Raw genomic sequence first — 55341 nt, 5'->3', positions numbered from 1 at the left:
CGGACTTCGGTCTCGTCGATGCGCTGGACCAGGCGCTGGATGCTCTCTGCGAGGGCTGCCGGCAGCGGCGCCGGCGGCTGGGGCGGTTGGGGCGGTTGGGGCGTCTGCGGCGGGCTCTCGCCTCGCGCATAATATCCCGGCTCGTACTGGCCACTCCATTGGCCCGCCCACTGGTTCGGCCCCTGATGAGGGTCGGACTGACCGTAGGGCGGGGTCATGCCGCCCGCCTGGCTCGCCGGCGGCGCGTCGCGCTTGAGCTGAACTGCGGCGGTGGAAAGGATCGTCTGGGACAGCCACGCGCCGAGCGGCGCCCCGGCCTTGCGCGCAGCCAGCTTGGCCGCTTCGCGGGCTTCGGGGAGGACGCCCTTGACGCTCCAGGGAACGTGGCGGTGGGTCGTGTCCCGACCCGGTTTCTTGTAACCTCCGGTCATACTTTTCCGCGAACGCCTCCAGTCGGTTCTACTGAGTTGCTATTCGCACCGTTTCTTCAATTCGTTACATTGCGCGCGCGTTTTTTGGCGGCGGGCCGGCCGGCCACCTCGCCAAAGTCCGGTATGGCGCCGGTAAATTCTCTTGCTCAGTAGTCATACCCGCCTGCCGACCACTGTTCAGCGCAGTTAACATTGTTTTTCATGCCGGAATAAAGCCCCTTTTGTCAGAGTTTTGCCCGGCAGGCGGATATTCCTTTCCCTGGCATGCCGCCTTTGTCGGGCGGGGAAACGGGATGCAATGGGGCAAGGGATCGGGTAGCGTGCGCGGGCTGTCGGCCAAACGGCCGGGTCAGCGGCGGTTTGCGGCCATTAACGGGGTATATCTGCGGGCGGGAATGACAGACAAAATCGCACTCATTACCGGCGTGACCGGGCAGGACGGCGCCTTGCTGGCGGAACTGCTGCTCGCCAAGGGCTACGAGGTTCACGGCGTAAAGCGCCGCTCCTCCTCCTTCAACAGCGCCCGGGTCGACCATCTCTATCACGACCCCCATGAGCGGCCGACGCGCTTTTTCATGCATTACGGCGATCTGACCGATGCCACCAATCTGATCCGGCTCATTCAGGAAACCCGGCCCGGGGAAATTTACAACCTGGCCGCCCAGAGTCATGTGCAGGTGAGCTTCGAGACTCCTGAATACACGGCCAATGCCGATGCGCTCGGGACGCTCCGTCTGCTCGAGGCGATTCGGATCCTCGACATGAAGGACAGTGTCCGGTTCTACCAGGCCTCGACCTCGGAGATGTTCGGCAAGGTCGCGGAGGTGCCGCAGACCGAAAAAACGCCTTTCTATCCCCGCAGCCCCTATGGCGCGGCGAAGCTTTACGCCTACTGGATCACCGTGAATTACCGCGAGGCCTACGGCTTTCACGCCTCGAACGGGATACTTTTCAATCACGAGGGACCGACGCGCGGCGAAACTTTCGTCACCCGCAAGATCACGCGCGCGGTCGCGGCCATCAGGCTCGGTCTGCAGGACGTGCTTTATCTCGGCAATCTGGACGCCGAACGCGACTGGGGCCATGCGCGCGACTTCGTGGCAGGCATGTGGCTGATGCTGCAACAGGACGTACCCGACGATTACGTTCTGGCGACGGGCGAAAAACATTCGGTTCGCGAATTCGTCGAACTGGCCTTCGCCGAGACCGGCCGGCATATCGAATGGCAGGGAAAGGGCGTGGACGAAACCGGCCGCGACGCCGAGACGGGAGAGGTGCTGGTCCGGATCGATCCGCGCTATTTTCGCCCGACCGAAGTGGAACTGCTGCTGGGCGATCCGGCGAAGGCCCGCCAGGTGCTCGGTTGGCAGCACACGACGCCCTTTGCGGAACTTGTGGCTGAGATGGTGGCCTCGGATCTCGAGGTCGTCGCGCAGGAGAAGAAGCGCCAAAATCGCGAAGGCCAGTAGGCCGGGGTGGATCCAGCCATGGCAGCCGTTCCCTATCCCCTGAGTGGAAAGAAAATCTGGGTGGCCGGCCATCGTGGCATGGTGGGCAGTGCCGTCTGCCGGCGCCTCGCGCAGGAAGACTGCGAAATCGCCACCGTCGGCCGTGAGACGGTGGATTTGCGCCGGCAGGCCGAAGTTGAGGCATGGATGCGGGCCGAGAAGCCGGAGGCGGTTTTCCTCACGGCGGCGACTGTGGGCGGCATTCTCGCCAACGACTCGCGGCCGGCCGATTTTCTGTATGACAACCTGGCCATCGAGGCGAATGTCATTCACGCCGCCTTCGAAACGGGTGTCGAAAAGCTCCTCTTTCTGGGAAGCAGTTGCATCTATCCGCGCCTCGCCCCCCAGCCCATGGCGGAGGATGCGCTCCTGACCGGACCGCTCGAGCCCACCAACCAATGGTACGCGATCGCGAAAATCTCGGGGATCATGCTGTGCCAGGCCTATCGGCGCCAGCATGGCTGCGATTTCATCTCGGCGATGCCGACCAATCTGTACGGGCCCGGGGACAATTTCGACCCCGAAGGCAGTCACGTCATTCCCGGCCTCATGCGCCGCATTCACGAGGCGAAGCTGAAAAATGCGCCCAGCGTCACGATTTGGGGCAGCGGGACACCGAGGCGGGAATTTCTATACGTCGATGACCTGGCCGATGCGCTGGTGCAGCTGATGACCCGATATACGGATGAGCCACATATCAATGTGGGTACCGGGCAGGACATCTCGATCGCCGAACTGGCACGGACCATCGCGGTCGTCGTCGGCTATGAGGGAGAGTTTACCTTCGATCGCTCCAAACCGGATGGCGCGCCGCGCAAGCTGCTCGATGTCGCCCGCATCAGGGGGCTTGGCTGGACGCCCCGGACGGGGCTCGAGTCAGGGCTGGGTGCCGCCTATGACTGGTATCTCGGACACCTCGAAAAGACACGGTGACCGGCTCCGAATTTGATGCTGCCTGCACGTTGCGGCAGGCGGCAGTTCTGCGTAATGTGGCGCCCGATCCCCGTTGGGGCGTAGCCAAGCGGTAAGGCATCGGGTTTTGATCCCGTGATCGCAGGTTCGAATCCTGCCGCCCCAGCCAATTGTTGCGGGCGGCGTGATCAGGCCCGCCAGGCAGCGCACCGAGGCGCCGGAGCCGGATGACTCTCACCCTTTACGAATTTTCCCCGTCGCTGAATTCGGGTGTGGCGCGTCTCGCGCTCCGGGAAAAGGGGCTCGAATACGAGGCCAGGCCCCTTAACCTGCTGGCGTTGGACCATCTCGAGCCGGGCTACGTGCGGCTCAACAGCCGGGCCGTGGTGCCGACGCTGGTGGATGGGGGCGAGATCGTGCGCGACATTGTTCGCATTCTCCGATATCTCGATCGCCGCGCGCCCGAGCCGCCGCTTTTTCCGAAGACTGAATCGACGGACCGGGAAGAGTGGATCCGGCGCTTCGAGGCGACTGACTGGGAGGGCGTCGCCTGGCAACTGGCTTCCCCGGCAAGACGGCTTGTCATGCGCCGCTTTCGCCAGTTGCGGCGCATCAAGCTGGGGCGGATGATGCGTGATGCCCCGGTCCTGCGCGACGCCTATGCCCGGCGGCTGGCCGAGCTGGCCGGGGACGGGAGCGACAGCGCCCGCGCCACGGCCGCAGCGGCCGGGTTTGAGAAGCTGCGGGATGATCTGCGGGCGCTTGACGCGCATCTCGCCCGGGATGGCCGCCGGTTCGTTGCGGGCGATGAATATTCGGCCGCCGACCTCCTCTGGACGGTCGGCCTGTTTCATCTCGACAGCGTCAAGCGGGGGCGTTTCTGGCGGGACGGGAAGAACGGTGCCGGCCTCACCGCGCTCGATGCGTACTACGCCCGGCTGAAGAACCGGCCGAGCTTCGTCCCCGCCCTGGCGCGACCGGGCGAGATGCGCCGGCTCGTTCCCCTGGTCGCGGGGGCACTTCCGGTTCTGCTTTTCGGCGACTGGCTGATCGAGCCCTAGAGCGCGGGCGGGGAAATTTCCAGGACGGATTTGCCGAAGTTCTCGCCCGTGAACATGCGCTTCATGGCAGCGGCCGCGTTTTCGATTCCTCGGGTCAGATCCTCGCGATGATGCAGCTTGCCCGCGCGCACCCATCGGCCGAGGCGCGGATAGGCCTCGTGAAACTGGTCCTTGAAGTCAAAAACGATAAACCCCTCCATGCGCGCACGATTGCGCAGCAGCGAGAGGGTGTTGCGCACGCCGTAGCCGGGGCCGGTATTATTATATTGCGAAATCATGCCGCACACGACGACGCGGGCCCCCTGGTTGAGGGTCATCAGCGCCGCGTCCAGAATCTCGCCGCCGACGTTATCGTAATAAATATCGACCCCGTCCGGCGCTGCGCCCTTGATATCGGCCGCGAGATCCTTTGACTCGCGATAATTGATGGCGGCATCGAAGCCAAGCTCGTCCGTCAGCCAGGCGCATTTTTCGGCTGAGCCCGCGAGACCGATGGTACGGCAATCCATAAGCTGGCCAATCTGGCCCACGAGAGAGCCGACCGCGCCGGCGGCCGCCGAGATCAGCACCGTGTCGCCCGGCCGCGCCGCGCCGATCTTGAGCAGGCCGAAATAGGCAGTCAGCCCCGGCATGCCCAGCGCATTGAGCCAGGCCGGCAGCGGCGCGAGGGCCGGGTTGGCCTTGTGCAGCCCCTCCCCGCGTGTCACCGCGTAATCCTGAATGCCGAGCCAGCCAACGACGAATTCCCCGGCCTCAAAGCCGGCGCGCCGGCTTTCGATCACCTGGCCCAGGGACAGGGCGCGCATCACGTCACCGAGCGGCACCGGATCGACATAGGTCCGGTGCGGGCGAAGCCAACCCCGCATGCCCGGGTCGATCGAGACATAATGGACCTTCACCAGCAATTCGCCGTCGCCGATGACCGGCACAGGGCTCTCAACCACCTCGAAATTCGATTCGTCGATCATCCCCTCGGGGCGTGATTTCAACAGTAGCTGGCGGTTTTTCTGAGCGGTCATGAATATCCTCCGGAAAGGCTCGGGACAAAAAGGCTGCCCGGCCATCGATACCCGATTAGGGGCCTGAATCCAATTCCCGGCTCCGTTCCGGGTGTCCTGCGGCTCAATTGCGCCGCCCGGCCAAATTGGACATAGTTGATCCCGGTCAACACGCAGACGGGGAGCGAAACATGACCATGGCCGAGGCGACACCGGGGCGGGGGCTTGAATTTGCCACTTATGTCGAGATTCAGTCGCCGCCGGGCGCCGACCATGCACGGCTGATCCACGATATTGTCGCCCTGGGCGTGCATGCCGACCAGATCGGGTTTGACACATTCACCATTCTCGAACATCCGTTTCATGAAAGATTCGCGCTCAACGCCGCGCCTCTCGCACTCTTCTGCACGCTTGCCGAGAAAACTCGCCGTCTGCGATTCCGTTGTCTGTGCCACACCCTGCCGCTGCACAACCCGATGGTTCTGGCAGGCGAGATCGCGCAAGCGGATATTCTGACGCGAGGCCGGATCGAGGTGGGTGTCGGGCGTGGCCATGCCTGGCTGTGCGAGGACGCCAATATCGTGATGGAGGAGAGCGTCCCGCGCTTTCAGGAGGGTCTCGAGATCTTGCTGCGCGGCTGGACCAACGAGCGCTTCAGCTTCGAGGGCGAGTATTACACCTGCAAGGACCTCTCGATCGTGCCGCGGCCCTATCAGAAACCGCACCCGCCCATCTTCATTGTCGGAACCAGCAGCAAATGGTTCCGACTGGCGGCCGAGCGCGGCTGGGGCACGAATATTGGCGGCCCGGCACCGGATTTCGTCTTTCAGGAAGCGGCCGATACCTATCTCAGCGCCTGCGCCGAATTCGGCACGAGGCCCCATCTGGGTTATGGCAAGGCCGTATTTTTGGCGGAGGACGAAGCGACCGCCATGCGCGAAGCGCGGGAATGGGCACTCAATTTCATCGCCTTCAATGTCTCCCCCTTCGAGCGCCTCAAGCGCGAGACCGAAGCGGAAAAGGAGCGGCTGCGCAACGCGGGCTACGCATTCTATGCCGAGGATGATTTCCCCAATCTCGCCAAGCTGTCCTTTGAGGAGCTGGTCGAGAACGACATCGTTTATGTCGGCACCCCGCGGACGGTGACGGAAAAATTTCTCGATCTCTACGACCGTTTCCGATTCCAGGAACTCGTACTGATCCCGCATTACGGCGGCATGCCGCGTTGGCAGGCGATCCGCAATCAGGAACTGTTCGCCCGCGAGATCATGCCGGTCCTGAGGGAAGAAATCGATCCGGTGGCAGAGGCGGCGCAGTAGCGCCGCCCGATGCCGCCCGATGATGTGCCTGCCTCAGTCGAAGGCGAACGACGCCAGGTTCATCATGCCCCAGCTAAACGAATTGTGGAGCGTGCGGCCCTTCGGTGATGCGCCAGCGGCCATGGCGACGACGAGCGGCAGGAAATGCTCGTCCGACGGGTGGTTGCGATCGGCCGCCGGCCCATGGCGGCGAAAATGGGCGACCGCCTCCAGGTCGCCGGCCTGCACCCTGTCTTCCAGCCAGGCCGCGAAATCGGCAACATAATCGGGCGGCGGCGAATCCGGCGGATAGAGGCCGAACTCGCGCAGATTGTGGGTCGCGGTTCCGCTGCCAAGGATCAGGATGCCATCGTCGCGAAACCGGGCGAGGGCGCGGCCGAGCGCAATATGGTGATCGGGGCCGAGCGGACTCGAGACCGAGAGTTGCAGGCAGGGAATATCGGCTTCGGGGTACATCAGAACGAGGGGCGTCCAGGCGCCGTGATCGAGACCGCGCTGCGGGTCCACATCGCAGGACATGCCGGCGGCGGCGAGGGCGCCCGCGATCTCGATAGCGAGTTCCGGCGCGCCGGGCGGCTCGTAACGGATCTCGTAAAGCGCCCGGGGGAAGCCGTAGAAATCGTAGATCGTCGCCGGGTGCTCGGCGCCGCTCACGGCCGGGCGATACGTGTCCCAATGGGCCGAGATGCAGATCACCGCGCGGGGGCGGCCGAGTGTCTTGCCGAAGCCGGCAAGAAAATCATAGCCGGGGCCTTTTTCCAGAATGAAGGCGGGCGAGCCGTGGCTCACGAAGATGCTCGGGAATCTGTTCATGGGTTCTGTTACCGGGACTCGAGGGCTGTGCCCCGCCGCGCCGAAAGCCGGGCGACCGGCCGGGCGGGCAGGCGGTGGCGGTCATGGGGCAGGGTGAAGTCGAGGGCCGGGCCCTTGGGGATGGTGCCGAAGGGATTTCGAGGGCCCTTGCGCCAATAGCCGAGCTTGATATGGGCCAGGTTGACGGTCTCGGACATGCCGGGGACCTGGTAAAGCTCGCGGGTATAGGGCCAAAGATTGGCGTAATCGATCAGCCGGCGTTTGTTGCACTTGAAAGCGCCGTGATAGGCGGCATCGAACCTGACGAGCGTCGGGAAAAGCCGCCAATCCGCCTCGGTCAGCCGGCTGCCGGCGAGATAGCGCTGATCGGCCAGCCGCGCGTCGAGAAGGTCGAGCGCCTCGAACACGTCCCCGTAGCCCGATTCATAGGCGTCCTGCGAGGTCGCGAATCCTGCCCGATACACGCCGTTGTTGACGTTTTCGTAAACATAGGCGTTGAGCCGGTCGATCTCGGCGCGTTCCGCTTCGGGGTAATAATCGTCGTCCACGTCGGTGAGGGCCTGAAAGGCGTCGTTGAACATGCGGATGATTTCGGACGATTCGTTGTTGACCGCCGTCTGCTGCCGGGTGTCCCAAAGGAGCGGCACGGTAAAGCGCCCGGCATACTCCGGATCGGCCTTCAGATAGGCCTCACGCAGATGAGTAAACCCGTTCACCCGGTCTTCCGTCGTGCCCGCTTCGCCACCCCCCGACGGCCCGCCAAACCTCCAGCCCAGATCGGTCCGCTGCGGGCGCGTCACGGAAAGGCCGATCACATCCTCGAGCCCTTTCAGCCTGCGCATGATCAGCGCCCGGTGGGCCCAGGGGCAGTTCATCGCGACATACAGGTGATAGCGGCCTTTCTCTGCCTTGAAGCCGCCAGCGCCGTCAGGTGTCACCCAATGGCGGATCTTCGAGTCCCTGCGCACAAAGGCGCCCTCGGGCGCGCGGTCGCGTGTTGTCCTGTCGACGGGGGCGGTCATCTGGCGTGAAGCGTCCCGTCACTCGGCCGCGAGCGGCACGGAATCGCGGTCATGCGGCTCGTCCAGCCGGTTTTCGGGGCCGAGCGGAATGATCACCGGCTTGCCGAACCAGGCGCCGTCAAGCGAGTAGTACATGCGCTTGAAATCCTCGATCGGTGCCAGCTCCCTGATGCCGGGCATCTGGTACAGCTCGCGCAGGTAGTTCATCAGGTTGGGGTAGTCGAGTATCCGGCGCAAATTGGTCTTGAAGTAGCCGTAATAAGCAAAATCGAACCTGAGCAGGGTCGGAAAAAGCCGCCAGTCCGCTTCGGTGATCCGGTTGCCGACGAGGTAGCGCTGCCGGCCGAGCCGCGCCTCGAGATCGTCCAGCGTCTCAAACAATTGGTTGAATGCCTCCTCGTAGGCTTCCTGCGTGGTCGCAAAGCCGCATTTGTAAACGCCGTTGTTTATCCGGTCATAGGTGATGGCGTTGATCTCATCGATCTCCTTGCGCAGTGCCTTGGGATAAAGGTCAATCGACGCATCGCCAAACGTGTCGAACTCGCTGTTGAGCATGCGCATGATCTCGGACGATTCGTTATTGACGATGGTTTCGGTCTTTCGGTCCCAGAGGATCGGTACCGTGGCCTTGCCGTTGCATTTCGGATCGGCGCGCAGGTAGAGGTGATAGAGCGCCTTGGCGCCGTAAAACGGATCAGGCTCCCAGCCATCTGCCGGCTGTTCCGGAAAATACCATCCGTCGGCCGACATTTCCGGTACCAGCCGGGTCACGCCGATCACATCCTCGAGCTTCTTGAGGCGGCGCGCGATCAGGGTGCGGTGCGCCCAGGGGCAGCCCGTCACGACGTAAAGATGGTAGCGGCCCGCCTCGGGCGCGAACGCGCTCGACCCGTCCGCCTTCACCCAGTCGCGAAAGACACTGTCGCGGCGCACGAATTTGCCGCCCGTCTTGTCAGTGTCGTGGTGGTCGCCGCTGTGCCAGACGCCGTCGATCATCAAACCCATTGTTGCCTCCTGCCCGGTTTCGCGGGAATTGTCTCGCGGGGCCCGGGTTGCCGCGCGCCGGGATCCGCCCACGGAGATCAGTATAGGGGCCGGCCCGGACAAAAAAACCCGCTCTGACCGGTTTTCCGGCCGGGCGGCGGCGGGAACAGAAAAATCCCGCCAAATCCGGTCCCTAGCGTGGCGCGAAGCGCGGATGATAGATTGTCCGGCGCCGCTGTACCCGCGCGGCAGCGGGTAAAACCGGGAAACGGGAACCGGGAGTGCGGACGGCGGGGTCAATGGGGACAGTGACAAAGGGGACAATGACAAAGGGGACAATGACAAAAATCGCGAAGAAGCTTGCCTTCTATCTGGTCCTTGGGGCGCTGCTGGTCTCCCCCCTGATCCTGGCCGAGCTGATCCTGCGCCAGATCGGGCTGGGCGAGCCGGTGCTTTACGAGACCAACGCGGCCTATCGCTACGCGCCACGGCCCGATCAGCGCATGCAGCGCCGGCGCGATGCCTGGATCACAATCAACGAATCGGGCCTGCGCAGCACCGAGGCCTGGCGCGGGGCGGCGGGGACGAAAATTCTTTTCGTCGGCGACAGCGTCACCTGGAGCGGAACAAATATTGACGATAGTGGTACGTTTCCCGAACGCGTCTGCACCCTGATCGAGTCCGAGACGGGGGAGGACGCTGTTTGCGGCAATGCCGGGGTCAACGGCTATGGCGTCGACAACATGGTCAAGCGCTTGCGCTATGGCGGCTTTGCGGACGCGGATGCGATCGTGGCCGTGGTGTTGCCGGGCGATTTGAAGCGGGCCGAGGCGTCATTCCAGGGAGGCCCCTGGATGACACGCCCGCCGCCGGGGCCGTTCCCGGCCCTGTGGGAGCTTGCGACCCATATCGGCTACAACATCATGAATGGCTTGCGTGGTGCCGTCCATCGGGACGACCGGTTCGATATTCCGGTCGGACGGGAAAGCATGAACGACCTCATCGGGGTTCTTCGCCGGGCCACGGCCGCGGGCAAGACAGTGCTGCTGGTCCTCAGTCCTTATGAAATGGAGCTCGCCGGCGAGGCGTACAGGCTGACGCCCGTCGCCGATACGGCGATGAAGCATTCCGGCCTCCCGTATCTCGACATGCGTCCGGCGATGCGGAAGGCGGCGGAAGAGACGGCCGAGGTCGACGGCCCGCTTTATGTCGACGGCGTGCATCTCGATTATCGGGGTCACGAAATTTACGGCCGCGAAATCGGCCGCCGCCTGATCGGTCTCGGTCTCGGGCGCTAGCGGCTTTCGCGCCACCAGGCGCCGGCAAGGCCGGCAAGGACGAAGGCGAGGACAAGAAACACCGGCAGGAGGGGCACGCGGGTCACACCGAGAATGCGCTGGCCGCGATTGTCCCGGAGCCCGATCCAGTCGGACCCGGACAGGTCGCGTCCCGCCGATACGCGGCGGACGGACGGCGGAGGCGCGTCCTGTCCGACCGCATATATCCCGCCGCCGGTTGCCGCGGCGATGGGATCCAGGTGGCGGCGCGTCGTACTCACTTCGGAAAATTCGCGGGCGTTCAGCGTGCCGACACCTGCAATGGCCGATCGCTCGCCATCGGTCAGCCGGTACAATCCGGCTTCCGTCACCTTGAGCCGTGCCGTCTCCGCCCCGCTCTCGCGCTGACCGAGCGGCACGGCGGTTGTCTCGCCCGACGGGCTCGTAACGGTGACGGGCGTGTCGGCCGGCGCCAGCGTGTGACGCTCGATCCTGAGCTCCGTATTGCCCCCCGTGCCCTCGGCCCGGGCACGCAAGGCATTCTCCTCGAGCTCTGGTTCCTTCATCAGCCAGTGGGCCACGCGCTTGAGAAATTCGCCGTGCGGCCCGCCGCCATCGAACCCCTTGGCCCAAAGCCAGACATGATCGCTCATGACCTGGGCGACCCGACCCGCGCCGCGCCGGTCGAGGACGAGGAGGGGGCGCCCCTCGACGCCTGCGAGCAACACCTGTCCGCCCGTGACCTCGGCCGCGATCTGGCGCGACCAGTTGCCCCAGTCGCGTCCTTCATTGGCGGAAAGTTTCGCCGTGACCGGGTGGCGCTTTCCGGTTTCGGTCAGCTTTGGCCGAAAGCTTTGTTCGATCACCTGGCCCGTGGGCTGGGCCGGCAGGATCCGTCCGATGGGCGTGCGCGCCAGGCTGAGCCCGCCAGCGAAACTCGGCCCCGCGGCGACCAGGAGCGCGCCGCCCTGCTCCACGAAATCGACGATGTTGTGAATGTAGAGGCGGGGCAGCAGGCCGCGCTGGCGATAGCGATCGAAGATGATGAGATCGAACTCGCTCAGCCGTTCCTGGAACAGCTCGCGAATCGGAAACGGAATGAGGGCGAGCTCCGCAACGGGAGTGCCATCCTGCTTTTCGGGCGGCCGCAGGATCGTGAAATGGATCAGGTCCACAGACGGGTCGGCCTTGAGGGTGTTGCGCCAGACCCGCTCGCCCACATGGGGCTCGCCCGATACCAGCAGCACCCTGAGCCGGTCCCGCACGCCGTTGACCAAGAGCGCCGCCCGGTTGTTCTGCAGTGTCAGCTCCGTCGGACCGGCCGCGACCTCGATTTCCACCAGTGATTCGCCGGGCCGGTCCAGCGTAAAGCTGAGTGTCTCGTCCTTGCCGGTCATTACCTGGCGCTCGAGAGCCGCCTCGCCATTGACCGACAGCATGAGCCGTGCGGGCCGGGCCTGTCCGCCTGCCGGGTCTTCGATCCGCACGGTCAGTTCAAGAGTGCGACCGACGATGCCGTAGCGCGGCACGCTCTGGATGACAAGCCGGCGGTCGCCGGCGTCAAGCCGGCCGGTCAAGAGGACATGGACCGGATAGGCGAGCGCGGCTGCTCCTTCCGTTATCGCGGGTACGTCATGTACCTGGCCATCGGTGATCGCCACGACTCCCGCCACCCGGTCGGCCGGCACGTCGATGAGCGCGTTTTCGATCGCCGAGAAAAGCCGCGTCTCGCTGTCACCGCGCCCGCCGACGCGCCGCACGCGAACCTCCAGATCCTCAAGCGCGCCGAGCCGCGCCTCCAGGTTTTTGAGGGCCGCTTCCGCCGTTTCGCGGCGGTCCTCCAGTCCCTGGCTCGGGCTTTCGTCGAGAACGACAAGCGCGACATCGGAGAGTGCCTCGCTTTTTTCGTGCACGATGCCCGGATTGGCGAGGACCAGCATCACCACGCCCAGTGCGCCGGCGCGCCACCAGATGCCGCGCGCGGAGATGGCGATCCCGGCGAGCACCATGAGTACGGCCAGCCCGGCGAGGGTCGCCCAGTAGGGCCATGGCAGGAGCGGCGCGAAATCCAGCCCGGTCGAAAATGTCTCCACAGCTTACTCCCCGATCCGGCCGAGCAACGCGCGGACATGAACCTGATCGGCTTTGTAGTTGCCGGTCAGCGCATGCATCATCAGGTTGACCCCGAAGCGGTAGGCAATCTCGCGCTGGCGCTCGCCGCCCGGCACGACGGGATACAGGGGGCGCCCTGTGTCCGAAATTGCCCAGGCGGCGGCCCAATCGTGCCCGCCGACGACGACGGAGGTCACATGGTCGGTCGCCGCATCGCCCTGGCCCTCGACCCAGATGCGACCCTCTGCCCAGCGCCCGGGAAAATCGTCGAGGATGTAGAAGGCCCGGTGCAGGACGTGGTCGTCCGGAATGGCAACGAGCGCCGGCAGATCGAGCCGGCGGAGCAGGGCGCGCAAGCGCTCGGCCACGCGCCGGTCCGCGCCGCCCGCCATGTCCGGCGCCGCCTCGCGCGTGTCAAACAGGATCAGGCCCCCGGTCCGGAGATATTGCCGGATCCGATTGAGCTGGGGCGTTGTCAGCGCCGGCATCTCGGCGGTCACGACCCAGTAAAGAAGCGGGTAGAAAATCAGATCGTCTTCCAGCGTCAGCGCGGCCGGCGCCGCCAGCTCCGTGGCCGTGCGGGCGTTGAGTGCACGGGTCAGCCCCGCGAGACCGGCGGCAGTGCGCTGGTCGAGTGCCGGATCGCCCGTGCCGATATAGGCAAGACGCGTCGTGTTAGCTGCCTCCCTGGCCGAGATGTCGGCAGCCGGCAGGGGTGTCGCCATGCCCGCCCAGAGAATGAGCGGCAGCAGGACCAGGGCAGCGCTGTCTCTGCCGGGCCGTCCGAGCGACCAGAGGCGCGGTCCAAGGCCGCGCAGATAAAAGCCGAGCGCCGTGTCGATCAGCAGCAGGACGAGCGCGAAACTCAGAAGTAGCGGTTTCAGATCGCGTTCATGCGCCCCCCCGTAACCCGCGTGTGTGAGCCCGGCCTCTCTGGGCTCGAGAGGCGCGAGCGAGCCGATGGCGGGACCGAGGTTGAGCGCACGCCGGTAGTCCGGCGTACCGTAATAACCGGGCGGCTGGCCGGGCCGCACGGTCGCATCCTCGAAGGGCGGGGCGATCGACGTGGCGTGTGCGGCCCCCTGGGTCAGCCGGCCGAAACCGTCCATGACCTCGAGTGGCGCCAGCGCCGCCGTCGCCTCACCGGGTTTGCCCTGGCCCAGCGCCAGGACACGGCGCAGCATGTTGACGAAAACACCAGACAGGGCGAGATCCGACCAGGCGGGATCGGCCGTGGTGTGCACCAGGATGATCCAACCCCTGCCACGGGCTTCGGCTGTGACGAGCGGCGTGCCGTCCTCGAGCCGCGCCCAGGTCTTGCCTGCGAGATCCAGCGAGGGCTCGGCCAGGACCTGCCGGCGCACGCGCACGTCGTCGGGCGCCGTCAGGCCATAGAACGGGCTTGTGTCGTCGAAGGGCGCGAGGGCCATGGCGTCGGACCAAGACATCACGCCGCCAAGGGCGCGACCGCCGCTTCGGAGCTCGACGGGCAAGAGATCGTCCTCTGCGTCCGAGGTGCGCGGCCCAGAAAACCGCAGCAAGACGCCGCCCCCCGCGACCCAGGCGCCGATGCGCCGGGCGACTTCCTGGCCGGGCAGGCTCGCATCCGCCAGGACCATGACCGAGGGTGCGTCTTCGAGAAGTTCGTTCAGCCCGGACAGCTTCGTGTCGGCATAGGGCGCGAGGGCCGTCTCCAGATAGAACAGCGGCTCGAGCAGGTTGGGGCCGTCCGCCGTATTCGCCGGCCGCACCAGCCCCACGGTGCGCCGCGCCCATCGTTCGTCAAGCAGCACTGTGGCGCCCGCCCCCGTCTCGCCGGCGATTTCAAAACGTACCAGCTTGTTGCGAAGTTCGGCCGGCAGGGTCACCTCCGCTTCCGCGGTGGCCATGTCCGGCGCAAAGCTCAGCAGGGTGCGGGAGAGCACCTCGCCATAGGCGCCAAGCCCCTGAACGAAAATCTGTTCCGCCATGGGCGCCGGGGCGCGGCGGGCCCTGAGGGTAAAGCCCTCGGCCCGCAAGTCGGGCGGCACCAGGAGATGGGCCGTCCCCGCTTCGCCGGCGCTCTTCCGGCGTGGCGCGCGCAGGCGGATCTCGCCGCTGTGAGGCAGGGCGTCGAGGGCGGCGACGAGCGCGGCCGTATCGTCCGCCGCTGTCGCGAGTCCATCGCTCAGCCACTCGATCCGCGCGCCCTCGGGGAAGGCGCCTTCGCTCAGGGCCGCGATGGCGCGCTGCCGGTCTGCCGGCCAGGGCTTGGGCGCCAGCGCGGCAACGGCCGATTGCGCTTCTTCCGCGCTCATCAGGCGGGGGGAAGGGACCTGGCCGTCGCGCTCGGGCGCGGTGGTGGCCAGCATGACCGGACGGTCGTCGCGCCGGGCCTGGTCCACGAGCTGCTTGAGCGTGGCGGAGATTTCCGACCAGACCGGCCCGGCGGCCCAGCCGTCATCGACCAGCAGGACCAACGTCCCGCCCTCGGCGACCCGCGTCTGGGGGGTATGGACCGGCCCGGCCAGGGCAAGAATCAGGACGGCTGCCGCGAGCGCGCGAAATACCAGCAGCCACCAGGGCGACCGCGCCGGGGTCTGTTCGTCACGCTTGAGGCCGCGCAAAAGTCGGGCGGCCGGAAAGGACACGTGGCGCGGGGCCGGCGGTGTCGCGCGCACGAGAAACCAGATGGCCGGAATAAGCGCCAGGGCGGCCAGCACCCAAGGCGCAAGGAAGGCGAAGGGGCCGAGCGTCAGCATGCGCCGTTCACCCGTCCCGGTGCAGCGACAGGGCGCTGTACAAATCGAGCAGGGCGGCTTCCGGCGAGGAGTCGGTGCGGTGGATGTGGAAGGTGCCCCCCAGGCGCCGGGCGGTCTCGGCCAGGAACAGTCTGCGGGTCCGCATGCGTTCGATATAGGCCGCGCGCACCGAATCGACGCGATTGATCAGCACGGTGCCTTCCCCCTCGAGGCCCTCGAAACGGATGCGGCCCGAAAAGGGCAGCGATTCCTCCGCCGGATCGACGATCAGCAACAGGTGCAGTTGCGCGTTCCAGCCCGCATATCGTTTGAGATCCGCCTCGATCTCGGCTGTGGGTCCGAGGAAATCGCCCAAAAGAATGACGCGGGCGAAACGCGGCAAATGCGGCGGCCGGGGCATCTCGCCGGCCATCGTCCCGGATCTTTCGGCCGCAAGGGCGAGGCTCAGGCGCTCCAGCCCGGGCGCCCCGCCCAGCGTGGTTTCATCGGTTCCAAGCAGTCCGACCTGCTCTTCGCCGCGTACCAGCAGGGATGCGAGTGCGAGGAGCAGGAGTTCGGCGCGCTCACGCTTGAGCGGCAGCCCGCGGCGCGAGCGATAAACCATGGAGGGGGAGGCGTCCCGCCAGAGCCAGACCCGCGCTGCCGCCTCCCATTCGCGTTCACGCACGAAAACCGGGTCCGCCTTGGCGGAGCGCCGCCAGTCGATCCGGTGGACCGGATCGCCCGGTTCATAGGGGCGGAACTGCCAGAAGGTCGTGCCGGGGCCGACGCGGCGCCGGCCGTGAATGCCCTGTGCGACCGCGGTCGCCAGGCGCTCTGCCGCGACGGTGAGCGGGGGGAGCCTCGCCGCTACTCGTTCGGCCCGGGCCTGGCTCTCAAATGCCTGCGACATGACCGAAGTGGCCCCTTTCCGACCGCGTCATGGCCGGCCCGTCATCCGGCCGCCCGATCCGAAATGATCGTGCCATGCTATACGAGTCGCTCGCACTGCCGGTCGATGATCTGTTCGATCGTGATGCCCTCGGCCCTGGCGGCGAAATTGAGTGCCATCCGGTGCCGCAGGACGGGCCGCGCCAGCGCCACCACATCGTCGACCGATGGAGCGAGCCGCCCCTCAAGAAGGGCGCGCGCCCGTGTCGCGAGCATCAGCGCCTGGCTGGCACGGGGGCCGGGCCCCCAGGAAACGTTGTCGCGGACGATATCGAGATCCGAATCGTCGGGCCGGCCCGCCCGGACAAGGGCGAGGATGGCGTCAACCACCGAATCTCCCACGGGCAGCCGGCGAACGAACTGCTGGGCTGTGATCAGCTCGTCCGGGGTCATGGCCGCGGCCGCGCTCACATCGCGCATGCCGGTCGTAGCCGCCAGCATCCGGCGTTCAGCCGCGATATCGGGATAGGTCACGTCGACCTGAAGCAGGAACCGGTCGAGCTGCGCTTCCGGCAGGGGGTATGTGCCTTCCTGCTCAAGCGGGTTCTGGGTCGCCAGCACGTGAAACGGGCTTGGCAGCATGTGAGGGTGTCCGGCGACGGAGACGCGCTTCTCCTGCATCGCCTGCAGGAGCGCCGATTGCGTGCGCGGACTGGCGCGGTTGATCTCGTCCGCCATCAGGAGCTGGGTGAACACGGGACCCTCGATGAACCGGAACGAGCGCCGCCCGTGCTCGGACTCCTCGAGCACCTCGGAGCCCAGGATATCGGCCGGCATGAGGTCGGGCGTGCACTGCACGCGCTTGGTCTCGAGGCCGAACACGGAGCCCAGCGTCTCGACGAGGCGGGTCTTGCCCAGCCCGGGGACACCGATCAGGAGGGCATGCCCGCCGGACAGCAGCGTAATCAGGGTCTGGTCCACGACAGTATCCTGGCCGAAAATGACGGCGCGGATGCTTTCGCGCACTTCAATCAGGCGGCTCGCGAGTGCCTCGAGATCGGCGCGCGGGCCAGGCTCGCCCTCCTCAGGCGGCGTGGCGGAATCGGCAACAGTCAAAAGGCGGCTCCCTTGCAAAAATAGCCGGTCGCGAAAGCATTCCGGTGCCGGCTTCGGATGCCGGCCATGCTCGCCGTCACCTTATGGCAAAAATCTTTTGAAATCATGGCAACAAAGTGCCTTTCGGCGGGCACGCCGGCTGCCCTCGGCCGGCTCCCGCCGGGGCGCCGGGAAGGCACTGAATCGAAAACGGTATTTCTCGCCTTTTCCGACGCGGGCTTTCTCCGCGCTTGTATCATGGATCGTGGCCGGGCGGCAATTTGACGCGGGCCGGTGCCCGGCGCCGGATCACGGGTGCGCGATCGCTGGCAAAGGCCGCGGTTTTGTGATGACGTGGACCCCGTCGGCGGGGCAATCGGGCGGAACGGTGCGGGTGAAGGACAGGCTGGTCAAAAAACTGGAAGACTACCGCCCGAGCCGTCGGCGGGGCGCGACCACCTCGCCCCACGCGTTCGACCCGGTGCGCGGCGTGCCCGCCGCCCGGCCGTCACGGCCGGCTGCGGGCGTCCGCGCCGACGACGGCGTCTACCCGGTGCTTCGCGGGACGGTGCCGGTCGTCATGACCGACGCGGCGGTGCTGGTGCCCATCATTCTCCATGAGGACGAGATCACGGTTCTCCTGACACAGAGGGCAGCGCACCTCCCGGACCATGCGAGCCAGATCAGCTTCCCCGGCGGGCGCATCGGGGCGGCGGACGCGCGGCCCGAGGACGCGGCGCTGCGCGAGGCGGAAGAAGAGGTGGGGCTGGCTCGCGCCGGTGTGGAAGTGATCGGCCGGCTCGATCTCTATGAGACGGGGACCGGATTTTCGATCACCCCCGTCGTGGGGCTGATCGCCCCGCCGGTCGCCCTCACGCCCGACCCGCTCGAAGTCGCGGATATTTTCGAGGTGCCGCTCTCCTTCGTGACCGACCCGCGCAACCACAAACGCCACAGCGCCATTTTCAATGGGGTGGAGCGGCATTTCTGGGCGCTGCCTTTCGAAGACCGGTACATCTGGGGGGCCACGGCGGGTATGCTGGTCAATCTGAGTGAGGTGCTGAACGGGGATTGATCCCGATCAAGGCGCCCCCTCCCATTAAATGGGGAATGTCATTTCGATGCTCCGTATTCTGCTCACATATCTCGTGCCGCTCCTGCTGCCCACGGTCATTTACTTCATATGGGCGAACCGGCGCGCCCGGCGCCTCGCGGCCGATCCGGAGGCGGACGCGGCGCGCGAGATGGTACCGACGCCCTGGCTGCTCCTCGCCACGGCAGGCGTCGTGCTGCTGGCCTTGACGCTGGGGGCGATGGCGTTGCTTGGCGGCAGCGGGATCGAGGGCGAATATCATCCGCCGACTTTTCGCGATGGCCGGATAGAGCCGGGCCATGTGACACCGCCCGAGAGCGCGCCGTGAAGCCGTCAGGCCGGGTCGAGCTCGTCGGGCGCATGTCGGCGCGCCCGACCCAGAAAGTCCTGAAGGCGCTGACGGCCGAGGGCGCGGTGGCGCGTTTCGTGGGGGGCTGCGTGCGCGACGCCATACTCGGGCGCGAGGTCGCGGACATCGATCTCGCCACCGACGCGCGGCCCGAGGATGTCATGGAGCTTCTGTCGCGCGCCAGGATCCAGGCGCTGCCCATCGGACTCAAGCACGGGACGGTCACCGCGGTCCTGAAGCACTGGCAATTCGAGATCACGACCCTGCGCGTTGATGTCGAGACCTACGGCCGCCATGCCGATGTCGCCTTTACCGATGACTGGCTGGCCGACGCCTCGCGCCGCGATTTCACCATGAACGCCATGTATGCCGACGCTGACGGCACATTGTACGATCCTTTCGAGGGGCGCGAGGATATCCGGCGCGGTCATGTGCGGTTCGTCGGCGACGCGCGCCAGCGCATCGAGGAGGACCGCTTGCGTCTTCTGCGGTTCTTCCGTTTTTTCGCTCATTTCGGGCGCGTGCCGCCCGACGCCGAGACACTCGCGGCCTGCCGCCATTACGCGCCCGAGCTGACGGCGCTGTCGGCCGAGCGGGTGCGGGTCGAGCTTCTGAAGACGCTGGAAGCGCCGGACCCGGCCGATGCCTTCGCACTCATGCTGGAAAATCATGTTCTCGATGCGCTGCTGGGCGAGGCGACGCGCCTCGACCGGCTTGCGGCCATGCAACAGATCGAGCTTGCTGAAGCGCGCGACGTTCTCGAGGCGGGGGCGGGTGAGGGCAGGGTCCATGACGGGCTGCGGCGCCTGGCGGCGCTTCTGGAGGCTGATGGCGAAACCGCCCAGGACATTGCCGCCCGGCTGCGCCTCTCCCGGGCCGAGCGCGCGCGGCTGATCAACCTGTTGGCGCCGCCCGCCGTGTTCACTCCGCCCGATGACCCCAAGACCGATTTCCGCCCGGCCCTCTACCGGCTCGGCCGGGCACTCTTCGTTGATCTGGTGCTGATGGACTGGGCCACCCGGCTGGCGGCGGGCAGCGACCAGCAGCCGGTCGAGGGCGCCCATCGCGCCGCGCTGCACGCGGCGCGCAGATGGAAAAGCCGGGCACTTCCCGTCCAGGGGCGCGATGTGCTGGCACTCGGCATCCGGCCGGGGCCCGACGTCTCGCGTCTTCTGGCCAGGGTCGAGGACTGGTGGCTGGGCCAGGGGCTGCGCCCCGGCCGACGCAAGACGCTGCGCAAGCTTCGTGAACTGGCGGCGGAGGCCGGCAGCGGCTAGGGCCAGCGGACCTCGGGGGGCAGCGACATCAGGATCGCTTCCACATTGCCGCCCGTCATCAGCCCGAATTTCGTGCCCCGGTCGTAGAGAAGGTTGAATTCCACATAGCGCCCGCGGCGCTCGAGCTGGTGGGCGCGCTCGGCGTCGGTCCAGCTTTCATTCATGTGCCGGCGAACCAGTTTCGGGTAAATCTCGAGAAAGGCCCGCCCGACGTCGCGGGTAAAAGCGAGATCGGCCGCGAAGCCACCCCCGGGCTTGTCGGCCGAGTCCAGGTAATCGTAAAAAATCCCGCCCACGCCGCGCGGCTCGTTGCGGTGCTTCAGGAAGAAATACTCGTCGCACCAGGCCTTGAAACGGTCGTAGTAATCCGCGCCGTGCCGGTCGCAGGCGGATTTGAGGGCGGCATGAAACGCGCGCGTGTCGGCGTCGTCGGGGACCATCGGCGTCAGATCGGCCCCGCCGCCAAACCAGCCTTTGGTCGTCATGATATGGCGCGTGTTCATGTGCACCGCCGGCACCTTGGGCGAGCGCATATGGGCGACGAGCGAGATCCCGGCGGCCCAGAAGCGCGGATCTTCATCGGCGCCCGGTATCTCCTTGGCGAAGTCGGGCGAGAATTCTCCGTATACCTCGGAAAAATTGACACCCACCTTCTCGAAGACCCGGCCGCGCATGACCGACATCTCGCCGCCCCCCTGGTCCGGCTCGCCCGGCTTGGCCCGCTGCCAGGCGGTCCGTTCGAACCGGCCCGGCGCGAGATCGGCGCAGGTGCCCGAAAGTTCCGTCTCGATCGCCTCGAACTCGGCGCAGATCATGTCGCGCAATTCCCGGAACCAGCGGGCCGCCTGTTTTCTGGACGTCTCGTCGGCAGATGCGCCGGTGGCGGTATCTGGGGGCATCGGATTTCTCGTCTCTAGTGTCAAAAGCGCCAGTTGTTAAGCCCGCCAGTCTGGCGCAGGGCTTCCCCCAGCACCATGGCCGCGGCTGTCGCGACATTCAGCGAGCGCATATGCGGGGCCATCGGGACGGATATACGCGCTCCGGCCAGCTCATGCACGTGGTCGGGCACGCCGGCCGATTCGCGGCCCAGCAACAGGATATCCGTCTCGCGGAACCGGAAATCGGTATAGCCCGTCTCCGCCTGCGTTGTCAGCAATACGAGGCGGGCCGGCGGCCGGCAGGCATTGGCGTGAAAATGCGCCCAGCTCGAATGGCGGCGCCAGTCGACGTGGTCGAGATAATCCATTCCCGCCCGACGGAAGGCGGCGCTGCCGATCACGAAGCCGCATGGCTCGATCAGGTCGACGCCCACGCCGAGGCAGGCGCCGAGGCGCATCATCGCCCCCGCATTCTGGGGTATGTCCGGTTCGAAAAGGGCAAGACGCATGGGAATCCCCGCCGCCGGGCGGAGCCGCCCGGCCCGGCGCTTTTAGGGCCGGTTTCCTTCTCCCTCAAGCCTTTGCAAGGGAGCGCCTTTCGAGTATACCCTCCCCCGACTTCCCGGTCGCGACGAAGCGCGGCGGGGAAGGATAATCGGGGGGTTGCCAGCCTGAAACTGTCGGGAAACCGGGAAGAACCGTCAGGCACGAAGTCCCGGCCCCCGAGCGTTGCGACAGCGTGTCGCACAGATCGGCGGCCAGGGTTCCATATGGTATCCGGGCGCCGGGGACCGGGACGACAACAGAGTGGCTGACCTGTAACAAGGGGTGGAAGACACATGGCCGACCAAGCCAATCCCGCCGGGGACGCGCCGGGCGGAGAAGACCAGACCCGCCGGGACTTTCTGACGCTGACCGCCACCGCTTTCGGGGTCGCGGGCGCCGTAGCCGTCGCCTGGCCTTTCGTCGATTCGATGAACCCGGCGGCTGACGTGCTGGCGCTGGCCTCCATCGAGTTGGACCTGTCGGCAATCGAGCCGGGCCAGGCCATCACTGTGAAATGGCGCGGCAAGCCCGTTTTCATCCGCCATCGGACCGCCGGGGAAATCGAGGCAGCCCGGGCGGTTGCGGAAAGCGACCTGCCGGACCCCGAAGCGGACGCTGCTCGGGTGAAAAAACCCGAATGGCTCATCATGGTCGGCATCTGCACGCACCTCGGCTGCGTGCCGCTGGGCCAAAAGCCGGGCCAGCCCAAGGGGGAGTGGAACGGCTGGTTCTGCCCCTGCCACGGCTCTCACTACGACACCTCGGGGCGGGTGCGCAAAGGGCCGGCGCCAAAAAATCTTCTGGTGCCGGATTACAGCTTCGTTGAGGACACGCTGGTCAGGATCGGGTAGGGGCAGAGCAAATGGCTACAAAATGGAAAAGCAAGTCCGTCCAGTGGTTCGACGACCGCCTGCCGCTGTTCAGCTATGTGCAGGAGCACCTGGTTGACTATCCGACCCCGCGGAACCTGAACTACTGGTGGAATTTCGGCTCTCTCGCCGGCATCGTCCTCGTCGTCATGATCGCGACGGGCGTGGTGCTGGCCATGCAATACACGCCCCATGTGGACCATGCCTTCGCCAGCGTCGAGAGCATCATGCGCGACGTCAATTACGGATGGCTGCTTCGTTACATCCATATGAACGGCGCGTCGATCTTCTTCATCGTGGTCTATATCCACATCTTCCGCGGCCTCTATTACGGCTCCTACAAAACGCCGCGCGAGGTGCTGTGGTGGCTGGGGCTCATCATCTTCCTCCTGATGATGGCGACCGCCTTCATGGGCTACGTCCTGCCCTGGGGCCAGATGAGCTTCTGGGGTGCGACGGTCATTACGAACCTGTTCTCAGCCATTCCGCTCGTGGGCGAGGACATCGTGACCTGGCTGTGGGGCGGCTTTTCGGTCGGCAACCCGACCCTCAAGCGCTTCTTCTCGCTTCACTACCTGCTTCCCTTCGTCATCGTCGGCGTGGTTTTCCTGCATCTCTGGGCGTTGCACCGTTTCGGGTCCAACAACCCCGTGGGGATCGACGCTACCGGGCCACAGGATAAGATCCCGTTCCATCCCTATTATACGGTCAAGGACATGTACGGGCTGAGCCTGCTGCTGATCGTGTGGGCCGGGTTCGTCTTCTTCGCGCCCAATTTCATGGGCCATCCCGACAACTACATTCCGGCCGATCCGCTGGTGACGCCGGCCCACATCGTGCCGGAATGGTACTTCCTGCCCTTCTACGCGATCCTGCGTGCGGTGCCGGACAAGCTGCTCGGCGTGGTGCTCATGTTCGCCGCCATTCTGGTGTTTTTCTTCCTGCCGTGGCTTGACCGTTCCAAGGTGCGCAGCGCCCGGTTCCGGCCGATCTACAAGCAGATTTACTGGGTGTTCCTCGCCAATGGCATTGTGCTCGGCTGGGTCGGGGCCAATCCGCCCGAAGGGTATTTCATCGTCATCGGCCAGATCGCGACGGCGTACTACTTCCTTCACCTGCTGGTGCTCATCCCGCTTGTCGGGATGTTCGAGAAACCGCGGCCCCTGCCGAAAAGCATCAGCGAGCCGGTTCTGAAGGGAGCGGGAGAATGAAAAGAATGCAAGGCCTGACATCCGTTCTGAAAACGCTGACGCTGAGCGCCGCGATGGCGGCGGGTCTGGGCTTCGGCGCCCAGGCGGCGGGAGACGCGAAAACACCGGCCGATCACGACTGGAGTTTCGAGGGGATTTTCGGCACCTTCGAGCGCGCCTCGGCGCAGCGTGGCCTGCAGGTCTATCTCGAGGTCTGCGCCGCCTGTCACGCGCTGGAGCATCTCCACTACCGGAATCTCGCTGACCTCGGATACAGCGAGGCCGAGATCAAGGCGATCGCGGCAAACTGGGAAGTCGAGGACGGCCCGAACGAGGATGGCGAGATGTTCACGCGCCCGGCGCGCCCGTCGGACCCCTTCGCCCGTCCGTTTCCCAATGACGCGGCCGCCCGTGCGGCGAACAACGGCGCGCTGCCGGTGGATCTTTCCGTGGTGGTCAAGGCGCGCGCCCATGGCGCCGATTATATCCACGCCCTCCTGACCGGATATGAGGAGGCGCCCGAGGGTTTCGACCTGCTGGAAGGCACTTACTACAACCCGTATTTTGAGGGCCGGCAGATCGCCATGATTCCGCCCCTGATGGAAGGGCTCGTGGAGTATGGCGACGGCACCGAGGCGACGGTCGAACAGATGTCGCGCGATGTGACCCTCTTCCTGGCCTGGGCGGCAGAGCCCGAGCTGGAGGAGCGCAAGGCCTTGGGGATCAAGGTGATGCTGTTCCTGCTGGTGCTGGCGGGGCTGCTTTATGCCGTCAAGCGGCGCATCTGGGCCGACATTCATTAACCGGCATCAACCGGCGCCGCCCCGGCGCGGCGCGGACCTGTCTGGAAGCGGCGGATGAACGAGGTTCTGCCCGTCATCGGCGTAATCGGCGGCAGCGGCGTCTATGACATCGATGCGCTGGAGGACCGGCGCTGGGAGCGGGTCGCCTCAAGTTTCGGCGAAATGTCGGACGAGGTCCTGATCGGGACCCTGGCCGGCCAGAAAATCGCCTTCCTGCCGCGTCACGGCCGGGGCCACCGGCTGCCCCCGAGCGACATCAACTTCCGCGCCAATATCGACGGGTTGAAGCGCCTTGGCGTGACCGACCTGATTTCGGTGAGCGCTGTGGGCAGCCTGCGCGAGGACCTTCCGCCGGGCCGGTTCGTGATCGTCGATCAGTTCATCGACCGGACGTTCGCGCGCGACAAGAGCTTCTTCGGGCCAGGCCTCGTGGGTCATGTCTCGATGGCCGATCCCGTCTGCCGCCGGTTGGGGGACGGGCTGGAGGAGGCCGCCCGGGGCGCCGGTCTCGATGTGACCCGCGGGGGGACTTACCTGGTCATGGAGGGCGCGCAATTTTCCAGCCGCGCGGAATCGGCACTTTACCGAAGCTGGCAGTGCGACGTGATCGGCATGACCAACATGCCCGAGGCCAAGCTCGCCCGCGAGGCGGAGATGTGCTACGCGAGCGTCGCCATGATTACGGACTACGATTGCTGGCATCCCGAGCATGACGCGGTCAGTGTGGACCAGGTGATCGGGGTCCTCATGGCCAATGCGGAAAACGCCCGCCGCCTCGTGACCCGAGCCGCCGGCGTGGATTCGCCGCTCCGGGGCCCGCGCCCCCTGTGTCCCCATGGCTGCGAACGGGTGCTCGATTTCGCCCTCATCACCCATCCCGACGCGCGCGACCCGGCCATGGTGGAAAAGCTCGACGCCATAGCCGGTCGGGTCCTGCGCTAGGCCGGAATCGGGGCCCAAAATTGCGCGAAATGCGATAGGCTCACGCCATGCGCGTCAACGGAAAGCCCTTTCGCACCATTTGGGTCGCAGATGACGGCCGGTCGGTCGAGATTATCGACCAGACGCTTCTCCCCCATCGCTTCGAGATTGCCCGGCTGACCACCTTGGAGGCGACCGTGGCGGCCATCCGGGACATGCGCGTCCGGGGGGCACCGCTGATCGGCGCCACAGCGGCTTACGGCATCTGCCTGGCGCTTGGTGTCGACGCGGGACAGCACTCGCTGGACCGCGCTTGCCAGGCCTTGCTGGCGACGCGGCCGACGGCCATCAACCTGGGCTGGGCGATCGAGGACATGCGCCGCCACCTCGTGCCGTTGGCGCCGGCGGAACGGGTGGCGGCCGCCTACGCGCGCGCAGCGGAAATCTGCGAGGAGGACGTGGCGCTTTGCCGGGCGATCGGCGAAAACGGGCTGCGGCTGTTCGAGGATCTCTACAGGCGGAAGTCGCAGTCCGGTCAGGCCGGGCCACTTAACGTGCTGACCCATTGCAATGCCGGCTGGCTTGCCACCCTCGACTGGGGTACGGCGCTGGCGCCGGTTTATCTCGCCCATGACGCCGGATTGCCCATCCATGTCTGGGTGGACGAAACCCGCCCACGCAACCAGGGTGCCGCGTTGACGGCCTGGGAGCTTGCCCAGCACGGTGTGCCGCATACCCTGATTGTGGACAATGCGGGCGGCCATCTGATGCAGCGGGGCAGGGTGGATGTGATGATCACCGGCGCCGATCGTGTTACGGCCGGGGGCGATGTGTGCAACAAGATCGGAACGTATCTGAAGGCTCTGGCGGCAGCCGATAATGGAGTACCGTTCTACGCTGCCGTACCGTTTCCGACGATTGACTGGGCAATTTCGGATGGCGTCCGTCAGATCCCCATCGAGGAGCGTGATGGCCGGGAGGTCTCCCATCTTGCCGGGGTGGATGCGGCCGGCGTCTTGCATCACGTCCGCATTACGCCCGAAGGGGCGGCCCTGGCCAATTACGCATTCGATGTCACGCCGGCCCGGCTGGTGACGGGGCTGGTGACCGAGCGCGGCATTGCCGAAGCCTCGCCGGCGGGGCTGCGGGCGCTCTATCCGGAACGACGGGAAGGACAGGTTGCCGATGGTGCAGGACAGAGCTGACTCCCAGGGTCCCGGCCCCCATGCGCTGCGCACCCGGATCATCGAGACCGCCCGGGCCATGAATGCGGCCGGAATCAACCATAATGCCGCCGGCAATGTCAGCGCGCGAAGCGGCGGTGGATTTCTCATCACGCCGACCGGCCTGCGCTATTCCGATCTCGTGCCGTCCGACATTTCCGAAATGAGCATCGCCGTCGGCGGTGGCGAGGCGGCCGAGGGATCGCGGCTTCCTTCAAGCGAATGGCGCTTTCATCACGATATCTATCTCACCCGGCCCGATGCCGGCGCAGTGGTGCATACCCATTCCCCGGCGGCCACCGCGCTTTCTTGCCTGAGGCGCGATATCCCGCCCTTTCATTACATGGTCGCCGCCGCGGGCGGCGCTTCGATCCGGTGCGCCGACTACGCCATCTATGGCAGCCAGCAACTTTCGGATAACGCGCTTGCCGCACTGGCTGATCGCAAGGCCTGTCTTCTCGCCAATCACGGTGTGATCGCTTTGGGGGCCGATCTGGAGACGGCTTTCGAACTGGCGGTCGAGGTCGAGGCCCTGGCCGGGCAATACCTGACGGCGCTGGCGGTCGCGGAGCCGATCCTGCTGACGGATGCGGAAATCACTGAAGCGATCGAGAAGTTCGCGACCTATGGCCAGCAAAAATCCCGCGCGGACTAGCTTCAGACATTGAAGCGGAACAGGATGACGTCGCCGTCCCGAACAATATAGTCGCGTCCTTCCTGGCGCAGGCGGCCGGCATCTTTCGCCCCTGCTTCACCGCCATGCCTGACGTAATCCTCGTACGAAATCGTTTCGGCACAGATAAAGCCGCGCTGGAAGTCGCTATGGATGGCACCGGCCGCCTCGGGCGCCGTCGCGGCGCGCCGGACGGTCCACGCGCGGGCTTCCTTCGGACCGGCGGTGAAGAATGTGATCAGATCGAGAAGCGCGTAGCCGGCCTGAATGATCCGCGCAAGGCCCGATTCCGCAAGGCCGAGGCTTTCGAGAAACGCGGCCTTTTCCTCGTCATCCGCGAGCTGGGCCACCTCCGCCTCGATTTCGGCCGAGACGATGACGGCTTCTGCCCCCAACTCGCGCGCGCGGGCCTCGACCCGGCGGGCCTGGTCGTTGCCCGTCGCCGCCGCCGCCTCCTCGACATTGCAGACGTAGAGGACGGGCTTGGCGGTGAGAAGCTGAAGCTGTTGAAAAAGTGGCCTTTCCGCATCGTCGATTTCGAGCAGCCGCGCCGGCTGTCCCTCACGCAGCAATTCGGCCGCGCGCTCCATCAGGGCAAGCTGGGTCCTTGCTGCATCGTCCTGGCCCCGTGATTTTTTCTGTGCCGCCGGGATCCTTTTTTCGAGGCTCTCGAGATCGGCCAGCATGAGTTCGGTCTCGACGATCTCCGCATCGCGGACCGGGTCCACCGCGCCCTCCACGTGGGTGACGTTGTCATCCTCGAAACAGCGCAGCACATGGGCGATCGCGTCCACTTCGCGAATATGGGAAAGGAACTGGTTGCCAAGCCCCTCTCCCTTGCTGGCGCCGCGGACAAGTCCTGCGATGTCGACAAAATCCAGCTGCGTGGGCACGACGCGGGCGGATTTCGCGAGCCGCGCAATCTCCGCCAGCCGCGGATCCGGGACAGCGACGCGCCCGACATTGGGTTCGATTGTACAGAACGGATAATTTGCCGCCTCTGCATTGGCGGTCGCCGTCAGTGCATTGAACAGGGTGGACTTGCCCACATTGGGCAGGCCCACGATGCCGCATTGAAAACCCATTGGCGTTAATTCTCCTGCTCGCGGTCGTCCACCTGACGCGCGGCGTAATCAGCCAGGGCCTGGCGGGTGTCCCGGGCGACGTCGGTCATGAACCGCTCTGCGTCTCCCGTCACCATAAGCGGAAAATGTCGGGCGACGGCGTCGATCACCGCGTCGCGCCACAGCGCCTCCGCCTCGTCAAAATTCCGCAGGACGTGACCGGTTACCCGGCCTTTGTCGCCGGGGTGTCCGATACCGATGCGCACTCGCCAATATTCGCGGCCGATCACCCTGTCGATATCCCTCAGCCCGTTGTGTCCGCCGGCGCCGCCACCGCACTTGACGCGGACCTTGCCGGGGGCGAGGTCCAGCTCGTCGTGGATCACCACGAGATTTTCAGGCTGGAGTTTGAAGAAGCGCAGCGCCGCGCCCACAGACTGGCCGGACAGGTTCATCATGGTCTGGGGTTTCAGGAGCGCGATTTTCTCGCCGGCGATGACGCCATCCGCGACCTCGCCGTCAAACCGGCCACGGAAGTTGCTGAAGCCGTAGGCCTCGGCCAGCCGGTCCGCCACCATAAAGCCGATGTTGTGGCGGTGGCCGGCATACTGCCCGCCAGGATTTCCAAGACCGGCCACAAGTCGCATGATCTGCCCCAGGCGGCCGGGCGGGATTATTCCTTCTCGTCCCCTTCGGCCGCGCCACCTTTTTCCTCTTCGCCGCCGGCGACCTCGGCTGCCTCCGCGGCTTCCTCCGCCTCTTCGCCCTCGGTCTGTACTGTCGGGGCAGCGATGGTGGCGACGGTAAAGTCGCGGTCGGTGATCGTCGGCGTCACGCCCTCGGGCAGGGCAATGCTCGAGATATGCACACTGTCGCCGATCTCGAGTCCGGTCAGGTCCACCTCGAGAAATTCGGGGATCGCATTGGCCGGGCAGAGCAGTTCCACCTCATGACGCACGATGTTGAGGACGCCGCCGCGCTTGAGGCCGGGCGACGCTTCCTCACGCAGGAAGTGCACCGGAATCTCGACTTCGATCTTCGCGTCTTTGGCGACCCGGAGGAAATCCACATGCAGCGGGACCTCGTTCACGGGATGCAACTGGATGTCGCGGGCCAGCACGCTGATCTTGTCGCTACCGACATTGAGCTCGAACAGGCGGGCGAAGAAACCGGGCTGGTGCAATACGCGTTCGAGGACGTTGCGATCGACCGCGATGCTCAACGGCTCGTCATCGCCCCCGTACACCACTCCCGGAACGCGACCCTCGCGTCGCGCCTGACGGGCCGCGCCCTTGCCGGTGCGTTCGCGCACGGTTCCCGTGATGGTTCCCAACTCGGCCATTGTCTTTCTCCTTAAGCCGTCTTACCCGTACCCCGTATTCGCTCGGGGCGTTATCCGTCGAACAGGCTCGATACCGAGCGTTCGGAGCTGATTCTCTGTATCGCCTCGCCGAGGAGCGGCGCGACGGACAGTTGGCGCATGTTGTGGGCGACCCTCACTGCTTCGGTCGCCTGAATGCTGTCCGTGGTCACCAGACTCTTGAGAGGAGAGGCCGTCACCCGGGCCACCGCGCCCCCCGAGAGGACCCCGTGGGTCACATAGGCGGACACCGTGGCAGCCCCGGCATTCATCAGGGCCTCGGCCGCGTTGCACAGCGTTCCGGCGGAATCGACGATATCGTCCACCAGGATGCAGTCGCGGCCCTCGACATCACCGATGATGTTCATCACTTCGGACACCCCGGCGCGTTCCCGGCGCTTATCGATGATGGCGAGGTCGGCGTCAAGCCGTTTTGCCAGGGCCCGGGCGCGCACCACCCCGCCGACATCCGGGGAGACCATCATCAGGTCCGCCCCGTCATAGGTCTCGATGATGTCCTTAACGAAGACCGGGGCGGCGAAGAGGTTGTCGGTCGGAATGTCGAAAAACCCCTGAATCTGGCCTGCATGGAGGTCGATGGTGAGTACCCGGTTGGCGCCGGCCACCGTGATCAGATTGGCTACCAGCTTGGCCGAAATCGGCGTCCGGGGGCCGGATTTCCGGTCCTGGCGGGCGTAGCCGTAATAGGGAACCACCGCCGTCACGCGCCGGGCCGAGCCGCGCTTCAGCGCGTCGAGCGTGACGAGGAGTTCCATCATGTTGTCATTGGCCGGATATGAGGTGCTCTGGACCAGGAATACATCCTCGCCCCGCACGTTCTCGTTGATTTCGACGAAGACCTCGTCGTCCGAGAACCGCCGGATGGTGGCCCTGGTCTGGGGCAGGTTGCAGTAGGCGCAGATGGCGTCCGCAAGAGGCCGGTTGCTGTTGCCGGAAAGTATTCTCATGTCTGCCTCTGGGCTCCGGCCCTCGACTGTGCTGCTGGGCTCGGGCCCCTGCGACGGTCCGCCCGAAGGTCGCGCCGACCGGTCCGGTGGCCGGTGGCGATGTCTGGGAAACCGCTTGTTTCTGCTATTTTTCGCCTACCCCGGGGCCAACGCGCGCGGACTGTAACAGGGCGGCCGGGCGGTGTAAACGCTCACGGCTTTCCCCGGTCCTGCCTGGAAAACCGGGAATTTCAGCGGCTCCCTGGCGCCTAGGCGCGGCGTCGGGCCGGTGGCATAGTGTTCCCGGCCAGCCCCGGACGACCGCACGGACCGCCAGAGCCCTCAATGAGCCAGATACCGCCCCAGATCCCGCCCCAGGTGCCGCCCCAGGTGCCGCCCCAGACACCGCCCGACCCCGGGACCGAAAAGACGGCTTATCTCGTTTACCTGCTTTTCCTGATCGGTCTGGTCGTGCCTCTGGTCACCCTGGCAGGGGTGATCGTGGCCTATGTCTATCGGAGCGACGCGCCGCCCTGGGTCGAGACCCATTTCCGGTTTCAGATCCGGACCTTCTGGATCGGCCTTCTCGCCGCCGTCATTGCCGTCGCCACCATTTGGATCGCGATCGGCTTCCTCCTCGGTCTGGCCCTGTATGTCTGGTGGATCGTCCGTTGCGTCACGGGGCTTCGCTACATCAACCGGAATGAACCCCATCCCCGGCCCGAAAGCTGGTGGTTCGCCTGACGTTCAGGCGAGAAGGCAGCCCGCCATGAGGGCCAGGACGAGAAACAGGACAAAGAAAATCATATGCGGCATGAGCTCAGTCCCCGGGCAGGCGGATCACCGATAGGCCGCGGCCGTAATCCCGGCCGCCCGTGAGGCATTCCCGACGATAGCTGAAAAAGCGCGAGGCTTCGGCGAGGGTGTCACCGCCCGTCCAGGCAACGCCGGGAAGGCCGGCGGCTTCCAGGCGCGCCTGGCCGTAGCCCGGCAGATCGAACAGGTGATGGCCCGGGCGGGGGGCGGGGCCGAAGAACCGGGTGTTGGCAGGATCGTCTACGAGAAACCGCTCACAAAACTCCGCCCCCACTTCGTACGAGTCCGGCCCGATGCAGGGGCCGATGACAGCCCGTATACGTGCCGTCGCCGCACCCAGCCCGACCATGGCATCCACCGTCGCTTCAAGCACGCCCGAAAGGGCTCCCTGCCAGCCGGCATGGGCCGCGCCGATGACGCCGGCGGCCCGGTCCCAGAAGAGGACCGGCGCACAATCGGCCGTCAGCACGCCCAGCGCCAAGCCGGGGGTGCGGGTTGCAAGCCCGTCGGCCTCGGGAGCCGCAGCTATGTCCCAGGGGGTGGTGACGCGGACGACCCGGGAGCCGTGCACCTGGCGGCAGGTGAGCAGACGTTCGGCGTCGAGTCCCAGGGTCCGCGCCGCCCGGCGGCGGTTTTCGGCCACCGCCGTCGTGCTGTCGCCGGCGCCGAAGCCGCAATTGAGGCTCTCGAAACAACCGGTGCTGACGCCACCCTGGCGCGTGAAAAACGCATGCGGCGGTGGATCGCCGGCTTCGGCCTGGAGGGCGGGGAGGACGGCGCCGGCGGCCGTCATGGTGTTTCGAATCCCGCGACGGGGCCGGCGGTTTCCGGGGGTAAAATCGCCAGCGCCCGGAACAGCGTGCCCATTTCCCCGGGTGCGGCAAGCCGGTCGGCCTGGGCCAGCACGTCCGCATCGCCCGATTTTGCCAGAATCTCCGCCCGTTCCCTCAATCCCAACCGGTCCAGAAACGCGCCCTGTCCCACCGGGCCGAGCGCGCGCGCCCCTTCCGCCGCCGCTGCGCTGGCCAGACGGCTAAAATCGACATGGGCGGTGATATCGGCCTCTCCCGGCGTCGCGAGGGGGTCGGCAAAGGCATGCCGGCGGACCGCCTGCAGCGTGTCGCCAAATGCCGGCGCCGCGTATCCGTAATCGATGATGAGCGCCGCACCGCCGGCGTTTCGGATTCGCCGCGCAATATCGCCCCCAATTGTCACCGCCGCAGGGCAGAATTCCGCGATCACCGGCGTCGGCCCGCCGCCCGCTCTCGCAGCCTCCGCAGGCGGCAGCAGCGGCGCAAACCGGCTTTCTCCCGGCGCGAGGCCGAAGCGGAAACCGTCCCCCGAGTCCGTCAGCCCGACCATGCGTTCGCGCCAGCCGGACGGCGTCAGTTCGAACTGGTGGATCGGCAGGGCATCGAAGAACTCGTTGGCGATCAGAAATAGCGGCCCGGCCGCCTCGTCGATCGCGCTCAGGGAGTCGTGCCAGTGGAGCGCCAGGCGGCCCGTGTGACCGGCGAGCGTCTCACGTTGGCGGTCGCGGAGTCGGGGGCTGGCCTCGACGAGATGGACGGTCGCCTTATCCTGGAACTCGGGCACGATGCGTGTCGCGCGCAACATGTCATCCATCAGCGTGCCGCGGCCCGGGCCCAGCTCGATGAGTTGCGGGGCGTCGCGCGCGCCCTGCGCGAGCCATTGCGCGGCCAGCCAGAGTCCCGTGAGTTCGCCGAACATCTGGCTGATCTCGGGTGCGGTGGTGAAATCCCCCGCGCGCCCGAAGATTTCCGCATTGGTGTAATAGCCATGCGCCGGGTGGAAGAGGGCTTCCGCCATGAAATCGGCCAGGCTCATCGGGCCAGTCTCACGGATCCGCGCGGCCAGCAGGCGGGCGAGCGGCGTCGGCGGCGGCGCCGGGTTGACGCTGGCCGTGTGTCGGATCATGCCGGGCGGGCCGAGGACAGGCGCCAGAAGATGAAGATCAGCCCCACCAGAACGAGAGGCAGGCTCAGCAACTGGCCCATTGTCGCGCCCCAGGCGAGAAAGCCGAGATGGGCATCGGGCGCGCGGAAGATTTCGGCCGCGAACCGGGCGAGGCCATAGCCCAGGAGAAAGACGCCCGTCAGCACGCCGGGGCGATGCTTGGCGCGGGTGAAGCGGCGAACCATCCAGATCAATGTGAACAGAAGGAGGCCCTCGAGCGCGGCTTCATAGAGCTGGCTTGGATGGCGCGGCAGATCGCCGGCGCCGGGGAACACCATGGCCCATGGCACGTCGCTGACCCGGCCATAAAGCTCTCCATTGATGAAATTGGCGAGGCGGCCGAAGAAAAGGCCGATCGGCACGACGCTGGCCACGATGTCGGCAAGGACGAACATGTTGATGGCATTTCGCAGCGCGAACCAGATGATGGTGATCACAACGCCGATAAGCCCGCCATGGAAGGACATCCCGCCCTGCCAGACCATCAGAATTTCGAGCGGCCGGGTAAGGTAGTAGTCGGCCTGGTAGAACAGCACGTAGCCGAGGCGGCCGCCCAGGATAATGCCCAGCGTCACCCAGAGAACGAAATCATCTATCTGGCGAGGGCTGGGTCGGCCCTGGGTCTCGCCGGTCAGCCGGACCGCATAGCGCCAGCCGAGAAGAATGCCCATCACGTAAGCGAGGGCATACCAGCGAATGACAATCGGCCCCACTTCGAGGGCGACCGGATCAATCATGGGAAAGGGCAATGCCAGGGTCATGGCGACCGGGTCCTCTCCTTGACGATCTTGCGCTGTGTTCCGTAACCGGAGCCTGTTGCTTCGGCCGGCCGGTGCTCAGCGATACGGATCGTCCGTGTTCAGAAACTCCGATACGTAGAACGTAACGCCTTCTTCCAGCGTGGTGAAAGGGACATCGCATCCGGCTTGCCGCAACCGGTCCATTTCTGCCGCGGTATAGTATTGATATTTATCGCGAATATTGGCGGGAGTATCGATGAATTCGATCTCGGGGTCGCGGCCGAGCGCCCGGTATACCGCCGTTGCGAGGTCGGCGAAACTGCGGGGTGTGCCCGTGCCCATGTTGAAGAGGCCGCTGACGCCCGGGTTGTCGAGCAGCCAGAGCACCACGTTCACACAATCATCGACCAGAACGAAATCGCGCATCTGCCCGCCATCGGCATAATCGGGATGATGCGAACGGAACAGCCGGCAGGGTTCGCCCGCCCGGGCTTTGGGAAATATCTGGGCGACAACGCTTTGCATCGCGCCCTTGTGATATTCGTTGGGTCCGTAAACATTGAAGAACTTGAGGCCCGCCCATTGCGGCGGTGCCGGTCCGCCCGTGGCCAGAAGCCGGGCAATGCGGCGGTCGAAGGCGTGTTTCGACCAGCCGTAGGCATTGAGCGGGGCCAGCCGGGCCAGCGCGTCGGGCGAGCCGTCATCGTCGAAACCGGCGCCGCCGTCACCATAGGTCGCGGCCGAGGAGGCGTAGATCAACGGAATTTGCCGTGCTGCGCAGAAATCCCAGAGTGCGGCCGAAAGCTGAAAATTGCTTCTGACGATGAGATCCGCGTCGGTCTCCGTAGTGGACGACACGGCGCCCATATGCAGCACCGCCTCGATCGCCGCGCCCCGCTCGGCCAGGTAAGCCGGCAGGTCCTCGGGAAAGATGAAATCTCTGATTTCTCGCTTGGCGAGATTTCGCCATTTCGGCCCGTGGCGCAGCCGGTCGGAAACCGCGATGTCGCCGCGCCCGGCCGCGTTCAGCGCCGCGACGAGGGTTGATCCGATAAAGCCGGCGCCGCCGGTCACCAGGATCATGTCAGCTTCCGCTCCTGCAAGGCAAACACCGGCGGCCCCCTGCCGCTCCGATCAGCGTCCCTTATAGGCGGCGGAGCCGCGGTGAAGCAAGTAGGCGGCGGAGCCGCGGCGAAGCAAGGTGGCGCTGCGCCTTCACAATCGTTTCCGCGCCCGGCACGCGCCCCGGCTCTTGCCGGGCGGCGGGCGAGAAGACATAGTGCAGGCCATCTTATCGGCCGCTGCGACGAGGCATGACATGCGCAATGACAATCGGTTGATCGACGATCTGGCCCGGCTGGGGGGCAACGCGGTGGGCGCGCTGGCGGGCCTGCGTCGCGAAATCGATACACTGGTGCGCGAACGGATCGAGGCGCTTCTCACGCGCATGGACCTCGTGACCCGCGACGAGTTCGAGGCGGTGCGCGAAATGGCGATCCGGGCGCGTGAAGAACAGGAGCGTCTGGCCGAACGTCTGGCGGCGCTCGAAGGGTACGAACCCGGGGCGCATGAGACGACGGGCGATGGTGTGCCACCCGGCCCGGGTCGGGCACAAGACTAAGCGCGCAACCACGCCGCGACCGACCGTCCGCAAAACTGTCCACATGAAATTGCCGACCCTCGGCCACTCTCCTCTTGAAAGGAGAGTCCGCTTCTGGCACGCTAAATCTTGTGGTTGAAGACGCGTTCCTACTACCACATACGCGAGGGGGAAGCTGACATGGGCAATTGCGAAGGCAGGCCGGTCAGCGATTTGGCCGCCCGTCATCCGGCCGGAATGGCGGGCGTGCCCTCGGGTTCAATACCGGCCTTGCTGATACCGGCCTCCGCGATCCCACCCGAAGTCGCCCTTTCCCGAGAGGAGCACGCATGACGCTCGACGTCGATTTTGCGGGCGGTTCCGCCGTCAACCCGCTGGATTTGCTGGAAGACATCTTATGCGCCAATAGCTGGCCCTTCGACCGGACGGGCGAAGACGAGCTCGTCGGCGAAATCGGCGGCCGGTGGTGCGACTACCGGCTGGTCTTCTGCTGGGCGGGCGACCTGCACGCCATGCAGTTCACTTGCGCCATGGACATGAAGGTCCCGGTTGAGCGGCGCGGCGATATACTCGAACTGACCAGCCTGGCCAACGAGCGGCTGTGGCTGGGCCACCTCAATCTTTGCTCGGAGGAGGCTATTCCCGTGTTTCGCCACACGCTGATGCTGCGCGGCATGCGTGGCGCCAGTGTCGAGCAGTTGGAAGACCTCATGGATATCGCTGTAACCGAATGCGAGCGCTATTATCCGGCGCTCCAGCTCGTCATCTGGGGCGGTCGGCGTCCGGCGGAAGCCATGGTCTCGGCCATGCTGGAACCGGAAGGTTCGGCCTGATCACGCCACCAGGCGGTTGGCCGGGCGGCAAGCGAAAGCGGGGGCGGACATCGCAAACGACGTGCTTCTGGTAGGTGCCGGCCGAATGGGTGGCGCCCTGCTCGAAGGCTGGATCCGCACCGGCCGGCCGGCGGGGCACCTGCACGTCATCGAACCCCGGCCTTCGGCTGCAATCCGGGCCAGCGGCGTCACCTGTCATGCCGGGCCCGACGCGCTGCCGCCCGAGGCACGCTTCGGCGCAATCGTCTTTGCCGTCAAGCCTGATGCCCTGGCCCGGGTCCTGCCCGATTATGCCGTTCTCGCCGGCCGGACGGGGACGCTCTGCCTCTCGATCGCGGCCGGCAAGACTCTCGACTTCCTGACCCGGCATCTCGGCGCAGACGCCTCCGTCATTCGCGCCATGCCCAATACCCCGGCCGCGATCGGCCGCGGGATCACGGCGCTGGTTGCCGCGCCCGGGGTGACGGCGGCGCAGAAATCCCTGGCCGAGGACCTGCTCCGGCCTGCCGGGCGATGTCTCTGGCTGGAGGACGAGGGCCAGATGGACGCGGTCACGGCGATCTCGGGAAGCGGGCCCGCCTATGTTTTCCTGCTGACCGAATGCCTCGCCGAAGCAGGGATCGCCGAAGGCCTGCCGGCCGAGATCGCCCAGAGCCTCGCCCGCGAGACGGTGACGGGCGCGGCCGCGCTTCTGGCGGAAACGGACGCGGCGCCGGCCGTCCTGCGTCGGAACGTGACCAGCCCCGGCGGGACGACGGAAGCGGCTCTCGGCGTGCTGGCGGCTTCCGACGGGCTTGGCCCGCTTCTCGCGCGCGCGGTGGCGGCCGCAGCCGGGCGGTCGCGCGATCTTGCCGATTAGGGCCGGCCTCAGTGCAAGCGCGAAATTTCTAAATATCTGATATATAAAGAAATATTTCGTTATTATGATTATTTTGCTGCAATGCAAAATAATCCTTGACGAGGCTGAGATTATTCCTAAATTAGTGCCGTGAAGAGATTGTGCATTGCAGCATAACCCCGATCGGGCAGCGCCGGGACAGGCAGCAGGACGCGGACCCGAGCACGCGCCGAAACAGCAAATCCAGAATGGAGACAGCAGATGGATCAGTCCAAGAACATATTCGACAACGAGTTCACGCGGATGTTCAGCGCCTACAAGACGCCGGGCGTTGACTACGAAGCCGCTCTGGCCGTGATGAAGAAGAACCTCGACACGATGCAGAAAGCCAACGGCCTCGCCGTGAAGGCATTTCAGGACGCCGCCAAGGTTCAGACCGAATTCATGCGCAACAGCTTCAACTCCCTGACCTCGGCCTTCCAGGACCTCAGCCAGGAGCAATCCGTCGAAGGCCAGATCAGCAAGCAGAAGGCCATCGCCAAGGAAAACTTCGAGAAATCGATCGATAATTTCAACGAGATTTCCAACATCGTCAGCAAGGCGAATGCCGACTCGTTCAAGGTCGTGACGAGCCGTATCAACGAAAACATCGACGAACTCTCCGACCTGGCCGCCAAGGAAAACCAGGCGGCCTAACGGCCGGGGCCAAATCCCGGTCTCCCCCCGACGACAGAAGGGCCGCCCCGATCGGGCGGTCCTTTTTTTTGGCCCGATTTCCTGCGCCGCTAGACCGGCAGGCGGATCACGGCCCGAAGCCCGCCTCGCGGCGCTTCGGCCAGAGTGAGATCGCCGCCGTGATTGCGCGCCACATCACGCGCGATCGTAAGGCCCAGGCCGACGCCGCCGCGGTCGAGATTGCGCGAGCGATCGGCGCGGGCGAAGGGGCGGAAGACCTCCTCGCGCTGGTGGGCCGGAATGCCGGGGCCGTCGTCATCGACGGTAATCTCGACCGAATCGCGGCTGCGGTCGAGGCGGACCCAGATATTTTCGGCATGGTCGCGGGCGTTGTGGATCAGGTTGAGAACACAGCGTTTGAGCGCGTTCGGCCGCACCGGCAATGTGATATCGCGAACAATCTCGAGATTGATCTTGCGGCCGTCGCGTCCGGCATCCTCCACCGCCTCGGCCAGGAGCGGACCGAGGCGCACATCGCGTGTCGCCTCGCCGCCGGCGCCGCGCGCGAAGGCGAGATAACCTTCGAGCATGACCTCCATGTCGCGAATATCCTTGGAAAGGTCCTTGCTGCCGGGCTTGTCACCCAGCATGGCGACCTGGAGCCGCATCCGGGTCAGCACGGTTTTCAGATCGTGGGACACGCCGGCCAGCATCTCCGTCCGCTGGGTGATTTGACGGCCGATCCGGGCCTGCATGCGCCCGAAGGCGGTCCCCGCCTGGCGCACCTCGGTTGCGCCCTGGGGCTTTAACGGGGACACGTCGCGGCCCTTGCCGAACTCGTCCATGGCGGTGGCCAGCCGCTTCACCGGGCGGATCTGGTTGCGCAGGAACGCCAGGGCTACGACGAGCAGGACGACCGCCGCCCCCACCATCCAGAGAATGAAAATATAGGTCGTGGAGCTGAAGACGCGCTTGAGTGGCGCCTCCACTGCGAGCACGCCGCCGCTGGTGGCGACGTTGATCCGCACGCGTTCCTCCTGCCAGTCGATATCGAGGCGGAAAGGCCGGTTGAGCCGGTTGAGCAGCGCCTGGCGAAGGTCGCTCTCGATACTGCCGTCGCCCCTGTCGCGCGTGACGTCGAGGGTATCGCCCGGGTTGAACACGGCCACCAGGTTGAAATCCTTGAGCGCCCGGGCGCCAATCCAGTTTTGTGTCTCGGCCGTCGCATCGCGCTCCAGGAGATGGGTCAGCATCGCCACCTCGCCCGCCAGGGCACCGGTCTGGTAACGCTGGATCGTGCGCCAGTGCCGTTCGTAGAACACGACAGCCGTGACCGCCTGCAGCAGGACGAGCGGCGTGACGATGATCAGAATGAAGCGCCCCAGCAGTGTCCGGGGTAGAAATCTCTTGAGCATCCGTTTCTGCCCGTCTGGCGGTTCCCGCCTGTTCCTATGTCGTGTCCGCCCTCAGAACATAGCCCCTGCCGCGCACGGTCTGTAAATATACGGGTGTTTTCGGATCATCCTCAATCTTGCGCCTGAGGCGCGTGATCTGGACGTCGACGCTGCGCGGGTTTCCCGCCATGCCCGCCGCCGCGGCAAGTTCCTCGCGCGAAAGCGCGGCGTTGGCCCGGCGCACCAGCGCCGTCATCATCGCGAGCTCGGCCGTCGTCAGGTAGATACTGGCCGCGCTGTCGCGAAGTTCGCCCCGCGACAGATCGAACTCGTAAGGCCCGAAACGGACCCTGTCGCCGCCCGGCAGTGGCCGCATGGACCGGCGCAGGATCGCATTGAGTCGCACCACCAGTTCGCGCGGCTCGAAGGGTTTGGGCAAATAGTCGTCGGCCCCGGTTTCGATGCCGTGGATTCGGTCGTCAGTCTCCCCGAGCGCCGTGAGCATGAGGATCGGCACATTGCTGGACTGGCGCAGCGACCGGGTGAGTTCGAGCCCGGTTTCGCCCGGCATCATCACGTCGAGGACAAGGAGGTCGAAATCCAGCGACTCGAGCTTCTCACGCGCATCCCCGGCATCCCCGGCCGCCGTCACGCGAAAACCGTTTTCTTTCAAAAATGTCGTCAGAAGGTCGCGCAGGCGCGTGTCGTCATCGACCACCAGAATATGCGGCCGCTTATCCATCTTCGCGCCGCCAGCACTCAGTCGTCGTCATCCAGCCGGCTCCGATCGGCATCGTTGATGATGCCCAGAAGCACTTTTCGAAATCCTTCAACCGCCTCCGCGCCGGCAGCTCGGTAGGCGCGCGCGATCCGGGCGCGCTGGTTCTCCGACAGGCGGCGTTCGAGTTCGGTCCCCTTTTGCGTCAGGTCGAGAAGACGCTGGCGCCGGTCGTTCTCGCCCTGGCGGGCGGAAATGAAGCCGCCTTCGACCAACTGACCCAGAACGCGCGACAGACTCTGCTTGGTGATCTTGAGGATTCCTAGGAGTTCCGAGACGCTGATCGACGGGTTGCGCCCGACGAAATAGATGACCCGGTGATGCGCCCGGCCAAAGCCGAATTCGGCCAGCATATCATCGGGTTCGGCCGTGAAATCCCGGTAGGCATAGAACAGCAGTTCCATGCCCTGGCGCAGGTCCTCCTCACGGAGGAAGAGAGGATTGACTCCGGATTTTAAGTCAGCCATGCTGCCATAATTCACCCGAAGCGCCAGAGACGCAACCGGATTCTCGCGCTTTTATACCGGGGTAACGCATCGGCCATCGGCCACCGGTTCGGGGCCTTTGAATATGTTGTTGATTTCGGGCGCAATTTGGCGCGAGGAAATGATCCACCATGTCGATCATCCCCTTTGACGATCGCGACGGCGTCATCTGGTTCGACGGCGCGCTGGTCCCCTGGCGGGACGCCAAGCTCCATTTCCTGAGCCACGGTCTCCATTACGCGAGCTGTGTGTTCGAGGGCGAGCGCGTCTATAACGGGCGCATCTTCAAATTGCGCGAGCATACGGAGCGGCTCGCGAACGGTGCACGTACTCTCGGCTTCGAACTGCCCTTTTCCATCGAGGAGATCGACGCCGCCTGCTGCCAGGTCGTGAAGGAACAGGGAATCGTGGACGGCTATGTGCGGCCGGCGGCCTGGCGGGGCAGTGAAATGATGGCGGTTTCGGCGCAGCAGGCCCGCATTCATCTGGCCATTGCGGCCTGGCCCTGGCCGAATTATTTCACGCCGGAAGCCCGGCTCAAAGGGATTCGCATCACCTGGGCCGATTACTGTCGGCCCGATCCGCGCACGGCCCCGGCCAAGACCAAGGCGGCGGGCCTGTACATGATTTGCACTTTGTCCAAGCACGCGGCCGAGGCGAAGGGATTTGCGGACGCGCTGATGCTGGACTGGCGTGGGCGGATCGCCGAGACGACGGGGGCCAACATCTTCCTGGTGCAGGAGGGCGTGATCCATACCCCCGTCCCGGATTGCTTTCTGGACGGTATCACGCGGCGCACCGTCATCGGCCTGGCACGCAAGCGGGGCTACGAGGTGGTGGAGCGCGTGCTCATGCCGGAAGAGCTTGACCGGACCAGCGAGATATTCATCACCGGCTCGGCCGTCGAAGTCACGCCCATCGCCGCGATCGACGACCGGGAATTCACCGTCGGCGAGATCACCCGCACGCTGGCGGCGGATTACGATGCGCTCGTGCGCGCCGCCCCGGCCGAGGCAGTCAGCGCGGCCGAATAGCGCCGGCCACTTGCAGGCGCCGGCTCTAATCCTCCGCGGCCGTTCCCCAGCGCCGGGCGGCCGCGTCGTCGGTGGCCGCTGCCCCGACCCAGCGCTTGCCCGTCGCGGTCTCTTCAAGCTTCCAGAACGGCGCCCGGGTCTTGAGCCAGTCCATCAGAAAGCTGGCCGCCGCGAATGCGTCGGCACGATGAGGGGCCAGTGTCACGACCAGAACGATCCGTTCGCCCGGCAGGAGCCGGCCATAGCGGTGAATGACGAGACAATCGGCGAGCGCCCATCGCCGGCGCGCCTCGGCCTCGATCTCTTCCAGTTTCGCCCGGCTCATGGCCGGGTAATGATCGAGGGTGATGGCGGTGACCGGCTCGTCCCCGACACTCTCGCGCGCGCGGACCAGCCCGGTGAAACTGACGACGGCCCCGACCTCGGGCCGACCGGCGCTCAATCGGTCGATTTCCTCGCCGATGTCGAAGTCTTCTGTCTGGACCCGGATCATCGCACCGCTCACCCGCCCGTGACGGGGGGGAACACCGCGATCTCGTCCCCAGCCGTCACCGGATGATCGGCGGCCGCGAAGTCGTGATTGACGGCGACGCGTATGACCGCCCTGTCGCCGAGGGCGTGGGCATGAGCCGGGCTCAACCCGGCCAGAAAGTCGAGGAGGCTGCCCACGGTGGTGACCGTGGCGGGCGGCGCGATCTCTTCCTCGCGACATCCGACGCGATCTGCCACCCAGGCGAAATACAGGATTTGCATGGCCAAATCCTAGCGCACGCGGCAGGACGTCCCCAAGACCTATCCTGTCTCGGGGAAGGGCAGGAAATCGACCATCTCGCCCGGCTCAACGCCGGCGCTTTCCTCCGCCAGCTCGACGAGCCCGTTGGCGAAGACGAGCGAGGAGAGAATGCCCGAGCCGCTTTCGGGATAAAGACGGGCTCCGGGTGCGCCCGACCGGTCGGGGCCGACATGTACGCGCAGCCATTCCCGCCGGCCGGGTTTTTTCCGGTAGGCAAAATCGGCGCGCACCGGAATGCGCAGTGGCGGTTCCGGCTGCCCGCCGCCGAGCCGCGCCAGCACGGGGGCCGCCAGGTGCAGAAAAGTCACCATGGCCGCGACCGGATTGCCCGGCAGGCCGATAAACGGCACCATCCGGTCGCCATCCCTGATCTCGCCAAATGCGACCGGCCGGCCGGGCCGGATCGCGAGGCGCCAGAACAGGATCCGGCCGCGCTCCGCCACTGCCCGGCGCACGTGATCCTCTTCGCCCGTGGACATGCCGCCTGACGAGAGGATCACGTCATGGTCTTCGAGCGCGCGGTCGATCGCGTTCCCGAGTGCCGACTGCTCGTCGGCCACGATGCCGAGATCGCTGACCTCGAGACCGTTGCTTTCGAGAAGAGCGTGCAGCATCGGGCGGTTGCTGTCATAGATCGCTCCCGGACGAAGATCGCCGCCGGGGGCGGTGACCTCGTCCCCGGTGGAGAAGATCGCAGCGCGCAATCGGCGATAGACCGGCAGCGCGCTCAGCCCGTTTCCCGCGGCGAGACCGATCTCCTGCGGGCGCAGGCGGCGGCCCTGAGTCAGCAGGATCTCGCCCTTGCGCACGTCCTCGCCCCGCGCCCGGCAATTGGCCCCGGGTGCGCCAGGCGCTGGCAGGGTCACGGTGCCGCCCGTCGCATGGCAGGTTTCCTCGGCAAAGACTGTGTCCAGACCCGGCGGCAGGGGCGCGCCTGTAAAGATGCGGATCGCCGTTCGGGGTGGCGGCGTGTCGCCGAAAGGATGGCCGGCCGCCGCGCGCCCCGCAACCGGCAGGGTGGTCGGGCCATCCGGCGCCAGATCGGCAAAGTGAACCGCATAGCCGTCGACGGCGGCGTTGTCATGGGGCGGCACGTCGCGGCGGGCGACAAGATCGGTGGCGAGAAACCGGCCACGGCAGGCCGCGAGGGGACACTCCGTTGAGCCGGCGATGGGCGCCCTTGCGCTCAGCCAGTCCCGCAACTGGGCGTGCGCCGTCTCCAGGCGCAGGAGCCCGTCCGTTGCCGCGTTCCGATCATCGGGCCCCTGTGCCATTTCTGCCTATATCCGTCCGGGCCGTGCCCCGTGATCGACGCCGAAACGGGCGCAGATGAAATCCGCCAGCGGGGCCGGATCGTCGGGGTCAAAGATCGGGAGGGCGCAGTCAGGCGGCGGCCCGTCGGAGACCAGCGCCTCGATACGGGGGTCATCGGGAAACAGGAACGGCTTGCCGTTCGCCTGGCGGTGCACCTCGATCTTGGGGTGGTGGTGAGCCGGCCCGCGAAATCCTTCGAGGAGAACGAGGTCGACGGGCGACAGCTTTTCCAGGAGATCGCCGAGCCCTGGTTCACCGGCCGGGCAGGCCGCCGGGTCCGGTTCGTGCATCAGCGCCCAGCGCCCGCCCGAGGCGATCAGCACCTCGCCCGCCCCGGCCTCGCGATGGGCGAAACTGTCCTTGCCGGGATGATCGATTTCGAAGTGCCGATGGGCGTGCTTGATCGTGGATACGGAAAGTCCCCGCGCCTTCAGGGCGGGGATGAGCGTCCCGAGCAGGGTGGTTTTTCCGCTGCCGCTCCAGCCCGCCAGGCCCAGAACCTTCATCGCTTAGCCCTGCGTCATGTGCCGAAGTCCGACGCGCATGTAATCATAGCCGGTCAGAAGCGTCAGCGCTGCCGCAACCCAGAGCCCGATTTCGCCGATAAGCTGTGCCGGCAGCAGCCAGGCCGCCGCCTCGCCCACGATCAGGATCCCGATCGCGGTCATCTGGATCGCGGTTTTCCATTTGGCGAGTTGGCTGACCGGCACGCTCACCCGCAGTTCCGCCAGATATTCGCGCAACCCCGAGACCAGCACCTCGCGGCAGACGATCACAAGGGCAGGCAGGATGACCCAGCCCGTGATCCCGCTCTTGGCCACCAGCATGAACAGAACCGAGATCACCATCAGCTTGTCGGCGATGGGGTCGAGAAACCGGCCCAGCGCCGAGACCGCCTGCTGGCTGCGCGCGATATAGCCATCGAAAAAATCCGTGACGCCGGCGGTGATGTAGACGGCAAGCGCGATCCAGCGCGCGGTGTGTCCGTCCAGAAACAGAAGGGCGATGATCACAGGAATCGCCGCGATCCGCGACAAAGTCAGGAGATTGGGAAGGCTCGTGATCATGATCGGCAACTCTGTCTGGCGCTACGGAGCCGGGTTCGGGCGGGTCTTGACGGTACCCGCCAGTCTAGTCGGAAAGTCCTATGCCTCGCTATGAAAGTGATCGTAAATCTTTTGCGCCACCGATTTGCTGATGCCCTCCGCCGCTTCCAGATCGACCAGCCCGGCATTGGCCACATTGCGCGCCGAGCCGAAATGATGCAGCAGCGCCCGCTTGCGTCGGGGGCCGATACCGGGGACCTCGTCCAGCAGCGAACGGCCGATGGCACTGCTGCGTTTGCCGCGATGGGCACCTATGGCAAAACGATGCGCCTCGTCCCGCAATCGCTGCAGAAAATAGAGGACCGGGTCGCGCTCCGGCAAGCTAACGGGTGCTCTGCCCGGCCGATGAAAGGACTCGCGCCCGGCGTCGCGCTCCGGCCCCTTGGCGATGGCAACGAGCGGCACGTCGTCGATGCCCAACTCATCCAGAACCTCCTCCGCCACGTTCAACTGCCCCTTGCCCCCGTCGATCAGCACCAGATCTGGCCACTGCCCGCGGGTGCGGTCCGGGTCTTCCTTCTGGGCACGGGAAAAGCGCCGGGTCAGCACCTCGCGCATCATGCCGTAATCGTCGCCTGGCGTGATCCGGCCCGGTGCATTGGGTTCTCCGCGCTTCCCCGCCGTCTTGATGTCGAACTTGCGGTAGGCGTTTTTAAGGAATCCGTCCGGCCCCGCCACAATCATCGCGCCCACGGCATGGGTCCCCTGCACGTGGCTGTTGTCATAAACCTCGATCCGCGTGGGCGGCCCGTCGAGGGCGAAGACTTCGGCGACACCCTCGAGAAGCCGGCGCTGGCTGGCGCTCTCGGACAGGCGCCGGGCCAGGGCGTCGCGCGCGTTTTTCAGGGCGTGAGTGACCGGCTTGCGGAACGCGCCGGCCTTGGGCGCGCGGATCCGCACGCGGCGCTCCATCTTCAGCGACAGCGCATCCGCGATGACCGACTGGTTTTCCACCTGGTGGCTGAGCAATACCAGCCTGGGCGCCGGGCGCGCCGCGTAAAACTGGCCGATAAAGGCGCCCAGCACCTCCGTCAGATCGACATCCTTGGTGTGGCTCGGGTAATAGGCGCGGTTGCCGTAATTGTGCCCGCCGCGGAAGAAAAAGACCTGCACGCAGGCCTGGCCGCCAGCGCTGTGCGCGGCGATCACATCGGCATCGTCCAGCCCCGGCACGTTGATCGTCTGGCGGGCCTGAATCTGCGACAGCGCGCGTATCCGGTCGCGGTAGACCGCCGCCTCCTCGAAATTCTGGGCATCGCTCGCTGCCTGCATGCGCGCCGCGAGGCGTTGCTGGATATCCTGGTTGCGCCCCTGCAGAAAGTCACGTGCCTCGCGCACCAGCACCGCGTAATCGCCCTGGTCGATGCGGTCGACGCAGGGCGCGGCACACCGTTTGACCTGGTAGAGGAGGCAGGGGCGTTTGCGCGAGGCAAACACGGTGTCATTACACGAGCGCAGCAAAAACGCGCGCTCCAGCGTGGCCAGGGTGTGGTTGACCGCACTGGCCGACGCGAAGGGACCGAAATAATGGCCCTCGCGGCGCTTGGCGCCCCGGTGTTTGGTCAGTTGCGGCCAGTCGTGATCCGTGGAGATCAGGATGTAGGGAAAGGATTTGTCATCACGCAGCAGCACGTTGAATGGCGGCAGAAAGCGCTTGATCAGGTTCGCTTCCAGCAGCAGCGCCTCGGCCTCGGTCTGGGTCGTGATGACCTCGAGCTTCCGGGTCGCGGCGACCATACGCCGGAGACGCACGGTCAGTCCGTCGGGCCGGGTGTAGCTGGCGACCCGGTTCTTCAGACTGCGCGCCTTGCCGACGTAAAGAATTTCGCCCCGCTCATCCACCATGCGATAGACGCCCGGCTGGCGCGGCAGCAGCCGCAACTGGTCGCGGATCACCGCGATTCCGCTCGCCAGGCTCGCGGCCGTCGTTGGGGTACCGGATATGCCGCGGCGCGCCGACCGGCTTTCCTCCGATGAGCGGTCGGCCGATTGCTCGGGCGGGTTGGTGATCCGGTCGGGGCGTTGGGCGCGTGGCATGGGATCCGGCTCAGGCTCGAACGGTCGGGCAAAGGTGAGTTTAGCGTCAGGTCTCGGTCAAAAACGGAGGAATTCCGTCACCGTCCGGACATATCCACGAAATATGTGGATAAGGTTGTTGATTGAACCGCTTCCGCGGGCTTGTCTGCCGCAGGTGTAAAGCTTTCGTGAAGCTTTGCATATTTTTTGGGCACAAAAACCAAGTCATTGGAATATAAGGATGATTATTTCGCAAGCCCGTGATCCAAATCAAAGGGTTAAATTTGGCTGCGTCGGGCAGTCAGGTTTTCGCATTTTGCGACAGCTTGTGCACAACTTTCATGAATCGTCCCATTTCTGGCGTATTTCGGCCGAAACCGCGCCCCGGCCCGGCACTTACTCTTCCGGCGTGGGCCCGATGGGCTGGCGCCAGCCCAGGTGCTGGCCACCATCGAGCGCGATCATTTGCCCTGTCATCGACGGGGTCTCGAGGATGAAGCGGACGGCCCGCCCGATCTCGGCCGGGTCCGTCGGGCGTTCGAGGGGCACTTTGCGCCACTGGCGCTCGAAATCGTCGGTGCTTTGCCGGGCACTCGGCAGGGTCGGGCCCGGCCCGATCCCGTTCACGCGGATGCGGGGCGCCAGCGCCAGGGCCAGACTTTGGGTCATGGCCCAAAGCGCCGCCTTGCTCGCGGTATAGGAGGTGAAATAGGGCGTCAGGTTCCAGACGCGCTGATCCAGCATGTTGATGACGGCACCGCCCGCCTCGGGGCCGAGCTGGCGGGCGAAGGCCTGGGTCAGGAAAACCGGCGCGCTCAGATTCGTCTCCAGATGGGCGTTCCACATTTCGCGGTCGAGATCGGCCGGCGTATCCCAGGCGAAGAGCGAGGCGTTGTTGACGAGACAACCGAGCGGACCCAGTTCGTGCCCGGCATCCGGCACAAGCCGGGCGCATTGCGCCGGATCGCTCAGATCCGCCTGCAATACCGCAGCGCGCCGGCCAAGGCCGGCGATCTCCTCCGCCAGCCCGGCGGCTTCTGCGGCAGCCTTGTGAAAATGGATCGCCACATCCCAGCCGGCGCGCGCGAGGGTGAGCGCGATTTCCCGGCCAAGGCGCCGGGCCGCCCCGGTTACCAGGGCGCGCCGGGGCAGGGGAAAGTCAGGTGCGCCCTGGCTGGCGCTGGAAGTATCGGATGAGGTCATCGTCGCCGTAGGGGGTTCGCCGTTAACGTTTAAGCCTTCAACGGGCCGGTCAGTGTTGGTGAGAACCTATCACGTACATCCGCCGGTCTTGTGATTCTTGTGTCACAACCCGGACCGGCCCGACGGGAACAGATCGAGAAACTGTCCCATGATGTAGACAGCATATGTCGCCAGAAAGGCACAACCCGTCAGGCGGGTAATGCCATTTTTGGTATCCATGACCGCCAGCAACACAACCGTCGCCCCGAGCAGGACCCACAGATCGATGGCCATGAATTTCGGGTCGATCGGCAAGGGGGCGACGGCGCCGGCCAGGCCGAGGATCAGGAGAATATTCATCAGATTGGAGCCGAGAACATTGGCGAGGGCCACATCGGCCTGCTTGCGCCGGGCCGCCACCGCACTGGCGGCCAGTTCGGGCAGGGAGGTGCCCACCGCGACGACGGTCAGGCCGATAACCGCATCCGAAACGCCGAAAAACCGGGCCATGTCGCTCGCGCCGGTGACGAGCAGCCGGGCGCCGAGAAAGAGGCCGATCAGGCCCAAAACAACCGCAGCCAGGATGGCAGGCAGGCCGCCCGGCATCGGCCTGATCTCGGCCGCTTCCTCCTCATGAAGATGACGGCTGATTTCGTCGTCGCGCGCATCGCGCAAGTAGGAATAGGCGAGATAGGCGGTGATCAGCGCCACCATCGCGACGCCGGCAAGCGTCGGAACGTCGCCCCTGGCGCCGAGCGCGAGAAGGAGGAACACGGCGCCGAGGAGCGCGAGGCTGTCACGGCGCAGGGTGCGGCGATCATGGCGGATCGGGTAGACCAGCGCCGTAAGGCCCAGAATGAGCAGGATATTGGCGATATTGGACCCGACCACGTTGCCGACCGCGAGCCCCGGCACCCCCGAGAGCGCGGCATCGACGCTGACGAAAAGCTCGGGCGCGGATGTTCCGAACGCGACGACGGTCAGCCCGATGAAGGCGGGTGAGACATTGAGCTGGCGGGCAAGATTGACGGCTCCCTTGACGAGGTATTCGCCGCTGGCGACCAGAAGGGCGAGGCCGCCGGCGGTCATCAGCGCGGGAAGGAAAAAATCGTTCATGGTCGGCCGACCGGCTCCGAGCGTGTGGCAGCGGCGAGGCGTTCGGGCGTGGCCCCGGACGAGGGAAGGCGCGTGGAGACTGAATTCATGCGCCCGTTTTCGTGGCGTGATCTCGTTCGGCGCCCGGTGTAGCACGCAAGCCGGGCAAGGGCCATAGGCGGCCACCCGTGCTTGCTTTGCGCGAGTGGGCGTCGGAAACTCCGGCTCCCGTTGTCACGTCTCGAGCAGTCATGTCCGCCGATCACGCCCTCCTTCAAGTCATCATTTTCCTGGCGGCCATTGCCTTCGTGGTGCCGGTGGCCCGCCGGCTCAACCTCGCCCCGATTCTGGGGTATCTGGCGGCCGGGCTCGCCATCGGCCCCTACGGTTTCGCCCTGGTGCAGGACAGTCATGTCATTCACTGGCTGGCCGAGCTTGGGGTGGTGTTCCTGTTATTCGCGGTCGGCCTCGAATTGTCGCTCACCCGGTTGCGAACGATCCCGCCGGCTGTGCTGGCGCTTGGCCTGCTGCAGATTTTCGTGACGCTCGGTGTGATTGCCGCCGGGCTTTGGCTGATCGGCACCGATCCGGTGACGGCGTTGATCCTGGGCGCAGGCTTCTGCCTGTCCTCGACCGCGCTGGTCGCGCTGATGCTGTCCGAGCGGGGCGAGATTTTCCTGCGCTTCGGGCGTATCGCGATCGCCATTCTGCTGGTGCAGGACCTCGCCGTGGTGCCGTTCGTGATCGCCGTCCAGATGGTCGGCGGTGATGGCGCGATGTCGGCCAATCTCTGGGTCGACCTCGCCGCCGCCGCCGCCGCGCTGCTCGCAATCGTGCTGGCGGGCCGCTTGCTGGTGCCCCGGGTGCTGCGCGTGGTGGCGCAGGGCCGCAGTACGGAAGTCATGATCGCGGCCACACTTGTGATTGTCCTCGGTGTGAGCTGGCTGGCCGACGCGGTCGGGTTGTCCATGATCCTGGGCGCCTTTCTCGCGGGCGTGCTGCTGGCGGACACCGAATACCGCCACAGTATCGAGGCCGACGTGGAGCCCGTGCGCGGGATTCTCATGGCCGTGTTCTTTGTCAGTGTCGGCATGCGCGTCGATCCCGGCCCCGCCCTGGCGGAACCGCTGATCTTTGTGCTCGGCATTCTCACGCTGCTGGCCGTCAAGGCCGCGCTGATCTTCGTGCTTGCCCGGCTGACGGGCGTTACCGGCGGCCTCGCCATGCGTCTCGGCTTCACCCTGTCGCAGGCCGGCGAATTCGGCTTTATCCTTTTTGGCCTCGCCCTGTCGCTCGGCGTCCTGCCGGGTCCGGTCGCCCAGTTCGCGATCCTCACGATCGCCGCCACCATGGCCGTGACGCCATTTCTCGATCAGCTCGGCCAGCGCCTCGGCGGGGATCTCGACCGGCGGCTGGAACCCGGCCTCGACGATCTCGAAACCGAGACGGCCGATCTCTCGGATCACGTCATCGTCGCCGGGTTCGGCCGGGTGGGTCACACCGTGACGCAGTTGCTGGCGGATCAGAAAATCCCGGTCATTGCCCTTGACGTGGACGCCTCCGACGTCCGCCTCGCCCGGCAACGGGGCCAGCCGGTCTATTTCGGGGACGCCATGCGCCCCGATGTGCTGCGCGCGGTGGGTGCCGAGCGGGCGCGGGCGATCGTCGTCACCCTTGACCGGACCCATACGCTCGAACGTTTTGTCGCAATGCTGCGCTGGCGATTCCCGAAGCTGGCGATCTTCACCCGCGCGCGCGACCGTTTCCACAGCCGGCGGCTGATGGCGGTCGGCGCGACGGACAGCGTGCCCGAAACCTTCGAGGCAAGTTTGCGGCTGGCCGAAACCGTGATGACGTCCTGCGGCGTGGCGGATGACGTGGCGCAGAAAGCGGTCAGCACGTTTCGCGGGGAGCGGATGGAGGATACGCCCTGAAGCGGGATATCCTAGCTTCCGGCCCGCCGCCGCGGCGCGCCGTCCACGCCTCTCTTGCTGCCCCGTTGCCGGCCGCCGGCCTTGGGCGATGTCCTGGCCCGCCGCGCCCGGCCACGCGCCCGCACGTCCCGCGCGGGATGACCGATTTCCAGCTCCGCCCCGCGCACGCGGTGGATCTCGTCCCTGAGGCGGGCCGCTTCCTCGAATTCCAGATCGGCCGCCGCGGCCTGCATGCGCTTTTCCAGATCCGCCACATAATCGTCGAGATCCTTGCCCAGAAGATGCAGGACCTCGTCATCACCCGTGCGCACGGTGACATGATCGCGCTCAAACACGCTGTCAAGAATATCGCCGATATTCTTGCGGACGGATTCGGGCGTGATGCCATGCGCCTCGTTATAGGCCATCTGCTTCTCGCGCCGGCGCCGGGTTTCCTCCAGCGCTTCTTTCAGCGCTTCGGTCTCCTCGTCGGCATAGAGGATCGCCCTGCCCTCGGCATGGCGCGCCGCCCGGCCGATGGTCTGGATCAGCGAGGTACGTGAGCGCAGATAGCCGGCCTTGTCGGCATCCAGAATCGCGACGAGCGCGCATTCCGGAATGTCCAGCCCCTCGCGCAGCAGGTTGATCCCCACCAGCACATCGAACACCCCCACCCGCAGGTCACGGATGATCTCGATGCGTTCCAGCGTTTCCACGTCCGAATGGACATAGCGCACCTTGATCCCCGCCTCGTGCATGTATTCCGTGAGATCTTCCGCCATTCGCTTGGTCAGCGTGGTGACCAGAACGCGTTGGCCCTTCTCGATGCACTGGCGGCATTCATTCAAAAGGTCATCCACCTGGGTTTCGGTTGGCCGGACGATCGTGATCGGGTCCGTGAGGCCGGTGGGACGGACCACCTGCTCGGCGAACGCGCCGCCTGTCTGCTCCAGCTCCCAGTCGCTCGGTGTGGCCGAAACGTAGACCGTCTGCGGCCGCATGACTTCCCATTCCTCGAATTTGAGGGGGCGGTTATCGACGCAGGACGGCAGGCGAAAACCGTAATCGGCGAGTGTCGATTTGCGCCGGAAGTCCCCCCGATACATGCCGCCCAGCTGCGGCACCGTGACGTGGCTTTCGTCAACGAACAGCATGGCGTCCTCGGGCAGGTATTCGAAGAGGGTGGGGGGCGGGTGGCCCGGCGGGCGGCCGGTCAGATAGCGCGAGTAATTTTCGATCCCCGCGCAACTGCCCGTCGCTTCCATCATTTCGAGATCGAAAGTGGTGCGCTGTTCCAGCCGCTGGGCCTCGAGCAGCTTGTCCTCCGCGCGCAGCACCGCCAGCCGATCTTTGAGCTCAACTTTGATTTTTTTTACCGCCTGCTGCAGGGTCGGATGGCCTGTCACGTAATGGCTGTTGGCGTATATCCTGATCTGGGCCAGGTTCGCTGTCTTCTCTCCGGTCAGCGGATCGAATTCCGTAATGGTCTCGATTTCCTCGCCAAAGAACGACAGACGCCAGGCACGATCTTCATAGTGGGCGGGATAAATTTCCAGCGTGTCGCCCCGCACCCGAAACGTGCCGCGGTGAAAGTTCTGGTCGTTCCGGCGATATTGCAGCTCCACCAGGCGGCGCATCAGCTCGCGCTGATCCATGGCCATGCCTGTCTCCAGGTTTATCGTCATCTCGGCATAGGTCTCGGGGGCGCCGATGCCATAGATGCAACTGACCGAGGCGACGATGATGACATCGCGCCGCTCGAAAAGGGCGCGGGTCGCCGCGTGGCGCAGCCGATCGATTTCCTCGTTGATCTGCGCTTCCTTCTCCACATAGGTGTCGGTGCGCGGCACATAGGCCTCGGGCTGGTAATAGTCGTAATAGGAGACGAAATATTCGACCGCGTTATTGGGAAAAAACGATTTCATCTCGCCGTAAAGCTGGGCCGCCAATGTCTTGTTGGGCGCGAGAACGAGGCTGGGGCGCTGCAGGCGCTCGATCACGTGGGCGATCGTGAAGGTCTTGCCCGAGCCGGTGACTCCCAGCAGCACCTGGTCGCGCTCGCCCGCTGCCAGTCCGCGGGCCAGCTCGGCGATCGCCTCGGGCTGGTCGCCGGCAGGGGCGAATTCGGACGAAAGCTCGAAAGGCCGGCTGGTATCGGCGGCCGGGCGGTCGATCGTGGCGACTGTGGTGCGGGTCATATCTCTCAATCTAGGGCCGCGCAGGGTCATTTTCCAACCGCAAATCGGACCCCGAGGCCCCGTCCGGCGCGCCTGCCCCGGTGGGTTCGGCCCTTGCGTCGTTCCGGGCCCGGGATTAGGTTGCCGGCGCCGGGCCGCGGCCGGTGGCAACAGGGCTCATGGCCGGGCCGGCGCGATTTTCTGCAGGTTCCAACTTCCGGAGTGTGTCCCATGCCCATCCTGGCCAAGCGGCTCGGCCTGATCAAACCCTCGGCGACCAATGCCCTGACCGCCAAGGTGCTGGAACTCAAGGCAGAAGGCCGGGACATCGTCGGCCTCGGCGCCGGCGAGCCCGATTTCGACACGCCTGACAACATCAAGGAAGCGGCCATCAAGGCCATCCGCGAGGGACAGACGAAATATACCCCCGCGCCCGGTACTCTGGCCCTGCGCGAGGCGATCGCGCGCAAATTCAAGCGCGATAACGAACTCGATTACGATCCCAAGCAGATCATTGTCGGTACCGGCGGCAAGCAGGTCCTCTACAACGGGCTTCTCGCCAGCCTGGACCCAGGGGATGAAGTGATCATCCCCGCGCCTTACTGGGTATCTTATCCCGATATGGTGCTGATGTGCGAGGGCACGCCCGTGCCGGTTGCGTGCAACGAGAAAACCAATTTCAAGATGACGGCGGCCGATCTCGAGCAGGCGATTACCGACAAGACCAAATGGCTGATCCTGAACTCGCCCTCGAATCCGAGCGGCGCGGCCTATACGCGCGACGAGATGAAGGCGCTGACCGAGGTGCTGGTCCGCCATCCGCATGTCTGGGTGATGTCGGACGACATGTACGAGCATCTCGTCTATGACGATTTCGAATTCGTCACGCCGGCCCAGGTCGAGCCCGCCCTGTACGACCGCACGCTGACGGTCAACGGCGTTTCCAAGGCCTACGCCATGACGGGCTGGCGGATCGGCTATGCCGGCGGCCCGCTGGAACTGATCAAGGCGATGGTAACGGTGCAGTCCCAGAGCACGACGCACGCGTCCTCGATCAGCCAGGCGGCCTCGGTCGAGGCGCTTGATGGCCCGCAGGACTTCATCGCCGAACGCAACGAGGTCTTCAAAACGCGCCGCGATCTGGTGGTGGCCGGGCTGAACAAGATAGACGGCATTCGCTGCGCCACGCCTGAGGGGGCGTTCTACGTCTACCCGTCCTGCGCCGGCCTGATCGGCCGCACCACACCTGACGGGGTGACGATCCGCACCGATACCGAACTCGCGGGATATTTCCTCGATTCCGTCGGTGTCGCGGTGGTTCCGGGCGAAGCGTTCGGCCTGTCGCCGTTTTTCCGGATTTCCTATGCGACCTCGACCGAGGCGCTCGAGGCCGCACTCGAGCGGATTGCCGACGCGGTCAGCCGGCTCGGCTGAGGCGGTCGCTCGCTGGCGCAGCTTCCGTCCCGGGTCATCCGCGGCGCGCCCTCAACGGGCTGTGAATTGTGGAACGGCCCGATCCGGCGTAAGGCTTTGCCTGGAGGAGCCGGCCATGCTGATCCGAAAAACGCGTCCCTGGAACCTGCCCGAAGCCGAGGTGACACCGGAAGGCGTCTATCTCGACCGGCGCCGCCTGCTCAAGGCGATGGCGGCCGTGCCTCTGCTGGCCGGGGCCGGCACAGGCCTCGCCACCGCGCTCCGGCCGGGCCCGGCCTGGGCGGCGGATCCGTCGGCCAAGCTCTACCCCGTCGCCCGCAACATGCGCTACGAGTACAGCCGCGAGGTCACACCGGCCAGCTACGCCACCCAATACAATAATTTTTACGAATTCGGTTCCCACAAGCGCATCTATCGGGCCGCCGAGGCGCTCGAGATCCGTCCCTGGACGGTGGCCATCGACGGGCTGGTGGAAAAACCCTTCGAGATCGGCATCGACGAGTTGCTGTCCAGAATGACACTCGAGGAGCGCGTTTACCGCCATCGGTGCGTCGAGGCATGGTCCATGGTGGTGCCGTGGTCAGGATTCCCTTTCCGGGACCTGGTGGCGCTGGCCCGGCCGCTGGGATCGGCCAGATATGTCGCGATGCAGACGTTTCACGACCCGGCTATCGCGCCCGGCCAGCGCGAGCCCTGGTATCCCTGGCCTTATACCGAGGGGCTCACAATGGCCGAAGCGACCAACGAGCTCGCCTTCCTCGTCACCGGTCTCTATGGCAAGCCGGTTCCCAAGCAGAACGGTGCG

At 65.6% G+C, this 55341-nt stretch carries 54 protein-coding genes and 1 tRNA gene (2 of these 55 running past the window's edge); 24 read left to right on the top strand and 31 right to left on the bottom strand.

Annotation, left to right across the window (positions count from 1 at the left end):
- A protein-coding gene (locus RLQ26_03880; protein MEQ9087860.1) for a hypothetical protein crosses the window boundary here: on the bottom strand, positions 1-431 show its 5' portion. The gene continues 226 nt to the left of window position 1, outside the view; only the first 431 of its 657 coding nucleotides appear in the window; the start codon lies at positions 429-431; the stop codon falls past the left edge of the window.
- 395 nt (positions 432-826) lie between these two features.
- On the opposite strand from RLQ26_03880, the gene gmd reads away from it, so the two are divergent.
- From gmd to RLQ26_03860, 4 genes are all read left to right on the top strand, one after another.
- Positions 827-1900, top strand: coding sequence for a GDP-mannose 4,6-dehydratase (gene gmd / locus RLQ26_03875; GenBank protein MEQ9087859.1), 1074 nt, complete (start codon positions 827-829; stop codon positions 1898-1900).
- Positions 1901-1918: 18 nt separating this feature from the next.
- On the top strand, positions 1919-2872 hold the full coding sequence (locus tag RLQ26_03870; protein MEQ9087858.1) for a GDP-L-fucose synthase: 954 nt from the start codon (positions 1919-1921) through the stop codon (positions 2870-2872).
- Positions 2873-2946: 74 nt separating this feature from the next.
- A tRNA-Gln gene (locus tag RLQ26_03865) sits at positions 2947-3020 on the top strand.
- Positions 3021-3078: 58 nt separating this feature from the next.
- Positions 3079-3912: a glutathione S-transferase family protein gene (locus RLQ26_03860; protein ID MEQ9087857.1), complete on the top strand. Its 834-nt coding sequence runs from the start codon at positions 3079-3081 to the stop codon at positions 3910-3912.
- Here the strand turns inward: RLQ26_03860 and RLQ26_03855 are convergent.
- Complete coding sequence (locus RLQ26_03855) at positions 3909-4931, bottom strand: NADP-dependent oxidoreductase (GenBank protein MEQ9087856.1); 1023 nt, start codon at positions 4929-4931, stop codon at positions 3909-3911. The two genes, RLQ26_03860 and RLQ26_03855, sit on opposite strands and share 4 nt — an antisense overlap.
- A 170-nt stretch (positions 4932-5101) precedes the next feature.
- On the opposite strand from RLQ26_03855, the gene RLQ26_03850 reads away from it, so the two are divergent.
- Positions 5102-6229: an LLM class flavin-dependent oxidoreductase gene (locus RLQ26_03850; protein ID MEQ9087855.1), complete on the top strand. Its 1128-nt coding sequence runs from the start codon at positions 5102-5104 to the stop codon at positions 6227-6229.
- 33 nt (positions 6230-6262) lie between these two features.
- On the opposite strand, the gene RLQ26_03845 is transcribed toward RLQ26_03850, so the two are convergent.
- From RLQ26_03845 to RLQ26_03835, 3 genes are read right to left on the bottom strand one after another with little or no spacing between them, the layout of a single operon-like run.
- The gene (locus RLQ26_03845; protein ID MEQ9087854.1) at positions 6263-7042 is read right to left on the bottom strand and encodes a class III extradiol ring-cleavage dioxygenase; all 780 of its coding nucleotides are present in this window, start codon (positions 7040-7042) and stop codon (positions 6263-6265) included.
- A gap of 8 nt (positions 7043-7050) precedes the next feature.
- Complete coding sequence (locus RLQ26_03840; GenBank protein ID MEQ9087853.1) at positions 7051-8064, bottom strand: glutathione S-transferase family protein; 1014 nt, start codon at positions 8062-8064, stop codon at positions 7051-7053.
- Between the two features lie 18 nt (positions 8065-8082).
- Positions 8083-9069: a glutathione S-transferase family protein gene (locus tag RLQ26_03835; GenBank protein ID MEQ9087852.1), complete on the bottom strand. Its 987-nt coding sequence runs from the start codon at positions 9067-9069 to the stop codon at positions 8083-8085.
- 317 nt (positions 9070-9386) lie between these two features.
- On the opposite strand from RLQ26_03835, the gene RLQ26_03830 reads away from it, so the two are divergent.
- Positions 9387-10346: an SGNH/GDSL hydrolase family protein gene (locus RLQ26_03830; protein MEQ9087851.1), complete on the top strand. Its 960-nt coding sequence runs from the start codon at positions 9387-9389 to the stop codon at positions 10344-10346.
- On the opposite strand, the gene RLQ26_03825 is transcribed toward RLQ26_03830, so the two are convergent.
- From RLQ26_03825 to RLQ26_03810, 4 genes are all read right to left on the bottom strand, one after another.
- On the bottom strand, positions 10343-12418 hold the full coding sequence (locus tag RLQ26_03825; GenBank protein ID MEQ9087850.1) for a hypothetical protein: 2076 nt from the start codon (positions 12416-12418) through the stop codon (positions 10343-10345). The two genes, RLQ26_03830 and RLQ26_03825, sit on opposite strands and share 4 nt — an antisense overlap.
- A 3-nt stretch (positions 12419-12421) precedes the next feature.
- Positions 12422-15178: a DUF4159 domain-containing protein gene (locus RLQ26_03820; protein MEQ9087849.1), complete on the bottom strand. Its 2757-nt coding sequence runs from the start codon at positions 15176-15178 to the stop codon at positions 12422-12424.
- Positions 15179-15185: 7 nt separating this feature from the next.
- Positions 15186-16070: a DUF58 domain-containing protein gene (locus tag RLQ26_03815; protein ID MEQ9087848.1), complete on the bottom strand. Its 885-nt coding sequence runs from the start codon at positions 16068-16070 to the stop codon at positions 15186-15188.
- A gap of 77 nt (positions 16071-16147) precedes the next feature.
- The gene (locus RLQ26_03810; GenBank protein MEQ9087847.1) at positions 16148-17164 is read right to left on the bottom strand and encodes a MoxR family ATPase; all 1017 of its coding nucleotides are present in this window, start codon (positions 17162-17164) and stop codon (positions 16148-16150) included.
- Between the two features lie 328 nt (positions 17165-17492).
- On the opposite strand from RLQ26_03810, the gene RLQ26_03805 reads away from it, so the two are divergent.
- The 3 genes from RLQ26_03805 to RLQ26_03795 are packed head-to-tail and all read left to right on the top strand — an operon-like array spanning position 17493 to position 19862.
- Positions 17493-18218 carry a CoA pyrophosphatase gene (locus RLQ26_03805; GenBank protein ID MEQ9087846.1) on the top strand — a complete coding sequence of 242 codons (726 nt, stop codon included), beginning with the start codon at positions 17493-17495 and terminating at the stop codon, positions 18216-18218.
- Between the two features lie 46 nt (positions 18219-18264).
- Entirely contained in the window at positions 18265-18564 is a 300-nt protein-coding gene (locus RLQ26_03800) for a hypothetical protein (protein ID MEQ9087845.1), read from the top strand.
- On the top strand, positions 18561-19862 hold the full coding sequence (locus RLQ26_03795; GenBank protein ID MEQ9087844.1) for a CCA tRNA nucleotidyltransferase: 1302 nt from the start codon (positions 18561-18563) through the stop codon (positions 19860-19862). The genes RLQ26_03800 and RLQ26_03795 overlap by 4 nt, the downstream gene beginning before the upstream one ends.
- Here the strand turns inward: RLQ26_03795 and hemF are convergent.
- Together hemF and RLQ26_03785 are read right to left on the bottom strand one after the other, a co-directional pair.
- A complete protein-coding gene (gene hemF / locus RLQ26_03790) occupies positions 19859-20761 on the bottom strand; it encodes an oxygen-dependent coproporphyrinogen oxidase (GenBank protein ID MEQ9087843.1) in 903 nt (300 codons plus the stop codon). The genes RLQ26_03795 and hemF overlap by 4 nt on opposite strands.
- Positions 20762-20781: 20 nt before the next feature.
- Positions 20782-21249, bottom strand: a complete 468-nt coding sequence (locus RLQ26_03785) for a tRNA (cytidine(34)-2'-O)-methyltransferase (GenBank protein ID MEQ9087842.1) — start codon at positions 21247-21249, stop codon at positions 20782-20784.
- 330 nt (positions 21250-21579) lie between these two features.
- Here RLQ26_03785 and petA point away from each other — a divergent pair, with 330 nt between their 5' ends.
- The 6 genes from petA to RLQ26_03755 are packed head-to-tail and all read left to right on the top strand — an operon-like array spanning position 21580 to position 26947.
- Entirely contained in the window at positions 21580-22137 is a 558-nt protein-coding gene (gene petA / locus RLQ26_03780; GenBank protein ID MEQ9087841.1) for a ubiquinol-cytochrome c reductase iron-sulfur subunit, read from the top strand.
- 11 nt (positions 22138-22148) lie between these two features.
- Positions 22149-23366 (top strand): cytochrome b N-terminal domain-containing protein, encoded by a 1218-nt coding sequence (locus tag RLQ26_03775; protein ID MEQ9087840.1) that lies wholly within the window; start codon positions 22149-22151, stop codon positions 23364-23366.
- Positions 23363-24148, top strand: coding sequence for a cytochrome c1 (locus tag RLQ26_03770; protein ID MEQ9087839.1), 786 nt, complete (start codon positions 23363-23365; stop codon positions 24146-24148). Before RLQ26_03775 ends, RLQ26_03770 begins: the two co-directional genes overlap by 4 nt.
- Positions 24149-24202: 54 nt before the next feature.
- The gene (locus RLQ26_03765; GenBank protein ID MEQ9087838.1) at positions 24203-25090 is read left to right on the top strand and encodes an S-methyl-5'-thioadenosine phosphorylase; all 888 of its coding nucleotides are present in this window, start codon (positions 24203-24205) and stop codon (positions 25088-25090) included.
- 47 nt (positions 25091-25137) lie between these two features.
- The gene (mtnA, locus tag RLQ26_03760; GenBank protein ID MEQ9087837.1) at positions 25138-26274 is read left to right on the top strand and encodes an S-methyl-5-thioribose-1-phosphate isomerase; all 1137 of its coding nucleotides are present in this window, start codon (positions 25138-25140) and stop codon (positions 26272-26274) included.
- Complete coding sequence (locus RLQ26_03755; protein MEQ9087836.1) at positions 26255-26947, top strand: class II aldolase/adducin family protein; 693 nt, start codon at positions 26255-26257, stop codon at positions 26945-26947. Before mtnA ends, RLQ26_03755 begins: the two co-directional genes overlap by 20 nt.
- Before the next feature lie 2 nt (positions 26948-26949).
- On the opposite strand, the gene ychF is transcribed toward RLQ26_03755, so the two are convergent.
- From ychF to RLQ26_03735, 4 genes are read right to left on the bottom strand one after another with little or no spacing between them, the layout of a single operon-like run.
- Complete coding sequence (gene ychF / locus RLQ26_03750; protein MEQ9087835.1) at positions 26950-28050, bottom strand: redox-regulated ATPase YchF; 1101 nt, start codon at positions 28048-28050, stop codon at positions 26950-26952.
- 5 nt (positions 28051-28055) lie between these two features.
- A complete protein-coding gene (pth, locus tag RLQ26_03745) occupies positions 28056-28676 on the bottom strand; it encodes an aminoacyl-tRNA hydrolase (GenBank protein ID MEQ9087834.1) in 621 nt (206 codons plus the stop codon).
- A 26-nt stretch (positions 28677-28702) separates the two neighbouring features.
- On the bottom strand, positions 28703-29371 hold the full coding sequence (locus tag RLQ26_03740; GenBank protein ID MEQ9087833.1) for a 50S ribosomal protein L25/general stress protein Ctc: 669 nt from the start codon (positions 29369-29371) through the stop codon (positions 28703-28705).
- Between the two features lie 50 nt (positions 29372-29421).
- Complete coding sequence (locus RLQ26_03735) at positions 29422-30357, bottom strand: ribose-phosphate pyrophosphokinase (protein MEQ9087832.1); 936 nt, start codon at positions 30355-30357, stop codon at positions 29422-29424.
- A gap of 324 nt (positions 30358-30681) precedes the next feature.
- On the opposite strand from RLQ26_03735, the gene RLQ26_03730 reads away from it, so the two are divergent.
- A complete protein-coding gene (locus tag RLQ26_03730; GenBank protein ID MEQ9087831.1) occupies positions 30682-31080 on the top strand; it encodes a DUF4870 domain-containing protein in 399 nt (132 codons plus the stop codon).
- 76 nt (positions 31081-31156) lie between these two features.
- On the opposite strand, the gene pgeF is transcribed toward RLQ26_03730, so the two are convergent.
- The 4 genes from pgeF to rfaD all read right to left on the bottom strand — a co-directional run bounded on the left by pgeF (position 31157) and on the right by rfaD (position 34952).
- Positions 31157-31945 (bottom strand): peptidoglycan editing factor PgeF, encoded by a 789-nt coding sequence (gene pgeF, locus RLQ26_03725; protein ID MEQ9087830.1) that lies wholly within the window; start codon positions 31943-31945, stop codon positions 31157-31159.
- Entirely contained in the window at positions 31942-33090 is a 1149-nt protein-coding gene (locus RLQ26_03720) for an SAM-dependent methyltransferase (GenBank protein MEQ9087829.1), read from the bottom strand. The genes pgeF and RLQ26_03720 overlap by 4 nt, the downstream gene beginning before the upstream one ends.
- The gene (gene lgt / locus RLQ26_03715; protein MEQ9087828.1) at positions 33087-33890 is read right to left on the bottom strand and encodes a prolipoprotein diacylglyceryl transferase; all 804 of its coding nucleotides are present in this window, start codon (positions 33888-33890) and stop codon (positions 33087-33089) included. The genes RLQ26_03720 and lgt overlap by 4 nt, the downstream gene beginning before the upstream one ends.
- A gap of 75 nt (positions 33891-33965) precedes the next feature.
- Positions 33966-34952 (bottom strand): ADP-glyceromanno-heptose 6-epimerase, encoded by a 987-nt coding sequence (rfaD, locus tag RLQ26_03710; GenBank protein MEQ9087827.1) that lies wholly within the window; start codon positions 34950-34952, stop codon positions 33966-33968.
- A gap of 235 nt (positions 34953-35187) precedes the next feature.
- Here rfaD and RLQ26_03705 point away from each other — a divergent pair, with 235 nt between their 5' ends.
- The 4 genes from RLQ26_03705 (at position 35188) to RLQ26_03690 (ending at position 37836) form a co-directional block, all read left to right on the top strand.
- Positions 35188-35490, top strand: a complete 303-nt coding sequence (locus RLQ26_03705) for an accessory factor UbiK family protein (protein ID MEQ9087826.1) — start codon at positions 35188-35190, stop codon at positions 35488-35490.
- A 308-nt stretch (positions 35491-35798) separates the two neighbouring features.
- Positions 35799-36302: a YbjN domain-containing protein gene (locus RLQ26_03700; GenBank protein ID MEQ9087825.1), complete on the top strand. Its 504-nt coding sequence runs from the start codon at positions 35799-35801 to the stop codon at positions 36300-36302.
- A gap of 61 nt (positions 36303-36363) precedes the next feature.
- Entirely contained in the window at positions 36364-37161 is a 798-nt protein-coding gene (proC, locus tag RLQ26_03695) for a pyrroline-5-carboxylate reductase (GenBank protein ID MEQ9087824.1), read from the top strand.
- Positions 37162-37401: 240 nt separating this feature from the next.
- Positions 37402-37836, top strand: coding sequence for a phasin family protein (locus RLQ26_03690; protein ID MEQ9087823.1), 435 nt, complete (start codon positions 37402-37404; stop codon positions 37834-37836).
- Positions 37837-37925: 89 nt separating this feature from the next.
- On the opposite strand, the gene RLQ26_03685 is transcribed toward RLQ26_03690, so the two are convergent.
- The 3 genes from RLQ26_03685 to RLQ26_03675 are packed head-to-tail and all read right to left on the bottom strand — an operon-like array spanning position 37926 to position 40454.
- On the bottom strand, positions 37926-39230 hold the full coding sequence (locus RLQ26_03685) for an ATP-binding protein (protein MEQ9087822.1): 1305 nt from the start codon (positions 39228-39230) through the stop codon (positions 37926-37928).
- Between the two features lie 34 nt (positions 39231-39264).
- A complete protein-coding gene (locus RLQ26_03680) occupies positions 39265-39951 on the bottom strand; it encodes a response regulator (protein MEQ9087821.1) in 687 nt (228 codons plus the stop codon).
- 17 nt (positions 39952-39968) lie between these two features.
- Complete coding sequence (locus RLQ26_03675) at positions 39969-40454, bottom strand: MarR family transcriptional regulator (protein MEQ9087820.1); 486 nt, start codon at positions 40452-40454, stop codon at positions 39969-39971.
- A 149-nt stretch (positions 40455-40603) separates the two neighbouring features.
- Here RLQ26_03675 and RLQ26_03670 point away from each other — a divergent pair, with 149 nt between their 5' ends.
- Complete coding sequence (locus RLQ26_03670) at positions 40604-41506, top strand: branched-chain amino acid aminotransferase (GenBank protein ID MEQ9087819.1); 903 nt, start codon at positions 40604-40606, stop codon at positions 41504-41506.
- 25 nt (positions 41507-41531) lie between these two features.
- On the opposite strand, the gene RLQ26_03665 is transcribed toward RLQ26_03670, so the two are convergent.
- From RLQ26_03665 to RLQ26_03630, 8 genes are all read right to left on the bottom strand, one after another.
- Positions 41532-41999 (bottom strand): molybdenum cofactor biosynthesis protein MoaE, encoded by a 468-nt coding sequence (locus RLQ26_03665; protein MEQ9087818.1) that lies wholly within the window; start codon positions 41997-41999, stop codon positions 41532-41534.
- Positions 42000-42007: 8 nt separating this feature from the next.
- Entirely contained in the window at positions 42008-42259 is a 252-nt protein-coding gene (gene moaD, locus RLQ26_03660; protein MEQ9087817.1) for a molybdopterin converting factor subunit 1, read from the bottom strand.
- Between the two features lie 39 nt (positions 42260-42298).
- A complete protein-coding gene (locus tag RLQ26_03655; protein ID MEQ9087816.1) occupies positions 42299-43573 on the bottom strand; it encodes a molybdopterin molybdotransferase MoeA in 1275 nt (424 codons plus the stop codon).
- A gap of 6 nt (positions 43574-43579) precedes the next feature.
- Positions 43580-44119 carry a molybdopterin-guanine dinucleotide biosynthesis protein B gene (gene mobB, locus RLQ26_03650; GenBank protein ID MEQ9087815.1) on the bottom strand — a complete coding sequence of 180 codons (540 nt, stop codon included), beginning with the start codon at positions 44117-44119 and terminating at the stop codon, positions 43580-43582.
- Positions 44120-44122: 3 nt separating this feature from the next.
- Positions 44123-44680, bottom strand: coding sequence for a CDP-diacylglycerol--glycerol-3-phosphate 3-phosphatidyltransferase (pgsA, locus tag RLQ26_03645; GenBank protein ID MEQ9087814.1), 558 nt, complete (start codon positions 44678-44680; stop codon positions 44123-44125).
- A 78-nt stretch (positions 44681-44758) separates the two neighbouring features.
- A complete protein-coding gene (gene uvrC / locus RLQ26_03640; GenBank protein MEQ9087813.1) occupies positions 44759-46663 on the bottom strand; it encodes an excinuclease ABC subunit UvrC in 1905 nt (634 codons plus the stop codon).
- A gap of 468 nt (positions 46664-47131) precedes the next feature.
- Positions 47132-47938 (bottom strand): SDR family oxidoreductase, encoded by an 807-nt coding sequence (locus RLQ26_03635; protein MEQ9087812.1) that lies wholly within the window; start codon positions 47936-47938, stop codon positions 47132-47134.
- A gap of 102 nt (positions 47939-48040) precedes the next feature.
- Positions 48041-49033, bottom strand: a complete 993-nt coding sequence (locus RLQ26_03630; protein MEQ9087811.1) for a calcium/sodium antiporter — start codon at positions 49031-49033, stop codon at positions 48041-48043.
- A gap of 230 nt (positions 49034-49263) precedes the next feature.
- On the opposite strand from RLQ26_03630, the gene RLQ26_03625 reads away from it, so the two are divergent.
- Positions 49264-50946 carry a cation:proton antiporter gene (locus tag RLQ26_03625; protein MEQ9087810.1) on the top strand — a complete coding sequence of 561 codons (1683 nt, stop codon included), beginning with the start codon at positions 49264-49266 and terminating at the stop codon, positions 50944-50946.
- An 11-nt stretch (positions 50947-50957) separates the two neighbouring features.
- Here RLQ26_03625 and uvrB read toward each other — a convergent pair whose 3' ends face one another.
- Positions 50958-53123, bottom strand: a complete 2166-nt coding sequence (gene uvrB / locus RLQ26_03620; protein ID MEQ9087809.1) for an excinuclease ABC subunit UvrB — start codon at positions 53121-53123, stop codon at positions 50958-50960.
- A gap of 210 nt (positions 53124-53333) precedes the next feature.
- Between uvrB and RLQ26_03615 the strand changes: the two genes are divergently transcribed.
- Positions 53334-54536, top strand: a complete 1203-nt coding sequence (locus RLQ26_03615) for a pyridoxal phosphate-dependent aminotransferase (protein ID MEQ9087808.1) — start codon at positions 53334-53336, stop codon at positions 54534-54536.
- 115 nt (positions 54537-54651) lie between these two features.
- A protein-coding gene (gene msrP / locus RLQ26_03610) for a protein-methionine-sulfoxide reductase catalytic subunit MsrP (GenBank protein ID MEQ9087807.1) crosses the window boundary here: on the top strand, positions 54652-55341 show its 5' portion. The gene runs 288 nt beyond the window's last position; 690 of the gene's 978 nt are visible here — the first part of the coding sequence; the start codon lies at positions 54652-54654; its stop codon lies off the right edge, out of view.

The organism is Alphaproteobacteria bacterium, from assembly GCA_040220875.1.
Taxonomy (GTDB): domain Bacteria; phylum Pseudomonadota; class Alphaproteobacteria; order JAVJVX01; family JAVJVX01; genus JAVJVX01.
This window is presented reverse-complemented; position numbering and strand designations above follow the sequence as displayed.

What these genes read in the sequence shown, in the direction of transcription:
- gmd (MEQ9087859.1), top strand. Translation starts at nt 827, where the DNA reads ATGACAGACAAAATCGCACTCATTACCGGCGTGACCGGGCAGGACGGC.
- RLQ26_03870 (MEQ9087858.1), top strand. Translation starts at nt 1,919, where the DNA reads ATGGCAGCCGTTCCCTATCCCCTGAGTGGAAAGAAAATCTGGGTGGCC.
- RLQ26_03860 (MEQ9087857.1), top strand. Translation starts at nt 3,079, where the DNA reads ATGACTCTCACCCTTTACGAATTTTCCCCGTCGCTGAATTCGGGTGTG.
- RLQ26_03855 (MEQ9087856.1), bottom strand. Translation starts at nt 4,931, where the DNA reads ATGACCGCTCAGAAAAACCGCCAGCTACTGTTGAAATCACGCCCCGAG.
- RLQ26_03850 (MEQ9087855.1), top strand. Translation starts at nt 5,102, where the DNA reads ATGACCATGGCCGAGGCGACACCGGGGCGGGGGCTTGAATTTGCCACT.
- RLQ26_03845 (MEQ9087854.1), bottom strand. Translation starts at nt 7,042, where the DNA reads ATGAACAGATTCCCGAGCATCTTCGTGAGCCACGGCTCGCCCGCCTTC.
- RLQ26_03840 (MEQ9087853.1), bottom strand. Translation starts at nt 8,064, where the DNA reads ATGACCGCCCCCGTCGACAGGACAACACGCGACCGCGCGCCCGAGGGC.
- RLQ26_03835 (MEQ9087852.1), bottom strand. Translation starts at nt 9,069, where the DNA reads ATGGGTTTGATGATCGACGGCGTCTGGCACAGCGGCGACCACCACGAC.
- RLQ26_03830 (MEQ9087851.1), top strand. Translation starts at nt 9,387, where the DNA reads ATGACAAAAATCGCGAAGAAGCTTGCCTTCTATCTGGTCCTTGGGGCG.
- RLQ26_03820 (MEQ9087849.1), bottom strand. Translation starts at nt 15,178, where the DNA reads ATGCTGACGCTCGGCCCCTTCGCCTTCCTTGCGCCTTGGGTGCTGGCC.
- RLQ26_03815 (MEQ9087848.1), bottom strand. Translation starts at nt 16,070, where the DNA reads ATGTCGCAGGCATTTGAGAGCCAGGCCCGGGCCGAACGAGTAGCGGCG.
- RLQ26_03805 (MEQ9087846.1), top strand. Translation starts at nt 17,493, where the DNA reads ATGACGTGGACCCCGTCGGCGGGGCAATCGGGCGGAACGGTGCGGGTG.
- RLQ26_03800 (MEQ9087845.1), top strand. Translation starts at nt 18,265, where the DNA reads ATGCTCCGTATTCTGCTCACATATCTCGTGCCGCTCCTGCTGCCCACG.
- hemF (MEQ9087843.1), bottom strand. Translation starts at nt 20,761, where the DNA reads ATGCCCCCAGATACCGCCACCGGCGCATCTGCCGACGAGACGTCCAGA.
- RLQ26_03785 (MEQ9087842.1), bottom strand. Translation starts at nt 21,249, where the DNA reads ATGCGTCTTGCCCTTTTCGAACCGGACATACCCCAGAATGCGGGGGCG.
- petA (MEQ9087841.1), top strand. Translation starts at nt 21,580, where the DNA reads ATGGCCGACCAAGCCAATCCCGCCGGGGACGCGCCGGGCGGAGAAGAC.
- RLQ26_03775 (MEQ9087840.1), top strand. Translation starts at nt 22,149, where the DNA reads ATGGCTACAAAATGGAAAAGCAAGTCCGTCCAGTGGTTCGACGACCGC.
- RLQ26_03770 (MEQ9087839.1), top strand. Translation starts at nt 23,363, where the DNA reads ATGAAAAGAATGCAAGGCCTGACATCCGTTCTGAAAACGCTGACGCTG.
- RLQ26_03765 (MEQ9087838.1), top strand. Translation starts at nt 24,203, where the DNA reads ATGAACGAGGTTCTGCCCGTCATCGGCGTAATCGGCGGCAGCGGCGTC.
- mtnA (MEQ9087837.1), top strand. Translation starts at nt 25,138, where the DNA reads ATGCGCGTCAACGGAAAGCCCTTTCGCACCATTTGGGTCGCAGATGAC.
- RLQ26_03755 (MEQ9087836.1), top strand. Translation starts at nt 26,255, where the DNA reads ATGGTGCAGGACAGAGCTGACTCCCAGGGTCCCGGCCCCCATGCGCTG.
- ychF (MEQ9087835.1), bottom strand. Translation starts at nt 28,050, where the DNA reads ATGGGTTTTCAATGCGGCATCGTGGGCCTGCCCAATGTGGGCAAGTCC.
- pth (MEQ9087834.1), bottom strand. Translation starts at nt 28,676, where the DNA reads ATGCGACTTGTGGCCGGTCTTGGAAATCCTGGCGGGCAGTATGCCGGC.
- RLQ26_03740 (MEQ9087833.1), bottom strand. Translation starts at nt 29,371, where the DNA reads ATGGCCGAGTTGGGAACCATCACGGGAACCGTGCGCGAACGCACCGGC.
- RLQ26_03735 (MEQ9087832.1), bottom strand. Translation starts at nt 30,357, where the DNA reads ATGAGAATACTTTCCGGCAACAGCAACCGGCCTCTTGCGGACGCCATC.
- RLQ26_03730 (MEQ9087831.1), top strand. Translation starts at nt 30,682, where the DNA reads ATGAGCCAGATACCGCCCCAGATCCCGCCCCAGGTGCCGCCCCAGGTG.
- pgeF (MEQ9087830.1), bottom strand. Translation starts at nt 31,945, where the DNA reads ATGACGGCCGCCGGCGCCGTCCTCCCCGCCCTCCAGGCCGAAGCCGGC.
- RLQ26_03720 (MEQ9087829.1), bottom strand. Translation starts at nt 33,090, where the DNA reads ATGATCCGACACACGGCCAGCGTCAACCCGGCGCCGCCGCCGACGCCG.
- lgt (MEQ9087828.1), bottom strand. Translation starts at nt 33,890, where the DNA reads ATGACCCTGGCATTGCCCTTTCCCATGATTGATCCGGTCGCCCTCGAA.
- rfaD (MEQ9087827.1), bottom strand. Translation starts at nt 34,952, where the DNA reads ATGATCCTGGTGACCGGCGGCGCCGGCTTTATCGGATCAACCCTCGTC.
- RLQ26_03705 (MEQ9087826.1), top strand. Translation starts at nt 35,188, where the DNA reads ATGCGCAATGACAATCGGTTGATCGACGATCTGGCCCGGCTGGGGGGC.
- RLQ26_03700 (MEQ9087825.1), top strand. Translation starts at nt 35,799, where the DNA reads ATGACGCTCGACGTCGATTTTGCGGGCGGTTCCGCCGTCAACCCGCTG.
- RLQ26_03690 (MEQ9087823.1), top strand. Translation starts at nt 37,402, where the DNA reads ATGGATCAGTCCAAGAACATATTCGACAACGAGTTCACGCGGATGTTC.
- RLQ26_03685 (MEQ9087822.1), bottom strand. Translation starts at nt 39,230, where the DNA reads ATGCTCAAGAGATTTCTACCCCGGACACTGCTGGGGCGCTTCATTCTG.
- RLQ26_03680 (MEQ9087821.1), bottom strand. Translation starts at nt 39,951, where the DNA reads ATGGATAAGCGGCCGCATATTCTGGTGGTCGATGACGACACGCGCCTG.
- RLQ26_03675 (MEQ9087820.1), bottom strand. Translation starts at nt 40,454, where the DNA reads ATGGCTGACTTAAAATCCGGAGTCAATCCTCTCTTCCTCCGTGAGGAG.
- RLQ26_03670 (MEQ9087819.1), top strand. Translation starts at nt 40,604, where the DNA reads ATGTCGATCATCCCCTTTGACGATCGCGACGGCGTCATCTGGTTCGAC.
- RLQ26_03665 (MEQ9087818.1), bottom strand. Translation starts at nt 41,999, where the DNA reads ATGATCCGGGTCCAGACAGAAGACTTCGACATCGGCGAGGAAATCGAC.
- moaD (MEQ9087817.1), bottom strand. Translation starts at nt 42,259, where the DNA reads ATGCAAATCCTGTATTTCGCCTGGGTGGCAGATCGCGTCGGATGTCGC.
- RLQ26_03655 (MEQ9087816.1), bottom strand. Translation starts at nt 43,573, where the DNA reads ATGGCACAGGGGCCCGATGATCGGAACGCGGCAACGGACGGGCTCCTG.
- mobB (MEQ9087815.1), bottom strand. Translation starts at nt 44,119, where the DNA reads ATGAAGGTTCTGGGCCTGGCGGGCTGGAGCGGCAGCGGAAAAACCACC.
- pgsA (MEQ9087814.1), bottom strand. Translation starts at nt 44,680, where the DNA reads ATGATCACGAGCCTTCCCAATCTCCTGACTTTGTCGCGGATCGCGGCG.
- RLQ26_03635 (MEQ9087812.1), bottom strand. Translation starts at nt 47,938, where the DNA reads ATGACCTCATCCGATACTTCCAGCGCCAGCCAGGGCGCACCTGACTTT.
- RLQ26_03630 (MEQ9087811.1), bottom strand. Translation starts at nt 49,033, where the DNA reads ATGAACGATTTTTTCCTTCCCGCGCTGATGACCGCCGGCGGCCTCGCC.
- RLQ26_03625 (MEQ9087810.1), top strand. Translation starts at nt 49,264, where the DNA reads ATGTCCGCCGATCACGCCCTCCTTCAAGTCATCATTTTCCTGGCGGCC.
- uvrB (MEQ9087809.1), bottom strand. Translation starts at nt 53,123, where the DNA reads ATGACCCGCACCACAGTCGCCACGATCGACCGCCCGGCCGCCGATACC.
- RLQ26_03615 (MEQ9087808.1), top strand. Translation starts at nt 53,334, where the DNA reads ATGCCCATCCTGGCCAAGCGGCTCGGCCTGATCAAACCCTCGGCGACC.